A 56,471-nucleotide genomic window follows, 5' to 3' on the forward strand; every position below is an offset into this window, starting at 1 on the left:
GCGAAAAAGCCTGGAAAAAGGATACCTTTGAGATCACGAGCGGCCTTGAGCATTTCATCTGCCTCGCCTTCAACAGGCTCAATGAGCCCAACCTTGCATTCTGCTTCAACGGATCCCCTTCAGGCTCGCCGGAGGCAGGCCTGAGCCCCTATTATGCCTACCTGAGGGACTCCAGGTGGAACACGGCCTTCTCCTTTGACAAGGGAAAGAACTGCTTCATCTCCATGGCTCTCGACAGAAACGATTATCCCCGCATTGCCTATCTGAATACGGAGACCCGCCAGGTCAAGCTTGCAAGCTGGAACGGGAAGGAATGGGTCATCGAGGCCCCTCTCCGCCTGGTGAGGAGACCCCCTGACAAGGGATTCAGGATATCCCTGGCGGTCAGTTCCCAGGGCGTGCCCTCCATCGCTTATTTCGGCCCCCAGTACCATTCAATGAACTACATGGAGAAAAGGGAGGGGAAGTGGATCGTCGAGATAATCGACAGGGGCTCTCCCGGGCGCGAGGTGGGCGAGTTCTGCTCCATGGCCCTGGACAGCCGCGATATCCCCCATATCAGCTATTATGACAAGGGCAGGCAGTGTCTCAGATACGCCGTCAGGAAAAACAGGAAATGGCAGACCGTCACCGCAGATGCCGAACCCGGCGTGGGCCTGTACTCATGCATTGCCATGGGTGCCAATGACAGTCCCATTATTGCTTATTATGACTCCAGGGGAGGGATAATAAGGTGCTGCTCTCTTGAGAGGGGAAAGTGGAAAGTCCAGAAGACGGACTGCCAGGGCTCTCTCTTTTCAATGAAAGTAGGCCCCGGCGGGAAGCCTTTCATAGCCTTCATGGACCAGCAGCGAAAATGCCTGATGATTGGCCATCCCTGAAATCACCGCCCCGGGGATCTCTGCATGCCGCTGGTGCCGTAGCTGCGGCAGCGTGAAGGAACCGCCCTTTCCTTGGAGAGCCTGTACACGGCGAGGCGCTGGAGCTCACTCAGGGAGAGCCCCCTCCTTTTCAGGTAATCATCGGGCTCGGCGAGGAAAAGGAGCCTCTCATCTCCTTTCCTTATCACTGAAAGGGCCTTCTGCACATTCCCGTCATCCAGGAAGTCTTCTCTCCTGTTCCTGTAGACGTTGCCGAAGTGCCTGGCCACGAGGTCTCTCTCCTCATCGGCCGTGGTATTCATGGGAATGGAGTGGGGCTTTGAAGGGTGCCGCGGGGGCTTCCTTTCAAGAAGCCCCAGAAAACAGTGGGGATAGGGCGAAAAGAGATCCTTTGTCATGCCGTAGGCAGTGGTAGGGCACCCGCGGCAGTGCATGTAGAAGGCGCAGGCTCCGCATCCCTTGTAATACTGGGGGCGCCTGAATCTCTTGAGGAGCTCCGACTCAAGAAAGATCTCTGAAAAGGTCTGCTCGGGCATTTTCCCCGCCACGGAGGGAGCCCTCCTGCAGGCCATCACGGTGCCGTCGCTGATGACCGCTATGCTGGTCCACCCGCAGAGGCATCCTGATACGACGGGGAGCTCCTCGGGGGCGAAGGGATAGAAGAGATACTCCTCGTATCGTATCATCCTGAAAAGCGTGGTCTTTTCAAAGATCCGCTTCCTGCACCCGGCCTCCTTGAAGGCTTTTTTCTCTCTCCTGTAAAGGGCCAGGAGCTCTCTGAGCTCATCGCGGCCCAGGCTCTCCTTCAGCGATCCTGCATTTCCGGTGCAGGCGCCTATGTCAAAGTTGAAGACACTCGCGCCGGTCGTGGTCACGACATGCCTGAAGAGGGGGATAAACTGATCCTTGTTATAGGGATAGAGAGTAAACATGATATGGACGGGGATCCCGCAGGCCTTGAGTTTTTCTATTGCCTCGACGGTCCTCCTGAAGCTTCCGGGAGAGCGGACGTGATCGTGGACCTCTTCGAGGCCGTCAAGGCTCATCTGGTAGCCCACCACTTCCATCTTTCTCAGGAACTCAAGGTTCTCATCGGTGAGGTGCTCAGGGTTGCCGAATATGAAGATCCTTTTTCCATGGGCCCTCAGCTCCCTGAAAAAAGCCATCCACTCGGGGTGGAGAAAGGGGTCTCCCCCTGTGATGTACATGGTGGGTATCTGGGCCTTCCAGGTCCGCTCAAAGCTTATTATGCTTTCCAGGCAGCGCAGCAGCTCTGCAAGATCAAGCTCATTCTCAACCTCGGAGGCATAGGTGGCGCCCTCGTGCACGTAGCAGTGCCGGCAGTTATTGCCGCACCGCGGCGTAATATGCCACTGAACAGTAAGCAGGCGAATCCAGTCCATCGGGCAAGCTCCGGGTTTTGTCGCAGCGGATAAGCCTCATGGTTACACATCGGTTCCCATTCTCCTTCCGTCATCAGGAGCTCCTGTTCTGCACCCTGAAGTCCCGGGAAAGCCCGGCGGCTCCAATGGAGATAGGGCCTGCGGGAGGAGGATTTTACCGGCGGTCCATACAATCTATACAACGAGGAGTGCCTTCGGGCGCCGCGAAGTGTTGCCGCATCTTGTCCAGAAAGGGATGACCTGCCATAAGGAAGCCACAGGGTCTTACCATGATAGAGATAGTAATAGCGATATTTGTGGTGTCATTTACCTTGCTTATGGTGCAGAAGATACTCTCCTCGGGCTTTTTTTACCTTGCGAAGACCAGGGATCAGACCAAAATGTTCAGGCTCGTGCAGAAGGCCGTGGAGCAGGAGAGAGCCCAGGTGATCTCTTCTGCGTCAAGCTCTGACTCGGGCTGGAACTTCTTCGACGGTCCTGACACCGATTTCAGGTGGAGGATAGTGAAGAGCCCCGCCACCGAGACCGGCATCTCCACCCTTCTGAAGGAGCACGTCACGGTGGAAGGGCCCTTTTACCCGGGCGGCTCATTGAAGAAGCCGACCTTCAGGGAATACAGCATCATCACTTACATCGCGAGGACGCCCTTCACCTCAAGGAGCCTCAAATTCGAGCCTCTTTACCCCGACAGCAATGACGGCCGGTTCTGGAAGATACTGCATGAGTGACAGCAAGACCTCAAATCATAAAGGAAAAGCAGGGGCCCATGGGATAATCCTCTTCATGGCACTGGTTATCATGGTGATACTTTTCATCCTCTGCGTGTCATTCATCAGCATAGTGAGCAACAATTACTTCACGGGATCCATGGGGATTTCAACGACAGAGGCGTTCTGGCTCGCCGATTCTGGCATAGAGTATGCCCTCGAGGCCCTCAGGACAAACGGCGTGGACTGGGCAGCCGTGCCGCTGGACAGCGGCGGCTGGGGAGCGGAGATATACAGCCCGTCACCTCTTATTGATAAGGGAGCCAACCTTAAAGGTTATTTCTGCCTTGTGCTCAAGCTTCACAGTGAAGACTGGAGGGGAAGGGGAAAAGCCTCTCCCACGGGAAGAAACGCCACCTATCCGGAAGGCGAGGATTATGTCTATCCTCCGCCCTCTCATAAATACAGGCCTTATCTCTTGTGCAAGACTGGAGGGGGAGCCCTCGCCCTCACGGCGCCCTCCATGAAGAACCGCATCATCATAAGGTCAACAGGAATAATAAGAGATGACAGCGCCGGGGCGCCGCCCCTGCCGGCCGCCAGGGTGCTCTCGGCCAGGAGCCTCTATGCCGTTTATTCCATGACCTGTGAGGAACTGGAGCTCTGGTCAGAATGGTACCGTTAGGGAAATGAGGCATCGATGAAGAGATACACCACCGTCACCATGGCAGCCATCTTCCTTCTCATTGCAGGAATCGCTCTTTTCTATATGGTCGGGAGGCACCTCTTCTCGGGGAAGCATATCAGAACGCGGAGCACCATCACGAAGTATCCCGTGGCTACAGTGACGCAAAAGGTAAACAGCAAAGAGGGCGGGCCCGATCTCCCCGCGGGGATGAGGTCTTTTTTCCTTATCAGGCTCCGTTTCGCCATAGAGGGGCTTCCCGCAGCGGTGCGGGAGCAGGGGGCCTCGACCCCTGCGCCGGAGGGTGAAAATCCTTGCAGGATTGAGGATCTGAATGTTGACGCGGCTATCGGAGATGAGAAGATAACGATAAAAGGTGCCGATCTTACCGCATCCATGCAGATTGTCTGCGATATAAGAATCAGCAGGGAGAGCTTTGAAGCCAGTGACTCCATGAACATCACCGTCACTTACCCGGGCTACAGGCCCGTGGTGAAAAATGACGTGCCGCTCAGAGAGATCGCGGAAGAGGTAAAAGAAGCGGTGCTTGAGAAGATAATATTGAAGAGAGAGTGAGCCTCCTGTGAGACAGTCTGTATCCGCCTTTCTCAGAAGAGAGCTGCCATATGCCACGGTGCTTTTCCTGCTGCTCATCGCCGCTTTCTCCCTGAGGCTCATACCCTTTTTCCCCCGGAACATCCTGATTTTTGATGAAGCTTATTATACCCCGGTGAAGGATATCCCAGAGCTTCAGCGCTCTCTTCCCCATCCACCCGTCGCTCTTTACCTGATCAAATGGTGCGGCAAGGTGTGGGGGCCCTATGGATGGAGGGCAGGGGGGGCTCTTACCGGCACTGCGTGCCTCTTTCTTTTCTCGCTCGTCGCGAGGAGATTTCTCCCGCCGGCCTTTTCTCTGCTGGCCACGTGGTTTCTCTGCCTTGACTTTCTGAACTTCACGCTCTGCCGCCTCGGAATGCTGGACATTTACGCTTTTTTTTTGTGCTGCTGGCGCTCGTGCTTTTTTTCCGGGGAGAGGATCATCCAGGGCAGCAGGGGCTTCTGTGGCTTTCCATGGGAATCGCATGGGGTGCTGCCCTGGGGTGCAAATGGAGCAGCCTGCTTCCTCTTCTCGCCTGCCTGTCATTCTGTCTCTGGAGGATGATGAAGAATAATCCCGAGAGGTGCGCCCTCTGCCGTGCTCTTTTCTTCTTCCTTGCCGTGCCTCTCCTTGTCTATTTCCTCTGCCACCTGGAGTATGTTTTCCGCTACGGTACATCAGGCTTTTTTTACCAGCAGGCGGAGAACCTTTTGTATTTAGTCACTCTGGCGGGCCATGACCCGCAGTCTTCTCCGTGGTGGAGCTGGATGCTGCTCATGAAGCCCCAGCTCCTCTATAAGGATACTTTTTGTTCAGGATCAGGGGAACTCTTTTATTCTGCAGTGGTCCTGCTGGGAAACCCCCTCCTCTGGTGGGCCAGTATCCCTGCCGTCATCGGCCTGGCATCAAGGGCTTTCAGGGAGGAACTTCCCCTCTTTGTCTTTTTCTCCCTTGTCTTTGAGGTGTTTCTGTGGGTCCTGTCCCCAAGGAATGGCTATATTTATTATATCCTGAACTTTACTCCTCTGATGATGATAGCGGTGTCATACTATCTTCAACTTCTCTGGGGAAGGGGAAAGTGGGGAAAGGCGATAGTATGGCTCTTTGGAGCTGCATCGATCCTCAGCTTTGTTTACTTCTCACCCCTGCTTTACGGAACGCCTGTCTGTGCCGAAGGATATGGGCAGTTCCGTCTCCTTGGAACCTGGAGCATATGAGAAGGGAGCTATTTTTCATCGGTCACGGAGACTGAATCAGCCTGCTTTACCACCCTTCTTTTGGACTGGGTGGCTGAGCGATAGGTGATGTCCCTGTTCTGCACCTTGTCCCTGGATTTGATTTCGCACTTCAGTGACGAGGTGAATCCCGGTTTTGCCAGGTCCACCACATACCCCAGGTCGAGGCTCTCGATATTGGTGGCTATCACGTCACGGCCGTTTGCCCCGCTGGGATTGTCGGTCCGCCACCATGCTCTTTCAACAGTGTCTTTCACCTGCTCGTATGATATCTTATAGACGTATGCCTGCCCGGAATTCCGGTCTTCAAAGCTCCTGAAAAAAACCACGCGGCTGTTGTTGCAGGAGGCGGTGTCCAGGGCATAGGCGGAGCGGATCTCGGAGGTGAGCTGCTCTATCACGCCATCAGCCTTCTGCTTCACCGACGTCTCGGCTTTCATGTTCCTGTAGGCTTTCAGGCTGTCGGTGAGGATAAAGGCAAAGATCAGGATGCACAGTGCCATGAGCGCAATGGCAATCACTGCCTCCAGGAGGGAAAAAGCCCTGCTTTTCCCTGCGGACTTTCGTGGATGATCTTTATTCATGGCCCTCACAGTAAGAATTTCTGGAGACCTCGATGCTCCTTTCGTGCTTCCCGCACTTTATTTTAATAGAGAAGGGAGCAGGCAGCGAGTTCATTCTGGCAGTGAGGGGAGCCCACTGGCTGTCCGCGCTGTCTCCCACTGAAGCTGCCGGGCTGAAGGAGAGGACGGAGCCGTCAGCCACATCGATAAAGAAAGTGCGGGATGCTGAGTCAGCAAGATTCCTCCTTATCTTTTTTTCAGGCTCGGCCCATAGAAAAGCCTCATCGGCGCTGCATACATATTGATAGGATGATTCCCCCGTAATCTTTATGCCCCACATTTTCTCTTCGTGCTGGGCAAGGGTCCTGCACCTGTTCAGATCGCTCACGATCATATCCTTCCAGAACTCAACGGCGCGCACTTCGCTGTAGTTGCGGTAATAAGGGATAAGGAGGCCGAGAGCTATCCCGAACAGCATCAGGACCACTATCATTTCAACGAGGGTGAAGCCCCCGGTGCTTCTTGTCATTTCAGGCTCCTCGGGGGAGGCCGCCCTTCTCTTCCCCCCCGCATTCTCTCATAATGAAGGACTTCTTCTTTTATATTCTATCAAATTATCCGGTGAATCGCAATAAAGGAAAAGGCCCTTGATGAAAACGAATTTTCTGATTATCGGCCCTGAGCAAAGGCAGTGTCCAGGTGGTGCGAGTGAAGTCATACAAATATGTGGCGATAGACAGCTCCGGTGAGACCCATGGCGGCGAGGTCAGCGCCAGGAATGTTGACACAGTGATCATGATGCTGAGGAGAGATGATCTCACCATCATTGACGTTTATTCACCCTCTGACAGACCTGGCATACTGCAGAGAATTTCCGGGTTTTTGATGACTCTCTTCGGCGTGAAAGAGAGGATCGACGAAAGGACGGTCATATTATTCACGCGCCAGTTCTCGACACTCATCGGTGCGGGGATAAACATCCTGAGAAGCCTCAGAAGCATCCTGATCGTGGAACAGGACAGAAAATTTAAAAAGGTGATCTCAGGGATACTGATGGCCCTGAGGGAGGGCTTCTCGATCTCCGGTGCCCTGGCGAAGTTCCCCTTTGTCTTCTCCGAAGTATATATCGGCATAGTGAAGGTGGGGGAGACCTCCGGAAGGCTCTCCGAAGCCTTCCGGACCATCGCGCAGGATCTCGAGAAATCATACTCTTTCAAGCAGAAAACCGTTGCCATCCTGACCTATCCGGCGGCAGTCCTCATCTTTTCCCTCGTAATAATCCTGCTCATGTTCATCTATTTTGTACCCAGCTTTACCGGGATATACGACAAGGTGAACATGGAGCTGCCCCTCTGCACCCTCATCGTCATCAAGGTGGGAAAGTGCATTCTTGATCCGGTTTTCTGGCTCTATGCCCTCATCATTTCCGCGGTGGCGATCTTCCTGGCTCAGAGCTATATAAGGACGCCCGTGGGCCGTTTCACATATGATTCCATGAAGCTGAGGCTCCCCATCTTCGGGGAGCTTATCACGAAAAGGTATCTCTATCAGGTATTCCTTAACCTGGCCTGCATGCTCGAGTACGGTGTCTATATGAACGAAGCGCTCACAAAGATAAAAGAAATCTCGCAGAATACCATCCTGAAATACCATATGGAAGAGGTTTACCAGAAAGTCAGGCAGGGCGATGATCTCTCGGAAGCCATGAGTGCTATCTGGTTCGTGCCAAGGTTTGCCGTCGATTTCATAATGACGGGAGAAGCTACGGGCACGATGGCGGACATGCTCAGGAAGTCGTCGGAGGTCATAGAGCAGGAGCTTCTCCAGAGAGTGGAGACGCTCCTGGCCATGTTTGAGCCATTGGTCATCTCATTGCTCTCCGTAGTGCTCGGGTTCATCATTATTGCAACTTTTCTTCCCCTCTACAACCTCATAAAGGTTCTCTCATGATTTCTCCTTTTCCTGGGCGCCATGCTTCTTCAGAAGCTCGATTATCTTCACGTTTCCTGTCTTGCGCGCCAGTTCAAGCGGTGTTATGCTGAAATTGTCCACCGCGTTGGCATCGGCGCCCTTCTCTATGAGAAGGAGAGCCAGTTCCTCGTGGCCTTTTGTAAGGGCGATAAGAAGGGGCAGCGGATCTTTTTCGTTCATTGCGTTTACCTTGGCCTTCCTGGAGAGAAGGAGCCCGGCAGTCTCGATGCGCCCCTCCTGCACGGCCTTATGGAGAGGCGTCTCATCGATATTATCCTTGGCATTTACCTCGGCGCCGGTCTCGATAAGCCTTTCCGCCGAGGCTGCATTGCCTTTCATGGCGGCAATGTGGAGGGGGGTGATATTTTCAAAGCTCTGGGAGTTCACATCCAGCCCGCGGGAGAGCAGAAAATCCAGGAGATGGGGAGTATTGCAGAGTGCCGCGAAATGGATCAGCGTTTTGCCGGTATTTTCCTTGAAGGTGATGTCAGATCCCGCCTTGAGGAGATGAAGTCCTGCCTCGCCGTGGCCGTTCTCAAGTGCCACAAGCAGAGCCGTGCGGCCATCCCTGTTCCTGGCGTGCACGAGCCTTTTGTTGGTTTTCAGAAACCCGATGAGCCTGGGGGAGTTGCCCTCTGCAGCATACTGAAAGAGCTCAATGATTTTCTGTTTTTCATTGAGCTTCAATATGACCAGTACCGCTGCTATGCATAGCAGCATGAGCACAATGATAAAGAAGGCCTGCATTTCGTTTCCAAGGCTCCTTGCTGAAGGGTGCGCTGACGGATTTCCCCCCAGGAGAATTATATCAGAAGTCAGTGCAAAAGTAAAAGTAACACACACTTCATGAAATACCGTTACAGGCGCCCCCGGAAGTGCATCAGCTCGGCATGCTGCGTGCCTCGCCGCTCTGAGCCCCGGTAAACTCCACTGTTCTTTTGAGACCTTCATAGAGGCCCACCTCAGGTTTCCATCCCAGCCTCTCGAGGGCCTTCCTGTTGTCAAGGTAAACCCTGAACACCTCGCCGGGGCGGGCTGCCTGGTAGGTGGCCTCGCCGCTTGACCCGAGGACTTTCCTGAGCTCGTTGAAAACAGTATTTACCGATGTCTCCTCGCCTGTACCGATGTTGAAGATATCGCGGCTTCCCTTTTCCAGGGCGATGACATTGGCCTTCACCACGTCGCTTACATAGACAAAATCGCGGGTCTGTTCCCCGTTGCCGAAAATAACGGGGCTTTTTCCCTCAAGCATTTTCCCCGTGAAGATTGCTATTACGCCCGCCTCACCGAGAGGATCCTGGCGGGGGCCGTAGACGTTCGCGTACCGAAGGATTGTGTAATCGATGCCGTAGAGATCAGAGAACAGCTCTATGTAATGCTCCAGGGCGTACTTGCTCACCCCGTAGCCTGCCATGGGCCTTATGGGATGCTTCTCATCGGCGGGCAGATACCGGGGCTCTCCGTAAATGGCGCCGCCTGTCGAGGAGTAGACAATCTTTTTCACTTTGAATTTCTTCGCGGCCCTGAGCAGGTTGATCCCTCCCAGTATGTTGATATCTGCGTCAAAAGAAGGGTCCTCAACGGATTTTCTCACGTCAATCTGGGCAGCGAGGTGGACAATGGCATCTAATCTGTGGCTTTCAAAAACCTTATCTATCTCAGGATTTCTCACATCCATCTCGTGAAATGCCGCTTCTTTGTTAAGGTTGTCCCTTCTCCCTGTCGAGAGATTATCGATGATCACCACGCGGTGCCCCCGGGCGATTAATTCGTCCACAATATTGGAGCCGATGAATCCTGCCCCCCCCGTTACAAGGATGTTCATGTTCATTCTCCTTTCTGTGAGAGACTCTGGCTTCTCGGATACTCTCCGTGACTTTCATGGAATCATTTCGTGAGAATGGGAGAGTATCCCTTTAGAGATGCAAAAGGGTTAATGAGCTCCCTGTTGAATTATGTCTCTCACTCACTAGAAGGAGGGCTTGAAGTGGAGCCTCACATTGCCATACCTTTTGAAAACAATTATCTGATTTTGCTGATACTTCTGTTCTGCATCGGCTGCGTTGCCTTTTTCTCCAGCTCTGAAGCGGCGCTCATCTCGGTGAACAGGATCAGGATTAAAAACCTTGTCGAGAAGGGGAACAAGCAGGCCAAGGCGGTGGAGAGGGTCATCTCCAAGCATGACAAGCTCTTCGCCACGATCCTCACGACGGAGAACATGTTCATAATCCTTGCCTCGTCCCTTGCAGGCGTCCTTGCGGTGAGCCTGCTGGGGAAAAATGGGATTGCCATCTCGACCCTGTTCATGACAATCTTCATCGTGATATTCGGCGAGATCACGCCCAAGACTTTTGCTGCCCAGAATGCCGTGAAGGTCTCGCTGCTGGTGGGGCAGGTGATGGAAAAAATAATTTATGTGCTCTCTCCCGTCATATCACTTTTTGCTTTCATATCCCGCTCAATAATCAAAGCCCTTGGCGTGAATCCTGCTTCCAACCCCTATCTCCTCACCGAGGACGAGATAAAGATGGTCATAAGCGACGGGGCGAAAGAAGGGGTCCTGGCAAAGGCGGAAAAGAAGATGATAGAGGGAATATTCGAGTTCAGCGATACCCTTGCGGGCCAGATCATGGTGCCCCGCGTGGACATGGTGGCCGTATCGGATGAAGAGCCACTGGCGAAAGCCATCGAGTTGATAAACAAAACCGGCCATTCCAGGATACCGGTGAGAGAGGGGACCAACGTAGACCATATTGTCGGCGTGGTCTATGCCAAGGACATCCTGAAGCACATGGAAAGAGATATCGCGGCCATGCCGGTAAAAGAGATCATGCGCTCCCCCCATTTCGCCCCTGAAAGCCAGAACGTCATGGCCCTGCTGTCGGATCTCCGCGAGAAGAAAGCAAGCATCACTTTCATCATCGACGAGTTCGGAGGCACGGCGGGGATGATAACCATCGAGATGCTGCTGGAGGAGATTGTGGGCGACATTGAAGACGAGTTTGACATCAGCCTCCCGAAATATGAAAAAATAAGCGACGACGAGTACATTGTTGATGCCAAGATGACCATCTACGAATTGAAGGAGAAGCTGGACATCGAGCTTCCCGAGGGTGATTATCAGACCGTGGGAGGTTTTGTCATAAATCTTGTGGAAAATATCCCGTCACTTGGCGATACGGTGGAATACGGTGCCTATGAGTTCATCATAGAAAAAACCGAGTCGTACCGCCTCTCGCGGATCCGCGTCAGAAGAAAGAAATCCAGGAAAAAAGCCAACCATGGTTGATGTAGTGATTGCAGGAGCAGGTCCCATGGGGAGCTATGCAGCTGAGAGGCTCTCCTCGAAGGGGTTCCATGTGATGGTCATGGAGGAGCATGAGCAGGTGGGATACCCTGTCCATTGCGCAGGGATAGTAAGCGAGAGATTTCTTGAAAAATTTCACATCCCGGAAGATATTGTGCAGAACAGGCTCACACGGTTCAGGATCTTTGCTCCCCATGGCCGCATCGTAGAATGTCCCCCTGCCATAAGGGCTGCCGTGGTGGACCGCAGAAAGCTCGATGAATACTACGCCGGGCTTGCCCGTCAGGCAGGAGCCCTGTTCTCTCTCTCCTCAAGGGTGATACAGGTTGATCAGGACAGCGACAAGGTCTACGTGAGGGCAAGAGAGGGGGGCGAGGAGAAAACCATCACGGCAAAGCTCTGCATTCTTGCCACGGGATCGATGTCCAACCTTCCCTTCCGCTGCGGAATAGACAGGCCGCACTTCTATTCGAACAGCTTCCAGGTTGAAGCGGTGATAGAGGGGCTCGAGGGAGTGGAGCTTTACCTGGGAAATGACTTTGCCCCGGGCTCCTTTGCCTATGCAGTCTCGGTAAACAGCGCCACCTCAAAGATAGGGATCATGGTGAGAAAGCGCCTGAAACAATGCTTTGACAATCTGGTGGGGAGCCCCTATCTCGAGGGGAGAATTGTCAGGCTTGAGAAAAAAAGGGAGTTCCGCAGGATTCCCCTGGGCTTCCCCGAGAGCTCGCAGAACGGCAGGATATGCGCCCTTGGCGACGCTGCGGGGCAGCTTAAGACCACCACGGGCGGCGGCATATATTACGGCCTCCTGTCTGCGGGAATCCTCGCTGAAACTATTGTGTCGTCAAGGAAATCGGGGGATTTTGACACAAGGGCTCTTGGGAGCTACGACCGTAAATGGAAAAGGGTAATCGGGAAGGAGCTGCGCATGGGCCTTCTCTTCAGGAGGTTCATCGAGTATCTCTCTGATGATGATTTTGATGCCATTTTCTCCATACTGCAGAAGAAGGATCTCCTTGACGTCGTGGAAAGGGAGGGGGACTTTGACTTTCACCAGCATCTTGTGCTTTCCCTCCTGAAGGAGCGGGAGTTTCACAGGGTGGTTTACGGGCTTCTCCACAGGGGAATAAGGCGCCTTTTCCAGCGGAGAAAGAAAAACCTCCATGCCGCGTGAAAATTTTCCTGGAAACAAATCTGCCTGCCGGGAGTCTAACACCGGCAGCAGGGTGTTATGAGGCTCTGCGGAAGTCTTGAGGTCATGAAAGGGGTTGAGACAGGGTGGAAATCGCGAGAAGGGAGTTCCTGAAAAGTACGGCGGCATTTTCCCTTGGATGCATGATGGGCATGACGGCTTTTTCAGGGGAGGCTCTGGCCGCCCCGTCAAAGACCAGGATGCCTCTGCTCCAGAAGGGCGCCCGCGAGGCCATGTTCTATGAATCCCTCGAGGGAGGAATCGCCCACTGTCTTCTCTGCCCCTGCTCGCCCCTGGATGAAAACTGCGGGTTTCTCAAAGAAGGCGAGCTGTGCGTCTGCAACGTGCGGTATTCAAGCGGCGGGAAGCTCTACGTGACCAATTACGGGAAGCTTTCGGCCCTTCACATTGATTCTATAGAGAAGAATCCCATCTATCACATGACACCCGGCAGGAACAACCTTGCCGTGGCCACGGCGGGCTGCAACCTAGACTGCCAGTGCTGCCAGAACTGGGAGATGTCACAGAAGCGCGTTGACCAGGTGAAGTGCTTTTCCATGACGCCCCGTGAGGTGGTGAAAAAGGCGAAAGAAAACAAGTGCCACGGAATATCTTATACCTACACGGAGCCCGTAATATTCTACGAATACATGCTTGACACTGCAAAGCTTGCACAGCAATCAGGCCTCAAAAACTGCATGGTCACCGGGGGATATATCCTTTCAGAGCCGCTGAAGCTGCTCACAAAACACATCGATGGGTTCTCGGTAAGTGTCAAGGGATTTACCGAGGATTTTTACAAGAAATATTGCCGCGGGAGGCTCGGAACAGTCCTCAACGCCCTCAAGATCCTCAAGGAGAAGGGGAGCTGGTGCGAGATTGTGGTGCTTGTCATACCCACCCTGAGCGACAATATGGATCAGATTGACTGGTTCTGCCAGTGGGTGAAGGATAATCTCGGCGTGACGGTGCCCCTTCACTTTTCCCGTTTTTATCCCTCATACCGCATGAGCAGCCTCCCCAAGACGCCCGTGACCACGCTGGAGAAGGCATACAAAATCGCCAGGGGAAAGGGGCTGCAGTACGTGTACCTCGGCAACCTGCCGGGCCATGAGGGCGGCAATACTTTCTGCCACAAGTGCCGGACTCTCCTCATCCAGAGAATTGGAATGAAGCTCATCAAGTCAAATATCCGCGGCGGAAAATGCCCCTCATGCGGGGCAATAATTCCCGGCATATGGTCCTGATTAATCAAAGAACGGCAGGATTTGGAGAGAAATTGTTGAAATTTCAGGGATATGAGCGCCCTTGAGAAAGCGACAAAGACCATCCTGCTCGTCGATGATGAACACATCATCAGAAAGCTTGCCCGCAGCACCATAGAGAGCCAGGGCTACCGGATACTTGAAGCTTCTGACGGCCAGGAGGCTCTGGAGATTGCCAGGGAGGAAAAGCCCAACCTGGTACTGCTCGACATCACCATGCCGAAGATGAGCGGCTTCGAGGTATGCAAGATCCTCAAGGAGGATACCGCCACCAAGGATACGATCATCATAATGGTCACCGGTGATCTCTCCGAGGAGCATAAAATCAAGGGCATAGACTCAGGGGCCGATGATTTTTTTGTCAAGCCTTTCAGCCCCATTGAACTCCTCAACAAGATACGGGAGCGCCTGGAGGACGGCGGAGAGATAGTGCGCCTGGATAAGAGCCCCAGGGCCATGGCAGAGATGAACAGCCTCAAGGCCGACCCGGAGCTGAAGGGAGAACTGATACATCTCGAGAGAGGGCAGCTCCTTCTCTATGCCAACGACCTCGGAAAAATCTACCAGGAAGAGCTGAAAAAGGCCTCAGAGCTCAAGATGGCCTATCAGCGCCTCAAGGACATGGAAAAAATGAAGGATGCCTTCATTTCTCTCGTGTCCCATGAGCTCAGGACTCCCCTCTCCATCATCAAGGGCTATATAGGCCTCATCAACGAGGTCATGAAGAGCCGCCACGTGGGCAGCGATCTCCATGAGTTCATGAAGGCCATCACGCAGGCCTCCGAGAAGCTAGAGAGCCTTATCCAGGAGCTTCTGGACTTTTCCAAGATGAAGTCGGGGCTCATCTTCTTCGAAAAGGAGGAGATTTCACTCCCCGGGATCCTTGAACTCGTCGTCAATGAGCACATGGCCGAGGCAATGCGCAAGAACATAGATCTCACCCTCTCGCTCAAAAGTGACTTCAGGCCCCTCAGGGCAGACAGGGCGCGCCTCAGGGAAGCTTTCGGCCACCTCGTGAAGAATGCTGTTTCCTTCACGCCCTCCTACGGGAAGATTGCCGTCGATGCCGTTGATGAGGGAGTATGGGTGAAAGTGAAGGTCATGGATACAGGGAAAGGGATCCCTGTCGAGGATCTCGATAACATTTTTTCCCCATTTTACCAGAGCATGGAATTCCTGACGCGCGACGTGAGCGGCATCGGTCTGGGGCTCACCATCACCAAGCATATCATAGAGGATCATGGCGGATACATAAAGCTGGAGAGCACCGTGGGCAAGGGGACCGCATTCACCGTGGCCCTTCCCCGCTCATACATGGATGCCAAGGAGATTGTGGCGGAACTCCAATCCAGGTATCCCCAGAAGATTGACAGCCTCTCGAGCGGCATCGAGATAGCGGAGAAGGAGCTCCTCCTCTATGCGCAGGAAATGAGCACCCTTTATAACGCGGAAAAGATCAAGAACGAGCAGCTTGTTGATACCCTCAACGAGCTTGAGGTCACCTATGTCCAGACGATCGCCGCCCTCGCCCAGGCCATCGACGTGAAGGACGCCTACAAGGGGGGCCATACGGGGCGCGTTTCTTTCTATGCGAAGTGCATCGCCACGCAGCACAATCCCGCGATTCTCAAGGAGAAGGAATTTGTCTACAGCCTGCTCCTCCACGATGTGGGAAAGATCGGCGTTGCCGAGGACATCCTCGGCAAGGCGGGGAAGCTCTCCGACGAGGAATGGGAGAAGATCAAGAGCCATCCCGAGATGGGCGCCAGGATCGTGGGCCAGGTGAAATTCCTCTCGCCGGCCATTTCGAGTGTCCGCTCCCATCATGAGCGCTGGGACGGGAAAGGCTACCCTGACGGGCTGAAAAGGGAGGAGATACCTCTCTCAGCAAGGATAATAAGCGTTGCTGACGCCTTTGACGCTATGACAAGCGAAAGGCCTTACAGGAACAGAGTAACCAAGGAAGAGGCCAGGGAGGAGATCATAAAAAACTCCGGTGTCCAGTTTGATCCTGCCGTGGTGGAGTCATTCCTCAACGCATGGCCGGAGATAATCTCCTACAGGGATGACGGGAGCGACAAAGTCCTGGATTAACCGCGGCCCTGTTATCAGCGGCACCTTTTTTCACCAGCCCCGGTCGGAAATAGAGACTCTGGAGACCATGCAGGAAAAAAAAGTAATAGAGATATTTCACAATAAATCCATCCTCTGCGCGCTCTGCCGGAAAAAGGAGCTGGAGCAGCTCTGGTGTATCACCGAGGAAGGGAGAGAGCTGAAAGTAAGCGAAGACAAGGCTCTCTTTACCGATACCATCTCAGGGAAGGACCTCGAGGAGCGCGAAGGCATCATTGCGGCACTCCGCGCCCTTGCCGCAAAAAGGGAGGCTCTCAAGGAGAGTATTGCCCTCAGTGACCTGTGGGAGCTCTGCCTTGAAGAGAGCGAGTCCTATACCCTGGAAGACCTCGCGGCCCTTTATTTCGGCTCTTCCTATTCCTGCGATGAGCGCTCCGCCATGTTCAGGCTCCTTCACCAGGAAAAGCTTTATTTCAGGAGAAAGGATGAGCACTATTATCCTCAGCCGCGGGACCATGTGGAGGGAGTTCTCCTCCAGAGGCAGAGAGAGGATGAGCGCCGCAGAAGGCACGGGATTCTTGCCGAGAATGCCCGGGCCCTCTATGAGGGAAAGGCCGGGGCATTTATCGCCGAAGCCCAGGAATTCATCGCCTCCCTCAAGGATGTTGCCATAAAGAAGAAGGAATCGCCCCGGTTCAAGGAAGTATCCGATGTCCTGGCTCTCGCCGGTATCACCTCTCCCCAGGGGCCCTTTGAGCTTCTGGTGAAGGCCGGGATCTGGAACGATCATGAAAACCTTCTCATCAAGGAGCACGGGGTGCCTCTCTCCTTTCCCCCTGAAGTAGAGCGCTCCTGCGAAGAGCTGGCAGCAGAGCGGGGCACCAGGAGCTTCCAGGGATATCTTGATTACCGCCATGTGCCTGCCGTCACCATCGATGACCTGAAGACCAGGGATTTTGACGATGCGCTCTCTATCGAGGAGGTCCCGGAGGGATACCTGGTGGGCGTTCATATTGCCGATATCACGGGCTTTATCCCCGAAGGCTCTCCCCCTGACCTCGAGGCCCGGGCCAGGGGCACGTCGGTCTATCTTCCGGACCTCAAGATACCTATGCTGCCCGGGGCTTTAAGCGAGGACCTCGCAAGCCTGGTGGAGGGAGGGACAAGGCCTGCCCTATCTTTCTTTGTCACTTTCTCGCCAGGGGGAGACGTCGTGGCCTCGAGAATCGAAAAAACTCTTATTGCCGTCACCAGAAGGCTTACCTATGATATGGTTGATGATACTTACCAGGATGCCCTGGACCTTGCACGGCTCTATGATATTGCAAGGGTGCTGCTCCAGAAGAGGATAGCGCTGGGCGCTCTCTATACTCCCATTCCCCGCGTGAACGTGAGCGTTGATGATCATTACTCTGTTTCGATAAAGTTGGACGATCCCTCAAAGCCCAGCCAGGTTCTTGTTTCGGAGTTGATGATCCTGGCAAACTCAGTGGCAGGGGAGTTCTGCGTCAAGGAGGGCATCCCCGCGATATACAGGGGGCAGCCGGCCCCTGAAGAGAAGATTGCCCTCAGCGAGCCCGTCACTCCTCTCATGTGCTACCAGATGAGACGCGTCCTGAAGAAAGTGACCGTTGACGTGTCGCCCCAGAGGCACTCGGGACTGGGCATTGACAGCTATATCCAGGCGACATCCCCTCTCAGGCGTTACAGCGACCTTGCCATGCACCGTCAGCTGAAATCCGTGCTGGAGGGAGGGCCTCCACGCTATACTTCCGAAGAGCTTGCCGCCCTCATTGCCGAGACAGAGAGAGTGATTGAGATTGCCGAGCTCCTTGAGCGCGAGAGAAAAACCTACTGGATTCTCAGGTACCTTGAAAAGCAGACAGGGAGGGAAAAAAATGCCGTCGTGCTGCGTGTTCATCCTGACAAGCTCCACGTGCAGCTCTCCGAGACTCTCCTGGAGGCTGACTGCCCCAAGCCGAGAAAAATGGAGTTCGCCCCCGGTGAAGCCGTCATCGTGGTGCCTGAGCTGGTGTGGCCCAGGGAAGGGACCCTGAGGCTCTCTTACCAGGGCCGCAAAGAATAAAGACCCATTTTTTTCGAAAATATATTGACAAATATCTAAAAATTTGCTAACATAATATGACGTGTAAAAGCCACTGAAGGAAACGGAGAAAACGTTGGTATAGGACTGTTTCCACGGTCAAAATAAAAGCGAGGTCTGTTGTTATGAGCCTGGCTTTTTTGCATTTTGAGAGGGAGGTTATTCTATGGACATTATGAAAGCCAATCGACATCGAAACCCAGAGAAGGTAAGCTTCCAGAAGATCTTCCAGGCAGTCGAAGTTCCGAACCTGATAGAGCTTCAGAGATCATCATATGAAAAGTTTCTTGATGAAGGCATAAGAGAGGCTTTCCGTGATATCTCCCCTATCGAAGACTTCACCGGCAACCTGATCCTGGAGTTCCTGGACCACTCGCTGGGTGAGCCGACCCACTCCATAGAGGAGTGCCAGGACAAGGACATGACCTATGCAAGGCCCCTCAAGGTGAAAGTAAGGCTCATCACCAAGGAAGAGAATGAGATCAAGGAGGTAAAAGAGCAGGAGATCTTCATGGGCGACTTCCCCAGCATGACCCAGAAAGGCACCTTTATAATCAACGGTGCCGAAAGGGTCATCGTAAGCCAGCTCGTGCGCTCTCCCGGAATTTACTTCCAGACAGTGCCGGATCCTACGGGAAAAACGCTCTACCTGGGAATGGTCATACCCAACAGGGGTGCCTGGCTCGAATTTGAAAGCGATGTATCCGATATCATAGGGGTCCGCATAGACAAGACCAGGAAGATCCATGTCACGGTGCTGATCAGGGCCCTCGGCTATGAGACGGACAAGGATATCCGCGATATCTTCAATAACGATCCCATCATAGAAGAGACTCTCACCAAGGATTCCATAAAGACAAGGGATGATGCCCTCATAGAGATATACCGCAAGCTCAGACCCGGTGATCCTCCCAATGCCGACAGCGCAAAGACGCTCCTGAAGAACCTCTTCTTCGACCCCAAGCGCTACAATCTCGGCAAGGTGGGCAGGTACAAATTCAACAAGAAGCTGGGAATCAAGCTTGTATGCGGCAAGTGCGGAACCCTTTCAAAACCCGGCGCCGTTGAGTGTGCAGAATGCGAAGCCCCCATGAGCTATGGTGAGATTCTCTCGAAAGAGGACATCGTGGCAGCGGTCCGTTACATGGCGGCCCTCCTCAGGGGGGAGAAGGGCCTGAGTGCCCAGGATGATCGCCACCTTGACGTAATCGTGAAGCATGACGACATAGACCACCTTGGGAACAGGAGGGTAAGGGCTGTCGGCGAGCTGCTGCAGAACCAGTTCCGTGTGGGGCTCCTGAGGCTCGAAAGGGTTGTGAGAGAAAGGATGACCGTGCAGGACATCGAGACCGTGACACCGCAGGCCCTTATCAATATAAGGCCCGTCGTGGCCGCCATCAAGGAGTTCTTCGGCTCCAGCCAGCTCTCCCAGTTCATGGACCAGACCAACTCCCTGGCTGAGCTGACTCACAAGAGGAGGCTCTCGGCCCTCGGCCCGGGTGGCTTGAGCAGGGAGCGCGCCGGTTTCGAGGTCCGCGATGTCCATTATTCCCATTACGGAAGGATATGCCCCATCGAGACCCCTGAAGGCCCCAACATCGGCCTCATCGGCTCCCTTGCCTGCTTTGCCAAGGTAAACGACTTTGGCTTCATCATGACGCCTTACCGGAAAGTAGAAAGGGGCACCGTGATGGACCATGCTGATTACCTGAGCGCCGACGAGGAGGATGAGTTTGTTATCGCACAGGCCAACACACCCCTTGATGCCGGCGGAAATATCGTCACCGAGAAGGTAGTGGCCCGGTCAAGGCACGACACCATCCTGGTGAACAAGGATGAGATTGACTATATCGACGTCTCGCCCAAGCAGGTCGTCAGCGTCGCCACGGCGCTCATCCCTTTCCTTGAGCATGATGATGCAAACAGGGCCCTTATGGGAGCCAACATGCAGCGCCAGGGCGTGCCGCTTCTCAAGCCCGAGGCGCCTCTCGTGGGAACGGGCATGGAGTTCCGCGCGGCGAAGGATTCAGGCGCACTGATGAATTCCGAGGAGGACGGCGTGGTGATAGCCGTGAACTCAAACGATATCGTGGTGCAGAATGAAAAAGGCAAGAAGAAGACTTACCGGCTTATGAAATTCAAGCGCTCAAACGCCGGTACCTGCATCAACCAGAGACCCACGGTGAGAAAAGGCCAGAAAATCAAGGCCAACCAGGTGATAGCTGACGGCGCATCCAGCGTGGAAGGCGAGCTTGCCCTGGGAAGAAATGTCCTTGTCTCCTTTATGCCCTGGGAAGGATACAATTACGAGGACGCCATTCTCATCAGCGAGGAGCTCGTGATGGACGACGTCTTCACCTCGATCCATATTGAAGAATACGAGTGCGAGGCCAGGGACACCAAGCTGGGAGCCGAGGAGATCACGAGAGATATCCCCAACGTCGGCGAGGAAGCTCTCAAGGACCTTGACGAGAGAGGCATCGTGCGCATCGGCGCCGATGTGCGCCCCGAAGACATCCTCGTAGGGAAAGTGACACCCAAGGGCGAGACGGAGCTCACCGCCGAGGAGAGGCTGCTTCGGGCGATTTTCGGCGAAAAGGCCAGGGATGTGAGGGACACCTCCATGAAGGTTCCCCACGGTGAAAAGGGGAAGGTCATTGATGTAAAGGTCTTCTCCAGGGAGAGCAGCGATGAGCTTTCGCCGGGCGTGAACCAGCTCGTGAGGGTCTACGTGGCACAGAAGAGAAAGATCCTCCAGGGCGACAAGATGGCAGGCCGCCATGGAAACAAGGGGGTCATCGCGAAAGTGCTCCCCATAGAAGACATGCCTTATATGCCTGACGGCACGCCGCTGCAGATAGTCCTTAACCCTCTCGGCGTGCCTTCCCGTATGAACATCGGGCAGATCCTGGAGACTCACATCGGCGGCGCAAGCCGCGATATAGGCGTCCGTGTTGAATGCCCGGTTTTTGACAGTGCCAGCGAAGGGGAGATCCGCCTCTTCATGAAGCGCGCTCATCTCAAGAAGATCCTGGATGACAGGGGAATCATTCTCACCGACGCCTCAATAAAGTATCTCCTCGAGAGCGATGATCCCGTCGAGCGCCTGGGTATCTACCTCACGGGCAAGATGATCAAGCTGAGCAAGGAAGAGCTTGCCAAGATCGTCGAGAGCCCCAAGGCCAAGGAGAACCTTCTCAAGCAGGCGAAGAAAAAGAAGACCGCCATCAACGAGGAGGAACTGGACCATATCATACAGACCAAGACCGTGAGGGAGAAGGTACGCTCCGTGGTAAAGAAGGAGTATGTCAGCCTTTCTGAAGAGGCCTTCAACAGCCTGGCAGACTATATCGAGGTATTCAACACAGTCCCTGAAGACGGGAAATCGGTCCTTCTGGACGGGAGGTCGGGCGAGCCCTTTGACTGCAGGATCACCGTGGGGCAGATATACATGATGAAGCTTGCCCATCTTGTTGACGACAAGATCCATGCGCGATCAACGGGTCCATACTCCCTCATCACGCAGCAGCCTCTCGGCGGCAAGGCTCAGTTCGGCGGCCAGAGGTTCGGCGAGATGGAGGTCTGGGCCCTTGAGGCTTACGGCGCGGCCTATACGCTCCAGGAGCTTCTCACGGTGAAATCCGATGACGTCGTGGGTCGCGTAAAGACCTACGAGGCCATCGTGAAGGGTGAAAACGTCCTTGAGCCCGGCGTTCCCGAATCCTTCAAGGTGCTCATCAAGGAGCTCCAGAGCCTCTGCCTGGACGTGAGGATCCTCTCGGAGGACGAGCTCGGCCACCTCAAGGAAATCGAGCTGAAAGGCTCTGAGGACCTGGATGTCAAAGCGACTGCGAGGGAGATCGGGCTTGACCTGGAAGATGAGGCCCTCTCGTCAATCTAGCACTATGGTGTCCTCGTGCGGGCGCCTGGTTTGAGATATAATGAAGCCTGAAAGCAGGAAAACGCATCGTTCCTGAGAGATAAGGAGGGACAAAATTGATAGACGTCAACAATTTTGAAGCAATGAAAATAGGCCTCGCCTCGCCTGAGCAGATCAGGGAGTGGTCCTTCGGAGAGGTAAAAAAGCCCGAGACGATAAACTACCGGACCCTCAAGCCGGAGAGAGACGGTCTCTTCTGCGAAAAGATCTTCGGCCCCATCAAGGACTGGGAATGCCATTGCGGGAAATACAAGAGGATCAGGTTCAGGGGCATCATATGCGACAAGTGCGGCGTAGAGGTGACGCGCTCCAAGGTGAGACGCGACCGCATAGGACACATTGAGCTCGCGAGCCCCGTCTCCCACATCTGGTACTTCAAGGGCGTCCCGAGCAGGATAGGCCTTCTCATTGACATGTCGCCGCGTACACTGGAGAAGATAATCTATTTCGCGGCATACGTCGTCATCGATCCAGGCGACACCCCCCTCCACCACAGGCAGCTCCTCACCGAGATGGAATACCGCGAGATGAGGGAAAAATACGGCGATGCCTTCAAAGCGGGAATGGGCGCCGAGGCGATAAAGGAGCTTCTTGCCGCAATTGAGCTCGAAAGCCTTTACACGAAGCTGCGCGATGACGTGAGAACCCTGAGCGGCCAGAAGAGAAGCAAGGCCATCAAGAGGCTTGACGTCGTCGAGGCTTTCAGGAAATCGGGAAACAAGCCCACGTGGATGATCCTGGAAGTGATCCCTGTCATTCCCCCGGAGCTCCGCCCCATGGTGCAGCTTGACGGCGGCCGCTTCGCCACGTCGGACCTTAATGACCTTTATCGCCGCGTGATCAACCGTAACAACAGGCTCAAGAGGCTTCTGGACCTGGGAGCGCCTGATATCATCGTGAAGAACGAGAAAAGGATGCTCCAGGAGGCCGTTGACGCCCTCATAGACAACGGAAGGAGGGGACGGCCCGTCACCGGTCCGAACAACAGGCCCCTCAAGTCCCTCTCGGACATGCTCAAGGGAAAACAAGGCCGTTTCAGGCAGAATCTCCTGGGCAAGCGCGTCGATTACTCAGGGCGCTCAGTCATCGTCGTGGGACCCTACCTGAAGCTTCACCAGTGCGGACTCCCCAAGGAAATGGCCCTCGAGCTTTTCAAGCCTTTTGTGATGAAAAAGCTCGTGGACAGGGGCCTTGTGCACAATATCAAGAGCTCCAAGAAGATGGTGGAGCGTGTGCGCCCCGAGGTATGGGACGTGCTGGAAGAGGTCATCAAGGACCACCCCGTGCTCCTCAACAGGGCCCCGACTCTCCACCGCCTGGGAATCCAGGCTTTTGAGCCCGTGCTTGTCGAGGGGAAGGCAATCCAGATTCACCCCCTTGTCTGCACGCCTTATAACGCCGATTTCGACGGCGATCAGATGGCTGTCCATCTGCCCCTCTCGGCGGGTGCCCAGGCCGAGGCGAGACTCCTCATGCTCTCGTCTAACAACATCCTGCTCCCCGCCTTCGGGGTCCCTGCCTGCACTCCCACGCAGGACATGGTGCTGGGGTGCTATTACCTCACCATAGAAAAGCCCAACTCAAAGGGAGAGGGCCGTTATTTCAGCTCCGAGGACGAGGCCATCATGGCATACCACGAAGGGATAATCGAGCTGCAGGCCCTGGTCAAGGTGATAATCTCCAGCAAGAAGCTCAGAATCGCTGAAAAGGACCTGGGCGAAGGCAGGATAACCGTGGAAGAATTCGAGGCAATAAAGAAAACAGAGCAGAGGCTTGAGGAGACCACCGTGGGGAGGCTTCTTTTCTACCAGGCCATTCCCGATGACCTGGACATCTCCTTCGTCAACGAGGTGGTCCATAAGAAACTCCTCAGGAACCTTGTGCATGACTGCCACCGCGCCCATGGCAACTCCAAGACCGCGAGGCTCCTTGACAATATCAAGCAGCTTGGCTTTGAGTTCGCCACGCGCTCGGGCACGACCATCGGCGTCGATGACATCCAGATCCCCCCCGAAAAGGTGGAGATTCTCCGCAATGCCGACGATCAGGTGAACAAGGCGGAAAACCATTTTGAGATGGGCCTCACTACTGATGAGGAGAAATACAAGAAGATTGTCAGCATCTGGAACAAGGCCACCAATGACGTGGAAAACGCAATGATGCGCCACCTTGACCGCCTGAACCCCATCTTCATGATGGCCACGTCAGGCGCGAGAGGAAACCCGGCCCAGGTGAAGCAGATAGCCGGTATGAGGGGCCTCATGGCAGACCCGTCAGGCCGCATCATCCCCCTTCCCATCAGGTCAAACCTGCGGGAGGGTCTCTCGGTCCTTGAGTACTTCATCTCAACACACGGCGCCCGTAAAGGACTTGCCGACACGGCGCTGCGCACCGCCGACTCCGGTTACCTCACCAGGAGGCTCGTTGACGTGGCGCAGGACATCATCGTGAGGGAAGAGGACTGCGGCACCAAGGATTCCGTGTACGTGACCGACATCAAGGAAGGCAGCGAGAGCACCGTTGAGGTCTGGGAGCGCGTGATAGGCCGTGTTACCGCCGAGGATGTCTTTGATCCCGAAACAGGCGATCTCATTGTCTCAAAGGGCAGCGAAGTAAATGAAGCCGATGCTGCGAAGATACAGAAGGCCGGCCTTGAAAAAGTGAAGGTGCGCTCTGTCCTCACATGCAAGACTCGGCATGGAGTGTGTATCCAGTGCTATGGAAGGAACCTTGCCACGGGCAAGATGGTGGAGATCGGCGAGACCGTGGGCATCATTGCGGCCCAGTCCATCGGGGAGCCGGGCACTCAGCTGACGCTCCGCACCTTCCATCTGGGCGGCGTTGCAACGGAAGACATTATCCAGGGTCTTCCCCGCGTCGAGGAGCTCTTCGAGGCCCGCAAGCCCAAGCACGTCGCCGTGATAGCAGAGGTGGACGGCATTCTCCAGATAACTGACGAGAAGAACATGAGAAAGCTCATCGTGAGAAACCCCAACGGCGAGGAAAGGTCCTATTCCATTCCCTTCAATGCCCGCCTCAAGGACATTAAGGGCAGAAAGCTCATGGACGGCACGGCTATTGAAGCGGGCACTCAGCTCACCGAGGGTCCCAAGAACCCCCACGACGTGCTCAGAATACAGGGTGTCGTGGAAGTACAGCGCTACCTTGTCGATGAGATCCAGATAGTGTACCGCTCACAGGGCGTGGACATCAATGACAAGCACGTGGAAGTCATCGTGCGCCAGATGCTCAGGAAGGTAAAGGTCGAGGATTCAGGCGAGACCGATCTCCTCCCGGGGAGCCTTGCGGACACCTGGGACTTCGAGGAAGCCAACAAGAAGATCATGAAGGAGTACGACGATCCCGAGAAGTTCGCCAAGGCAAGACCTGTCATACTCGGCGTCACCAAGGCATCGCTGGCCACGGACTCATTCCTGTCGGCGGCATCGTTCCAGGAGACCACCAGGGTACTCACCGAGGCCGCCATCAACGGGAAAGTAGATCCCCTCCTTGGCCTCAAGGAGAACGTGATCATCGGCAAGCTGATCCCTGCGGGCACTGGCATGACGCGCTACAGAAGCGTCGAACTGGAGGGAGTCCAGGAGCCTGACAGGTTCGACCAGGCCTTCGCCGAGGCGGCAAGGCATGAGGACTTCGGCAGTGAGGCCGAGGAAGAGGAAATGGAAGAGGAAGAGGAAGAAAGCGTAATGAGCGAGACTTAGCGCGAATTCTTCAGAGGAAAAGCGGCACAGAGGAACTGCCTTGGAATTCAATGGGGCCGGAGGCTTCATGGAGGGGAGGCAGTTTCTTTATAAGGTTTTCTTTTCGACTGAGCAGCAGTGCTGAAGCAGGCTGGCGACAGGTGAGGGAAGTCCATGGTATGGAATGAGCTTGAGTTTCTCAGGAAGCTCCTTGATGGAGTGATAGTGTTTCTGCTTCTCAACTTCATCTATTTTTTCACTTTCAAGATCGTAAAGTGGAAATCCAGGCTGCTCACGACGATTCTCTCCCGTATAAGGCTTATCTCCTATTTCCTCGTGAACGTATCGGTAGTCTGGTGGTTCGCCAATTTCTTCCCCCCCACGGCGGTGACACCTCTCATCCAGAGCATCATTCTCATGCTCTTTGTCATTCTCCTCGGGATGCTTATGATTGAGATGTTCAACGGCGGCTTCTTTGACTATTTCCTCCCCAAGGTGGGGAAAGGGGAGACTCTCCAGGTCTACCGGCAGCTCCTGATTGCCTCCCTCTACCTGGTGCTCCTCTTTATCACTGTCGGAGTGATCCTCAAGGTGAACGTGGCGAGCCTTCTCACCACGTCGGCAATAATTTCGGTGGTCATAGGTCTGGCGCTCCAGGACACCCTGGGGAACCTCTTTGCCGGCCTGGCCCTCAACCTTTCAAGGCCCTATTCTGTCGGCGACTTCGTGAAGCTTGACGGCTACGAGGGGAAAATCGTAAGCATAGACTGGCGCTCAATCTCGCTCCTGACCATCGATGACAATATTGTGACATTTCCCCACAGCATGGTAGCAAAGCTGGAAGTGCTCAATTACTCCCTTCCCGCCCTTTCCCACTGCAGGGCCCTGACGGTGAATGTCCACAGCAGGCACAGTCCCAGGAAGGTCATGAACGCCCTCAAGGAGATCATGACAGCCACTGAAGGGATCCTCTCAGAGCCTGCCCCAAGGATGAGAGTCGTGGAATACGGAGATTATTTCGTGAAATACAAGCTGGTGTACTGGACTGAGGACTTTTTCCAGAACTCTCCCATTGCTTCAGCTGTCATGGAAAAGATATGGTACAAGTTCCAGAGAGAGGACATCGTGTTCCCCGCCCCTTTCCAGAATATCTACCTGAGGGAGTATGTGAAGGGGATATCGATGGAAGACAAGATCGCTCTCCTCAAGAGCATAGATTTTCTGTGCTTCCTGGAGGACAAGAACCTGGAATACCTGGCGGAAAAGCTCAAGATACTGGTCTTCGGCGCCGGCGAGACCATATTCAGCCAGGGAGAGCAGGGTGACACCTTCTATATCGTGAAGAAGGGAAAGGTCCTCGTGAAAGCCGAGAATGACAAGGGCGACGTGTACCTCGAGAAGGAGATGAAGGAGGGGAGCTTTTTCGGCGAGATATCGCTCCTCACCGGTGAGCCAAGGACCGCCACGGTATCAGCCATGGACGACCTTGAGCTTTTCTCGATGGGGAAAGAGGACCTGCGCTATATCCTCAAGCAGAATCCTAAGGTGGAGGAGACACTGAGCGAGGCCCTCGCAAGGAGGCAGCAGCGCTCTATGGTCGAAAGGGAGAGGGCCGAGTCAAGGGAGCAGGAAGGCGTATGCGATCATGCCTCTCAAAGCGAGATCCTCTCCATTGCCGACGATTTCCTTAAGAAGATAAGATTTTTCTTCTCCTACTGACGTTCCCTTATTCAGCACTCATCCTTTTAAGTTGTGGCGCCATTTTAAATGTAGCTGAAGTGCATGCACCTCCTGTTCTAATTATGAAATTCATGGAAAATATTGAAAAAGTCTTGACAGATTGAAGTTTGGGTGCTAAAATGAATAAACGTATCGAAGGAACTCAAGGGGGTATTATTTTCCGGGGTTTCTCGCTGAGAATATAAGGCTCTATCTTGTGTACGTTCCTGCTGTGATACTAGAAAGATAACAAATGCTGTTATCATTGAGATTTTAAGCATACAGGGAGGTATTTTTTTATGCCTACCATCAATCAGCTGGTGAGAAAAGGCAGAAAACAGGCTACAAAGAAGAGCAAGTCCCCAGCCATGAGGGTTTCCTACAATTCCCTGCAGCTTCGGACTTTCAACATCCCCGGTGCACCGCAGAAGAGAGGTGTCTGCACCCAGGTGAAGACCATCACACCCAAGAAGCCCAACTCGGCCCTCAGGAAGGTGGCCAGGGTCCGTCTCTCGAACGGCGTGGAGGTCACTGCCTACATACCGGGCATCGGGCATAATCTTCAGGAGCACTCGGTGGTGCTTATAAGGGGCGGAAGGGTCAAGGATCTTCCCGGCATCCGCTACCATATCATAAGGGGAACCCTTGATACGGCAGGCGTGGCAAACAGGCGCCAGGGAAGGTCGAAATACGGAGCGAAGAGGCCCAAGGAAGCCGCGGCAAAATAGCGTGGGAGGTTGAAGAAGATGCCAAGAAAAGGACCTGTTGAAAAGAGAAAAGTTTTCGTGGACCCTGTATACGGCGATGAGGTCATCGCCAGGTTCATCAATAAGCTCATGCTCAGGGGGAAGAAATGCACCGCCGAGCGGATCTTTTACGGATCAATGGATACGATCTCAAAAAAGACCGGCAAGGACCCTGTAAAGGTCTTCAAGATGGCCATGGAAAACGTATCACCTCAGGTAGAGGTAAGGCCGAGAAGAGTCGGCGGCGCCACCTACCAGGTGCCCATGGAAGTGAGGCCTGAGAGGAAAAGGGCCCTTGCGATGAGGTGGCTCATAGGCTTCACCCGCAAGAGGGGGGGCAAGACCATGCAGGAAAAGCTTGCCAATGAGCTTATGGATGCCTCTCAGGGCGTGGGAGCCGCGGTGAAAAAGCGCGAGGATACCCACAAGATGGCTGAAGCCAACAAGGCTTTCGCCCATTACAGGTGGTAATATAAAAGTTTCTGTTTTTCTCACGGGAATAGGCTTCACCGGGAAGGTGAATGGAGACTTTTCTTCGGAAAAGTTTTTCCGATTTTTTAATGACGCACATTCTGCGCGATTGCAGAATGATGTCGTCAGTAATGCTCCGTGAGTATAACGAGAACGTGGTGAGAAGTTCTTGGGAGTTGTCCGAAATGAAAGCCCAGGTGAATCAAAAACCGGAATATTCGCTGCAATCTACGAGGAACATCGGGATCGCTGCTCATATTGACGCAGGGAAAACGACGACGACCGAGAGGATTCTCTTTTACAGCGGTCGCGTGCACAGGATGGGAGAAGTCGATGACGGTGCGGCGACCATGGACTGGATGGTCCAGGAGAAAGAGCGGGGAATTACCATCACCTCGGCAGTGACGTATTGCCAGTGGCGCGATCACAAGATAAACATCATCGATACCCCGGGCCACGTAGATTTTACCGTCGAAGTTGAGCGCTCAATGCGCGTTCTCGACGGTTTAATTGTTATATTCGACGCGGTGGCGGGTGTGCAGCCCCAGTCAGAGACGGTCTGGCGGCAGGCCGACCGTTACCATGTGCCCAGAATTGCCTACATCAACAAGATGGACCGGACCGGCGCCAATTTCTACAACGTGCTGGACAGGTTCAGGGAAAAGATGAAGGTAAATGCCGTTGCCGTGCAGCTCCCCATAGGGGATGAGAGCCGCTTCGAGGGAGTCATTGATCTCATTTCAATGAAGGCCATCCAATACACCGATGAGCTTGGCACAAATCTCGTCAAGGAAGACATCCCCGAGGACCTGGTCTCGCAGGCCACGCTCTACCGCGAGATACTTCTTGAAGCGGTGGCAGAGCAGGATGAGGAACTCCTGGACAGATACTATGAATCCCACACGCTTACCGCAGAAGAGATAATAAGGGGCCTGAGAAAAGGCACCATCAGCTATTCGATTGTTCCCGTCCTCTGCGGTGCCTCTTTGAAAAACAAGGGTGTCCAGCCGCTCCTTGATGCCGTCGTTGATTATCTCCCCTCCCCGGCCGATGTCCCTGCAGTGATAGGAATCAACCCCGACAAGAGGCTCGAGGTGACGAGGAAGGCCGATTTTGAAGAGCCCTTTTCGGCACTGGCCTTCAAGATCCAGTCAGACTCATATGTGGGAAAGCTCACCTATTTCAGGGTCTATTCCGGCACCCTCAACGTGGGCTCATCGGTCTATAATGCCACCCATAAGAAAAGGGAGAGGGTGAACAGGATCCTGAGGCTCCATGCCGACCGCCGCGAGGACATCTCCTTCATCGGAGCAGGCGACCTGGCGGCGCTGGTGGGGATGAGATTCACGCGGACAGGCGACACCCTCTGCGACGAGAAGCACCCGATCCTTCTCGAGGACATCAAGTTCCCCGAGCCTGTCATATCCGTGGCCATCGAGCCCAGGACCAAGGCGGACCAGGACAAGCTCAGCGACGCCATCAACAGGATACTGGACGAGGATCCCACCATAAAGATGAAAACTGATGACGAGACGGGGCAGATCCTTCTCTCGGGTATGGGCGAGCTCCACCTGGAGATCATCATTGACAGGCTCCTGCGGGAGTTTAACGTGGAAGCCAACGTGGGCAAGCCCCAGGTTGCCTACAAAGAGGCCATAAGGCGCCCGTCGCGGGGTGAAGGCAAGTTTGTCAAGCAGACAGGCGGCCGGGGACTTTACGGCCACGTGGTCATCGAGATAGAGCCTCTTAACAACGGTCAGCGCTTTGTATTCTTGAATGACCTCCCACCGGGAACGATACCCAAGGAGTTCATACCGGCAATAGAGCAGGGCCTGCGCGAGTCCATTGAGACAGGCTACCTGATTGGCTACCCTGTCATAGGGATAACGGCGACCCTTCTCGGGGCATCGTATCATGAAGTGGATTCCACAGAGCTTGCCTTCAAGATAGCGGCCTCCATCGCCCTCAAGAATGCCCTGAGCACCACCGAGTGTTACCTGAAGGAGCCCATTATGAAGGTTGTCGTCGAGACGCCCGAGCAGTATCTCGGCGAGGTAATCGGCGACCTCAATTCAAGAAGGGGCAGGATTGAGCGGATGGAAGCCCTCCCGGGCGGCATACAGGCAATCTATTCCCATGTGCCCCTCGCACAGATGTTCGGCTATGCCACTGACATGCGCTCTCTCAGCCAGGGAAGAGCCATCTTCACCTCGGAGTTCGCCCAGTATTCTGAAGTGCCCAAACCGATACAGGAAGAGATAATGGAGCGCGTTTACGGGAGGAGCTATCAACATTAATAAAATTTAACGAAAAAGTACTTGATTTTTTTCAGGATATTCAATATACTAGTTGAGTTAATATTTTCTCGCGGATTAAAAGGCGGAATGCAATGAAAGCCGGTGGGCCGGCGCTGCGGGAAGCCTGTCGCCTGCGCAGCAAGTACCAGTTACGCGGGATTGACGGGTGGAAAGAAAGGAAGAAAAAAGAATGGCAAAGCAGAAATTTGACAGAACCAAGCCCCATGTCAATATAGGGACCATCGGCCATGTCGATCATGGCAAGACGACCCTTACGGCAGCAATTACCAAGTTCCTCTCCGCAACGGGAACCACCAAGGCTCTCAATGTCGATCAGATTGACAATGCTCCTGAAGAAAAGGAGCGCGGCATCACTATCGCGATATATCACGCCGAGTACGAGACTGCCAAGAGGCATTATGCCCATGTGGACTGCCCTGGTCATGCCGACTATATCAAGAACATGATCACCGGTGCGGCACAGATGGACGGCGCAGTCCTCGTGGTCTCCGCCGCCGACGGCCCCATGCCCCAGACGCGCGAGCACATTCTCCTGGCGCGCCAGGTGAATGTGCCCTATATTGTGGTGTTTCTGAACAAGGTGGACATGGTTGACGACCCGGAGCTCATCGACCTTGTAGAGCTTGAAGTAAGAGAACTCCTCAGTGCGTACAACTTCCCCGGCGATAAGCTGCCTGTCATAAAGGGATCAGCCCTGAAGGCCCTCGAAGGGGGTGAGGAGGATCCCAAGTGGTACAAGGCCATTGAAGATCTCTGCAGCGCCATAGATGAGTATATCCCTCTCCCGGAGCGCCCCATTGACAAGCCTTTCCTGATGCCCGTCGAGGACGTTTTCACCATCACGGGAAGAGGCACGGTGGCCACGGGAAGGGCAGAGCGGGGAATCGTCAAGGTGGGCGACGAGATAGAGATAGTGGGCTTTTCCACAGAGGTGAAGAAGACTGTCTGCACCGGTGTGGAGATGTTCCGCAAGATCCTCGATGAGGGCCGCGCCGGCGACAATATAGGCGTGCTCCTCCGCGGTGTAGACAGGAAAGAAATTGAGAGAGGGCAGGTCCTGGCGAAGCCCGGATCCATCAAGCCCCACACAAAGTTCAAGGCCGAGGTCTACGTGCTCTCCAAGGAAGAAGGCGGTCGCCATACGCCGTTTTTCAACGGGTACCGTCCGCAGTTCTATTTCAGGACCACCGATGTGACGGGGGCCATCAAGCTGCCCGAGGGCATGGAGATGATCATGCCCGGCGACAACGTGACCATAGAAGTGGACCTCATCACGCCAATCGCGATGGATGAGGGCCTCCGCTTCGCAATCCGCGAGGGAGGAAGAACTGTCGGCGCCGGTGTCGTCGTCGGCATCATAGAGTGAGTGCAGTCAAGATTAATACGCGCCGGAATGCCGGGCGCTCGTGAGAAGACAAGGAGGAACGCTTATGGCCAAGCAAAAGATCAGGATACGGCTGAAGGCCTATGAACACAGGATTCTTGACGAATCGGCAGAGAGGATCGTTGAGATAGCCAAGAAATCAGGCGCCAACATCTCGGGGCCCATCCCTCTCCCGACGGAAAAGAATATTTACTGTGTGCTCAGATCGCCTCACGTGGACAAGAAGTCCAGGGAGCATTTTGAGATAAGGACCCATAAGCGTCTCATCGATATCTATTTTGACCCTTCGCAGAAGACCATCGATGCCCTTATGAAGCTCGATCTCCCTGCAGGTGTCGATATCGAGATAAAGGGCTGAGCGCAGGGCCCCCGGGGGGAAGACCATCAATGCATTCCTTGGCATAAGCGCAGGAGGTTAGTGACGTGAAAGGCATAATAGGAAAAAAACTCGGTATGATGCAGATCTTTGATGAGATCGGCAGGGCTGTGCCCGTGACGGTGATAGCGGCGGGACCCTGCGTGGTGACCGATCTCCGCACGGTGGAGAAGGATGGGTATACGGCTGTCCAGATGGCTTTCGGGAGCATCAAGCAGAAAAAGCTCATCAAGCCCGTGGCGGGATACTATAAAAAACGGGACATCAAGCCGCACCGGTACATGAGAGAGTTCGCCATGGAGGCAACTAAGGACTTCAAGGTGGGACAGGAGATAAAAGTGGGTATTTTTGAGAACGGGCAGCTCGTGGACGTCATCGGGACCTCCAAGGGTAAGGGCTACGCGGGAGGCATGAAGCGCCACAATTTCAAGGGCGGCCCCAGAAGCCACGGCTCGATGATTCACAGGCAGCCTGCATCAAGCGGCTCCACCGATGCCGCCAGGACCATCAAGGGAACGAGAAAGCCCGGCCGCATGGGGTGCGACAGGGTGACTGCCCAGGGCCTCAAGATCATACGGGTGGACAACGAGAAGAACCTGCTCCTGGTGAGGGGCGCCGTTCCAGGCCCACCGCAGGGACTTCTTCTCATAAGGGATTCAGTGAAGGCGTAATATCAGCCAAGCAGCGAAAAGGAAGGACATGGGAGGTGCAGATATGCCCCAGGTAACGATATACGATAAGACCGGCAAGAACGTCGGCTCCCTGGACCTCAAGAAAGAGGTCTTCGAGGTGCCGGTGAAGGAGTGCCATCTCCATATGGCGGTGAAAAGGCAGCTCAACAACAAGAGAGCCGGCACGGCGCACACCAAAACCCGCGGAGAGGTCTCCGGCGGTGGTAAAAAGCCATGGAGGCAGAAGGGGACGGGAAGAGCACGCCATGGGAGCATTCGTTCGCCTATCTGGAAAGGCGGCGGGACAACCTTCGGCCCCAGAATGAGGGACTATGCTACGGCCATGCCAAGGAAGATGCGGCGGCTCGCCCTCAGGGAAGCCCTTTCCGCCAAGGTGAAGGCGGGGCAGCTCCTGGTCCTGGAAAAGATAGCCATGGATGCCATCAGCACCCGTACTTTTGCGGCAATGATGAAGGATCTCAAGCTCGAGGGGAAGACCCTCTTCATCGTCAAGGAAATTGACGAGATAGTTGAGAAATCAGGGAGAAACATCCCCGGGGTAAGGATCGTAAAGCCCGAGGGCATCAATGTTTATGACACTCTTTACTTTGATAACCTTGTCTTTGAGAAGGAAGCACTGAAGCATGTAGAGGAGGTGCTGTCATGAAGACGGTGAGAGACATCATCAAGAAGCCCATCATCACGGAGAAAAGCATGGAAGGGGCAGCCATCAACAAGTACACCTTCAAGGTGGAAAAAACGGCCAACAAGGTGGAGATCAGGAAAGCCATCGAAAAGATTTTCAACGTGAAGGTCATCAGTGTGAACACCCTCAACGTGACAGGCAAAGTGCGCCGGAGGGGCAAATACGAGGGGAGGACCTCGGACTGGAAGAAGGCCATAGTGACTTTGAAGGAAGGCGACAAGATAGAAATAGGAGGCGTTGACTACTTCGAACAGTAATCGAGCGCCTGGGTAAAGAATAGAATCGAAATAACAGGAAAGGAGGAGGACAGATGCCAGTAAAGACTTTCAAACCCACCTCGGCGGGAAGAAGATTCATGACGGTATCTGATTTCTCCGATATCACCAGGTCTGAATCGGAAAAGAGCCTCATGAGGCCTCTGAAAAAGACCGGTGGCCGGAACAATCTGGGCCGCGTCACCTCGAGATCGCGGGGCGGCGGAACAAAGAGACTCTACCGCGTGATAGACTGGAAGAGGGACAAGGATCATATCCCGGCAAAAGTGGCTTCAGTAGAATATGACCCCAACAGGTCAGCCCGCATTGCTCTTCTTCACTATGCCGACGGCGAAAAACGCTATATCGTGTGCCCTCTCGGCCTCAAAGTGAATGATGTGGTAATGTCAGGTGAGAAGATAGATATCAAGCCGGGGAATGCAATACCCATCTCTGATATCCCCGTGGGCACGCTGGTACACAACCTGGAGGTTTTCCCGGGCAAGGGAGCTCAGCTCGTGCGTTCCGCCGGCGCTGCCGCGCAGGTCCTGGCAAAGGAGGGAAGATATGCCCATATTAGGCTCCCTTCGAGCGAGGTGAGGCTCCTCTCCGTAAACTGCAGGGCCACCATCGGGCAGGTAGGCAACGTGGAGCACGAGAACGAGAGCATCGGAAAGGCAGGCCGCACCAGATGGCTCGGTAAGAGAGGCAAGGTGAGAGGTATTGCCAAGAACCCCTGTGATCATCCGCACGGCGGCGGTGAAGCCCGCTCCACACCTGGCAGGCCAAGCTGCACCCCCTGGGGGAAGCCGGCTTACGGCCACAAAACCAGGAAGAAGAAGAAGGCCGACTGGATGATCATAAGAAGAAGAAATGAAAAGGGAGGGTAAGCATAGTGTCCCGGTCAGTCAAAAAAGGTCCCTATGTGGACAAGAACCTAATAAAAAAAGTAGATATGCTCAATGCGCGGAACGAGAAAAAGGTCATCAAGACCTGGGCGAGAGCATGCACCGTCGTGCCGCAGATGATCGGCCACACCCTGGCCGTCCATGACGGAAGGAAGCATATCCCTATTTACATCACCGAGCAGATGGTGGGCCACAAACTTGGCGAGTTTGCCATCACCAGGCATTTCAGGGGCCATGGCTCCCACACGGAAAGATCCTCGGCGCTGAAATAAGAGGAGCATCGAAGCTCTGCAACACCTGAAAGGGATGAGTGGTATGGAAAAAAAGAAGCTGAAAAAAACAAAGCAAGCGGCAGATCCCGAGGTCACGGAAAACCGGGAAGCAAGGGCTGTTGCCCGCTACGTGAGAACGGCACCCAGAAAATTGAGGCTTGTGGTTGATGCCATAAGAGGCCGGCAGGTCGAGGAGGCGCTCAAGATCCTGAGGTTCACTCCCAAGCGAGCGGCAAAGGTCCTTGAGAAGGTCCTGAAGTCAGCCGTCGCCAATGCGGAGAACAACCTGAGGCTCTCTGCCGACAACCTTTATGTCCACAAGGCATTCATAGACGGGGGCCCAGTCATCAAGCGCTGGATCCCACGCGCGATGGGAAGGGCGAGCAAGGTGCACAAGCGCACGAGTCACATCACGTTCATAGTAAGAGAAGGAGAGGCGGTGAAGTAGTGGGCCAGAAAATACATCCCATAGGATTGAGGCTGAAAATCACCAGGGGCTGGGACAGCCGATGGTTTCAGGACAAGAAATACACGGAATGGCTTCACGAAGACATCAAGATAAGGAAGTTCGTACGTGACAGGCTGAAGAACGCAGGCGTATCCCATGTGGAGATAGAGCGTGCAGATCGCGTTGATGTGATTATCAACACGGCCAAGCCGGGACTTGTCATAGGCAAGAAAGGCGCAGGCATAGAGGATCTGCGCAAGAACCTCAATGCCCTTATCAACAAGCCGGTAAAAGTCACCGTGCAGGAGATCAAGACTCCGGAGCTCGATGCCTCCCTTGTTGCTGAGAACATTGTGGAGCAGCTTGAGAAGCGCGTTGCTTTCAGGAGAGCCATGAAGCAGGCGATGTCAAGGAGCATGAAGGCAGGCGCGAAAGGCATCAAGGTAGAGTGCAGCGGAAGGCTGGCAGGCGCTGAAATAGCAAGGTCAGAGAGAGTGTTTGAAGGGAAAGTGCCTCTTCACACTCTGAGAGCCGATATTGATTATGCCATCAGGGAGGCCTTCACCACGTACGGCCAGATCGGCGTGAAGGTATGGATATACCGCGGTGACATTCTTCCCGTGGTCAGAACTAAGAAGAGGGAAGAGGATGACAAGACTCTTTCCGGGATCGGCAGGGAGGGATAGACAATGATAATGCTTTTGATGCCCAAAAGAGTAAAATTCCGCAAGCTTCAGCGCGGAAGAATGAAGGGGAAGGCCCAGCGCGGCAATGCCCTGGTCCATGGCGAGTTCGCCCTTCAGACCACCGAGTGCTGCTGGGTGACGGACCGGCAGATAGAGGCAGCCCGTATCGCTATCACCCGCCATGTGAAAAGGGGAGGAAAGCTCTGGATCAGGATCTTCCCCGACAAGTCGGTCACGAAGAAGCCTGCAGAGACCCGTATGGGAAGCGGCAAGGGCTCGCCCGAATACTGGGTGGCAGTGGTAAAACCTGGAAGGATCCTCTTTGAGCTTGCCGGCGTCGCAAAGGACACCGCAATAGAGGCCCTTATGCTTGCATCCCACAAGCTGCCGATGAAGACCAAAATACTCGAAAGAGAAGAAGTGGGTGGTGAAAAGCATGAAGCGTAGAGACGTGAAAAAGAAGCTCCGTGAGATGACTCCCCTGGAGCTGGAGGACAAGCTTAAGGACGCCACCGAGGAACTTTTCAACGTCAGGTTCCAGCTGGCAACAAACCATCAGGGCGACTTCACGAAGATAAGACAGAACCGGCGCCAGATTGCACGCATAAGGACTGTCATGCGTGAACGGCAGCTTGCCCAGTGAAGTACTGGAGATAGAGAGGGATTACTATGGAAGAGACAAAAGCGCGAGGCAGGAGAAAGATAAGGATCGGCAAGGTAGTGAGCAACAAGATGGACAAGACTGTCGTGGTGCTCTGTGAACGGCAGTTCGCCCACCCGATGTACAAAAAAATCATCAAGAGAAACTCCAAGTTCAAGGCTCATGATGAGAAAAATGAGTGCAACGAGGGCGATCGCGTGAAGATCATGGAAACAAGGCCTCTCAGCAAGGAAAAGTGCTGGAGAGTGGTGGAGATACTTGAGAGGCAGAAATAGCCCTTCAAAGGAAAGCTGAAAGCATATGAGCTCCAGGACATGAGCACATGGAGGAATGAGAGATGATACAGCAGCAAACTCGTTTAAGGGTAGCGGACAATTCTGGTGCCAGGGAAATAATGTGCATCAGGGTCAAGAAGGGATTTCACCACAAGTATGCCAAGGTGGGCGACATCATCACCGCATCGGTCAAGGAGGCGACTCCAGGCGCACCGGTAAAAAAAGGTGACGTGGTAAAGGCCGTTGTGGTGAGGACGAAAAACAGGATCAGGAGAGCTGACGGCTCCTTCATCAAATTTGATGAGAACGCGGCAGTGCTTATCAATGAGCAGCTCAATCCCAGGGGCACGAGAATCTTCGGGCCCGTGGCGAGAGAATTAAGGGACAAGGAGTTTATGAAGATATGCTCCCTTGCGCCCGAAGTGCTCTAAGTCATAGAGGTGAGAAAAATGAAAAAGAATGAAAGTGCTCCAAGAAAGATACATGTGAGAAGAGATGACACCGTCATGGTGGTCTCGGGAAAGGACAAGGGCAAAAAGGGGAAGGTCATGAAAGTCTTCCCCAAGGAAGGCAGGGTGCTGGTTGACGGCATAAACATCGCGAAGAAGCACACCAAGCCGCGGCCCCCCAAGGTGCCCCAGGGAGGCATTCTTGAAAAGGCGCAGCCTGTCGATTCAAGCAAGGTCATGCTCATGTGCACAAAGTGCAACCTGCCCATGAGGGTGAAAAAGCGTGATACGCCCGAGGGTAAAAGAGAACGTATCTGCAGAAAATGCGGCGAGCATATATAAGCCTGAAAAAATACCTAACCACAAGAAGGTGAGAATATGATGAGGCTCAAGGAGAAATATCAGCAGGAAGTCATCCCGCGGATGCGGGAGAAGTTCAATTACGACAACGTCCAGATGGTGCCGCGGTTAGAGAAGGTCGTGATCAGCATGGGACTCGGAGAGGCCATCACGAATCCCAAGGTGCTGGACAATGCCGCTGAGGACCTCAGGCAGATAGTTGGCCAGGCGCCCGTTATCACCAAGGCCAAGAAATCTGTGGCGGCCTTCAAGCTGAGGGCAGGCACGAAGATAGGCTGCAAGGTCACGCTGAGAGGCCCGAAGATGTATATTTTCCTGGACAAGCTCTTTAACGTGACGCTGCCGCGGATCAGGGACTTCAGGGGGCTCTCGGGGAAATCCTTTGACGGGAGGGGCAATTACGCCTTCGGGCTCAAGGAGCAGATCATATTCCCCGAGATTGAATATGACAAGGTGGACAAGGTCAGGGGCATGGACATCAATATTGTCACGACGGCCAGGACCGATGAGGAGGCCCGTTACTTCCTCAAGCTGCTTGGGTGCCCTCTGAAGGAGAACTGACCCGTGGGATTTCATATTTCTGGCAATGGGCCGGGAGGATTGATATGGCAAGATTAGCGATGATAGTAAAGGCGAACAGGAAGCCGAAATTCGGGGTAAGGCATAGGAACCGCTGCATGGTGTGCGGCAGGCCCCGCGCATATCTTCGGAAATTCGGCATGTGCAGGATTTGCTTCAGATCGATAGCCCATAAAGGCGAGATACCGGGTGTGTCCAAGTCCAGCTGGTAGCAAGCCGCGGGCGTGCATAACTCACTAAATATGGAGGCGAAACCATGGCGATGACTGACCCTATCGCGGATATGTTCACCAGGATAAGGAATGCCAACACGGCCTTCCACGAACAGGTAGACATACCTGCGTCAAAAATGAAGGAGCGTTTGGCGAAAATCTTCAAGGAAGAAGGCTTCATAAATGATTTCCAGGTGATTAACACGGGAAATTCACAGGGCATAATCAGGATCAAGATGAAATACGGCCCGAACCGCCAGAAGATCATATCGGGCATAAGGAGAATAAGCAAGCCGGGGCTGAGGGTTTATGTCGGTAAATCACAGGTTCCCAGGATATTCGGCGGGCTTGGAGTGGTGATCCTCTCCACGCCGGGCGGCCTTATGACGGGAAAGCAGGCCCAGCATAAGGGCGTGGGCGGCGAAGTTCTGGGATACGTCTGGTAGAAGGAGGAGTAGCAATGTCAAGAATAGGAAAAGCTCCCATCAAGCTTCCGCCTCAGGTAACGGTGACCATCAAGGAGAACGAAGTGAAGGTCAAAGGCGCCAAGGGAGAGCTCAGCAGGAAGGTCCACCAGGACATGAAGATAAAGGTGGCCGATGGTGCGGTAATCGTCGAAAGGCCGACGGACAGCAAGGAGCACCGGTCGCTCCACGGTCTTACAAGGACCCTGATCAACAACATGGTGGTCGGTGTGACGACGGGCTTTGAAAAGGAGCTCCACCTTATCGGCGTAGGGTACAAGGTCCTGAAACAGGGCAACGGCATACAGATACTGTGCGGCTATTCCCACCCTGTGGACATAGCGCCCATCAAGGGCATTGACTTCGATGTGGAAGTCGAAAAAGGCGTCAACAAGATCAAAGTAAAGGGAATCGACAAGGAACTCGTGGGGCAGGTGGCGGCCAATATAAGGTTTGTGAAGCCCCCTGAGCCATACAAGGGAAAAGGCATCAAGTATGCCAAGGAAGTAATTATCAGAAAACTCGGTAAAGCCGGCAAGACCGGTAAGTAACCATAGTGAGGGATGTTCCATGATAGATAAAATTTCTCGTAACACAAACAGATTAAAGCGGCATGCCCGGATCCGGAAGAGCCTCAGAGGCACCAAGGATCGCCCCAGGCTCTCGGTGTTCAGGAGCCTCAAGCACATTTATGCCCAGCTCATCGATGATGAAGAGGGCAAGACCCTTGTTTCAGCAAGCTCTATTGAGAAGGCAGTCAAGGAGGGCCGCGAAGGCTCTCTCAAGGTAGTGGCAAAAAAGGTCGGCTCCCTTCTGGCTGAAAGAATCAAGGAGAAAGGCATTGAAGGCATCGTGTTTGATCGTGGCGGCTACAAGTACCACGGGAAAATCGCAGCGCTTGCCGAGGGCCTGAGAGAAGGCGGCATTCAATTCTAGCAGGGAGGACCATTATGGCCAGGTATGACAGGTATGATCAGGTTGACAAAGAATTCAGCGAAACTGTGGTAAAGGTGAACAGGGTTGCCAAGGTGGTGAAGGGAGGCAAGAGGTTTTCCTTCAGCGCCCTCGTGGTAGTGGGGAACGGCCAGGGCACCGTGGGCGCCGGCCTCGGCAAGGCCGGTGAGGTCCCTGAAGCCATAAGAAAGGGAGCCGAGGAGGCAAAGAAAAACCTCATCAGCGTCCCAATTGTGGGCACGACGATTCCTCACGAGCTCACGGTGAAGTTCGGCGCAGCAAAAGTGATGCTGAAGCCTGCCTGCCCGGGCACAGGCGTAATAGCCGGTGGAGCCGTCCGCGCTGTGGTGACGCAGGCAGGAATAAAGGATATTCTTACGAAATCTTTAGGTTCTGATAATGCTATCAATATAGTGTACTGCACGTTAAAGGCGCTCAAAGGGCTTAAAAAGGCTGAAGATGTGGCGAAACTCCGCGGCAAGCAGCTTTCAGAGATCCTGCAGTAGCCAGGTGCACCAGCCATAATGAAAGGGGAATGACTCTTATGCAGCTCTCAGATTTACGACCTGCAAAGAATTCAACGAAACGGGTAAAACGCGTGGGCAGGGGCCATGGCTGCCATGTGAAGACAGCGGGGAAAGGCTCGAAAGGCCAGAACAGCCGCTCGGGCGGAGGGAAAACACCGGGCTTCGAGGGCGGGCAGACCCCATGGTACAGGAGGCTTCCCAAGTTCAAGGGCTTCAGGAATCCCTTCAAGACTGTCTATACGGTCGTGGGGCTCAGTGCCCTTGAAGAATGCGCCGAACACAAGGAGATTACTCCCGATGTGCTCCTGAAAGAGGGATTTGTCAGGAACCTGAACAACCCGATCAAGGTGCTTGCCAATGGCACAATAGAAAAAGCAGTCACCGTGAAGCTTCACAAGTTCAGCAAGACTGCACAGGAGGCCATTGAAAAGGCTGGCGGGAAAATTGAGGTGATCTAATGATCGGAACATTTTTTAGCTCCTTCAGAGTAAAAGAGTTAAGGGACAGAATCCTTTATGTTGCCTTTGGATTCGCGGTCTTCGTCCTTATGGTGCACATCTCGGTGCCCGGTGTGGATCTGAAAACCTGGGATCAGCTCCTCACCCAGGGAGCCCTTTTTTCATTCCTGGGGATGTTCACCGGCGGCGCTCTTAACCGCTTCTCAATAGGGGCGATGGGCATAACGCCTTATATCAACGCATCTATTATCATGCAGCTTCTCACCGTCGTCATCCCCAAGCTCCATGAGCTCCAGAAGGAAGGGGGAGAGATGGGGCGCCGCAAGATCGGCCAGTATGTCCGTACCCTTACCATGGCGCTTGCCCTTCTCCAGGCCACGGTGATGACCTTGAGCCTTTCCAAATGGAAGGGCGAGAATGGGGAGCACATTTTCCTCATGACAGGTCCCATGTATTACCTGATGGTGATACTGTCGCTCACGGCAGGCACGGCATTCCTGATGTGGCTCGGTGAGCGGATGACTGACAAGGGCATCGGAAATGGAGTCTCGATGATCATATTCGGCGGCATCGTGCTGAGATACCCCGTATATATCGGGCAGACATTCTTTTACGCCAGGGTGTCCAACGATCCCAATTTCTATGTAAGGCTGTTCCTTTTCGCGATTGTGGCAGTGCTGCTTATCATGGCTATCATCATGCTCACCCAGGGAATGAGAAAAGTCCCGGTGCAGTATGCAAAGCGCGTCGTGGGAAGGCGTGTCTTCGGGGGGCAGAGCACCTATATCCCCATAAAGGTGAACAACTCGGGCGTCATCTCCATCATCTTTGCCATATCCATCCTGTATCTCCCTACGACCTTCACGTCGTTCCTGAAACAGGATACCGCCACATGGTATACTCCCATTGTGAATCTCGTTGAACAGCTCTTCAGTCCCCGGCATTTCTTCTATAACCTGTGCTATGCCTTGCTGGTTATTTTCTTCACCTATTTTTACTCGGCCATCACCTTCAACATTGGCGATGTGGCAGACAACATGAAAAAGTACGGAGGCTTCATTCCGGGCATAAGGCCGGGGCGCCCCACCGTGGAATACCTTGAGAAGATCATGAACCGCATCACCCTGGTATCGGCGGTATCACTGGCCTTTATAGCCGTTGCTCCCACCTATGTCATGCAGCTCACGGGAGTGACGAGCTTTTACCTGGGGAGCACCTCCATGCTTATCATCGTAGGCGTGGCACTGGACACGATGCAGCAGATAGAAGCACGCCTGGTGATGCGCAATTACCAGGGCTTTATGAAGTAACCAGAGGGAAGAGTCTATGAATCTCATTTTGCTTGGAATGCCGGGAGCGGGGAAGGGGACTCAGGGGCACCTTATCAAGGAGGCCTTCGGGATTGCCCATATCTCCACCGGCGACATGTTCAGGGAGGCTATCAAGAACAGCACGCCTGTAGGCATGAGGGCAAAGCGCTTCATGGACAGGGGCGAGCTTGTGCCTGACGAGGTTGTTCTTGACATGGTGAAAGAGCGCCTGGAAAAGGATGACTGCAGGAAGGGGTTCATACTGGACGGCTTCCCCCGCACCGTCAAGCAGGCCGAGGCCCTTGATGGAATGCTCTCCCTGAAAGGTGTGAAAATTGAGGCAGTAATTGATTTCAGCATCCCGAAGGAGGAAGCTGTCAGGCGCCTCTCTTCAAGGAGGAGCTGCAGGAGCTGCCAGGAAATCTACAACCTCCTCGGGAGGCCGCCTATAAAGCAGGACATCTGTGATGAATGCGGAGGCGAGCTCTACCAGAGGGATGATGACAAGGAAGAGGTGATTCTGAACAGGCTGGATGTCTATGAGCAGCAAACGGCGCCTTTACTGAAGTATTATGATGCGAAGGGGAACCTTCATGCACTCAATGCCGGCGCCCCTGTCGAGGTGATAATGGAACAGGTAAGGGAGCTCCTTAAAGAACACGCTGTCTCATGATTATTCTTAAGTCTGACGATGAGATAGCCCTGATGCGCGAGTCGGGACACATAACGGCAACAGTCCTTGAGGAGCTGAGGAATGCTTCCGGGGTGGGCGTCACCACCAGGGAGCTTGACAGGATAGCCGACAGTCTCATCGTGAAAATGGGAGCCCGGCCGGCCTTCAAGGGCTACAAGGGCTACCCGAGTGCGACGACGATATCGCTCAATGATGAGGTGGTGCACAGCATCCCCAACAAGAGGAAGCTCAAGAGCGGTGACGTGGTGAGCATCGATATGGGGGTCTTTTACAGGGATTATTGCTCTGACGCGGCAATAACCGTCGCCATAGGCGACGTGGAGCCTGAAAAGCTCAGGCTCATGCAGGTGACGAGGGAATCGCTCTACAAGGGCATAAGGAAGGCTGTGATTGGAAACAGGCTGGGAGACGTGTCCAGCGGTATCCAGGAGCACGTGGAATCAAACGGCTTTTCCGTGGTGAGGGACCTTGTGGGCCACGGAATCGGCCGGGCAATGCATGAGGAGCCCCAGGTCCCAAATTACGGGACGCCTGGAATAGGGCCTCTGCTCAGGAAGGGAATGGTCCTGGCCCTGGAGCCGATGGTGAATCTGGGGACTTACAAGGTGGCAGTAAAACGGGATAACTGGACGGTAGTGACGGAAGACGGGAAATGCTCGGCCCATTTTGAGCACACCGTTGCAGTGACTGAGAAGGGGCCGAGGATACTGACCCTGCCGCACGGGGCGGCGAAGAACGAGGAATACCCGTTCTCCTGACAGGGGAGGATTTGATGGTGCCGAGGCGCCAAAGGGGGTGACTGGTGAATTGAAGGAAGAATCGATTGAAGTAGAGGGAACAGTAATGGAGGCCCTGCCTAACGCCATGTTTCGCGTGGAGCTCCCCAATGGCCACAAGGTACTGGCCCATGTGTCGGGGAAGATCAGGATGAATTTCATCAGGATTCTGCCCGGAGACAAGGTGACCGTCGAGCTGTCTCCCTATGATCTCACAAGGGGAAGGATAGTATACCGGTTCAAATAGGCCGAGGGATCGGCACGATAAGGAGTGAGGTACAATGAAAGTGCGTCCTTCAGTAAAAGCAAGGTGCGAAAAATGCAAGATCATACTGCGCAAGGGAAGAATACGCGTACTGTGCAAAAATCCCAAGCATAAACAGGTGCAGGGGTAAGGAGGTGAACAATTGGCACGTATAGCAGGTGTTGATTTACCAAGAGACAAGCGTGTAGAGGTTGCGCTTACCTATATTTTCGGGATAGGCCGCAGCACAAGCGCGAAGATCCTCTCAATAACCAAGGTCAACAAGGATACCCGGGTGAAGAACCTCACCGAGGAGGAGCTTGTAAAGCTGAGAGAGGAGATTGAGAAGCATCACAAGGTGGAAGGTGACCTGCGCCGCGAGGTTGCAGCGAACATAAGGCGCCTTATAGAGATTAACTCTTACAGGGGCATACGCCACCGCAGGGGGCTCCCTGTAAGGGGGCAGCGCACGAAGACGAACGCCCGTACAAGGAAAGGCCCTCGCAGGACCGTGGGCGTCAAGAGGAAGAAGTAGGCAAGGAGGATCGCAATGGCTAAAAGAGGAGCAGGGCGAGGGAGAAAGAAGGAGCATAAAAACATCCCCAGGGGTGTGGCTCACATTCAATCTACCTTCAACAATACGATCATCACCATATCTGATCCCAACGGAAACGCCGTTGCATGGGCCAGTGCCGGTGGCCTGGGCTTCAAAGGCTCAAGGAAGAGCACTCCCTTCGCCGCCCAGATAGCAGCGGAGGCAGTGGCAAAAAAGGCAATGGAAAATGGCATGCGCTCCGTGGAAGTATATGTGAAAGGCCCCGGTTCAGGCAGGGAAGCGGCAATACGCTCACTGCAGGCCACGGGGCTTGAGATAAGCCTTATCAAGGATGTGACTCCCATCCCTCATAACGGGTGCAGGCCGCCCAAGAGGAGAAGGGTGTAGGCATCAGATTCTAACTAACCGACAGCGGTCAGGAACAGGAGGGAAAACGTGGCTCGTTACGTTGGACCTGTATGCAGATTATGCAGGCGTGAAGGAACAAAACTCTATCTCAAGGGCGATCGTTGCTACAACGATTCCAAATGCGCGGTGATAAAGCGTGCTGTCCCGCCGGGGCAGCACGGACAGATGCGCCGCAAACTCTCGAACTATGGCATTCAGCTTCGCGAGAAGCAGAAGCTCCGCAGGATTTACGGCCTCAACGAGCGCCAGTTCAAGAATTACTTCACCAGGGCCGAGAGGCAGAAGGGAGTCTCCGGCGAGAACTTCCTGAGGATCCTGGAAAGACGGCTTGACAACGTGATTTTCAGGCTTGGCCTCTCAGACTCCCGCAGCGAGGCACGCCAGTTTGTCAGGCATGGCCACGTGGACATCAATGGACACAAGGTGAATATTCCCTCCTACCAGGTCAAGATAGGAGAGATAGTGGCGGTGAGGGAGAAGTCCCGGAGCAAGCCTTTCGTCCAGGAGTCCATAGAGCAGTCCAAGTCCAAGAAAGTGCCTGTGTGGCTTGAGCTGAATTACGAGAAGGCCGAGGGAAGAATCATTTCGCTGCCCACGAGGCAAGAGATTGATACGCAGATCAACGAACAGCTCATCGTGGAGTTTTACTCCAAGTAGTCTCGGTGGGGGTCTGCCGATGATCTGAAAGAGGGCCCTTGAGCTTTTCTTTCGATAAAATCAGTACGTGAGGAGAGATACACTGATGCTGGATGTCATAGAAAAACCGAAGATAAAGAGTGACAGTGAGGAAAATTACGGAAAGTTCGTCATAGAGCCGCTCGAGAGGGGGTTCGGCATCACGCTGGGCAACAGCCTCAGGAGAATTCTGCTCTCGTCGATCACCGGCGCCGCCGTGACGCATATCCGCATAGAGGGAATTCTCCATGAGTTCTCCACCATCCCGGGCGTTATCGAGGATGTCACCGAGATAGTCCTGAACGTGAAGAAGCTCAACTTCAAGCTTCTTACCGAAAAGCCCAAAACGGTGAAGATCGAGGTGAAGGGGGAAGGAAGGGTCACGGCATCCGATATACAGCCCGATCCCGAGGTGGAGGTCCTGAACCCGGACTGCCATGTCGCAACGCTTACCGAGAAAAATGCCCGCCTGTCGATGGAGATGAGGGTGGGCAAGGGCAAGGGATATGTTGCCGCCGAGAAACAGAAGGCTCCCGAGCAGATCCTGGGCCTTATCCCCGTCGATTCAATATTCAGCCCCATCAGGAAGGTGAAATATACGGTAGAGGATACGCGCGTCGGGCAGGTCACCAATTATGACAGGCTCATCCTTGAGGTCTGGACTGATGGAAGCGTTCAGCCCCATGACGCGGTGAGCAGCGCAGCGGAGCTTCTCCAGCGCTATCTCAGCTTCTTCACCAACCTGAAGCCGCCTTCAGCAGTGCCCGTTGCCTCAGGAAGTGTTGACCAGGCTCAGATACTTGACATGCCTATTGAAGAGCTGGGGCTGTCGGTCCGTTCCCTCAACTGTCTCAAGCGTGCGGCCGTCAGAAAAGTAGGGGATCTCGTGGCACTCTCCGAGGACGATGTCATGAAGCTCAAAAACTTCGGCCAGAAATCGCTTGTCGAGATCAAAGAGAAGCTGACACAGTATGAGCTCTCTCTTGCCCCGCCCTCACGGGAGGAAGTATAGGTCATGAGTGAGGGGTTTTATCCTTCCAAGGAGGAGAATCGGTCATGAAACACAGGAAATATACAAGGACCCTGGGGCGCAAGACAGCTCACAGGATAAGCATGCTCAGGAATCTCGCCCTGTCGCTCTTTCTGCACAGGAAGATTGAGACGACGCACATAAGGGCACTGGAGCTTTCAAAATACGCGGAAAAACTTGTAACCCTCGCCAAGAAAGGCGACCTGGAGTCAAAGAGAAGGGTTTTCGCCCAGCTCAGGAACAAGGAGATTGCCCGCCAGCTCTTTGATCTCGCCAAAGCCCAATACAGCACCAGGAACGGCGGTTACACGCGCATCGTGAAACTCGGATTCAGAAAGGGAGACGCGGCACCCATTGTTCTGCTGGAGCTTGTATAGCCCAGCCTTTCCCGCGATTTCTCCCGGGTTTTCATTCACATGGAGGACGTCTGCCTCCATGAGCCCCGCCTCTTCACGATGATACATGTAGAGGGAGTCACCCATCATTATCATGCCGGCATGCCTGACGAGATCTGCGCCCTGCGGGATGTGACGCTTCAGATCTGCCAGGGAGAGTTTGTCACGCTCCTCGGCCATAACGGGAGCGGAAAATCCACCCTGGCAAAGCTCTTTAACGCCCTGATTGTCCCGGGGACCGGAAAGGTCACCGTTGATGGCATTGATACAGGCAATGAGCAGGAGCTCTGGAGCATCAGGAGCAGGGTGGGCATGGTCTTTCAAAACCCTGATAACCAGCTTGTTGCCCCCACCATTGAAGAAGAGCTTGCCTTTGGCCCCGAGAACCTTGGCGTGCCCCGCGAGGAGATCATAAGGCGTATCGACAGTGCACTCAAGTCCGTCGATCTCGAGAAATACCGCTCATCGGCGCCCCATCTCCTCTCGGGAGGCCAGAAACAGAGGGTGGCCATCGCCTCTGTGCTCACCATGATGCCCAAGTACCTCGTCCTCGATGAGCCGACGGCCATGCTCGACCCCCGCGGACAGCGGGAGATAATGCATACCCTCAGGGAGCTTAATGAAGAGCAGGGGATTACCATAGTCCTTGTGACCCAGAACATGGGTGAGGCTCACTATTCGAAAAGATCGATAGTGATGAGCCGCGGTGAGATAGTGATGGACGATGAGCCCAGGAAAGTGTTCAAGGATATGGGCCGCATACAGGCGCTCCGCCTCGATGTTCCTCCCATCAGTCTCCTGGCCCACCGCCTCAGTGCTGCAGGCTATGGGGTCTCTGATGAGCTGGTCACCGTCGAGGAGATGGCTCGGGCGCTTGCCTGCCTGTCGGGGCGCCGTGGAGAGGGTAACCATGAGCATCATTGAAATCAGGGATCTCACCCATATCTACATGCGCGACACTCCCTTCGAGACGGAAGCCATTCACAAGGTCTCCACAAGCATTGAGGCCGGGAGCATCACGGCCATAGTGGGGCCTACAGGATGCGGCAAATCGACACTCATCCAGCATTTCAACGGAATCCTCCGCCCCTCGGAGGGCAGGGTGACAGTTGATGGCACCGAGGTGGGAGCCCCCCATATCGATCTCAGGAAGATAAGGCAGAAAGTGGGTCTCGTCTTCCAGTACCCCGAGCACCAGATCTTTGAGGAGACGGTCTTTCTGGATGTCGCATTCGGCCCGGTGAGGATGGGCTTCCCGCCCGATGAGGTGGCCGATTGTGTGCGCATGGCAATGGAGTTCATGGACCTGCCCTTTGAGACCCTCAGAAACAGGTCTCCCTTCTCCCTGAGCGGCGGCGAGATGCGCCGCGTGGCACTCGCAGGCGTCATCGCCATGAAGCCAATGGTGCTTGTCCTTGACGAACCCACGGCAGGGCTTGATCCTCTCGGGAAAAAGAGCCTGCTTGGCAGGCTTGCCGAGCTCAGGGACCTTCAGAAGACCACCGTGGTCATTGTCTCCCACGCGATGGAGGAGATAGTCGAGATAGCGGACAAAATAATCGTGATGAAGAATGGGGCTGTGGCATGCGAGGGGACACCCCGCGAGGTTTTCTCGAAGAGAGGGGAAATCCAGGAGGCACACCTGCTTCTTCCCGAATATACGAGGCTCATGGTAAGGCTCAATGAGATGGGCTTACCTGTGAGAGACGACATATTCACCCTCGATGACTCTTTATACGAGATCGCAAAACTTCTGGAGCGGTAAGCCATGGAATTGATGAGGAATGTGACCATAGGTCAGTATGTGCCTGGCAGCTCGGCCCTTCACCGCCTCGATCCCCGCGTGAAGATACTGCTCCTCATGCTGATGGTCCTGCAGATTTTCCTTATCTCGCAATGGTGGCTCATTTTCTTACCTTTCTTGTTTTTCCTTGCCGTGACGGCAGTGTCGGGGCTCACTTTCAGATACGTGCTCCGCGGTCTCAGGGCCGTCGTAATGCTTGTCCTGATTACTTTTCTTTTCAACGTTTTCCTCACGCCGGGCCATCCCCTCTGGACATTCTGGTGCTTTACGGTGACATACGAGGGCTTCACCTTCGGCCTTCTCATGGCAATGCGCCTTATTCTCATAGTGCTTGCCACCTCGCTTCTCACACTGACCACTTCGCCTATTCAGATCACCGATGCCCTTGAGGATCTCATGAAGTGGGGGAAGCCCCTCAGGATCCCTGTCCACGAAGTGGCCATGATGATGAGTATTGCCCTGCGGTTTATCCCCACCCTCATGGAGCAGCTGGAGAAGATAATCAAGGCGCAGATGGCCCGGGGCGCCGATTTTGAGAGAGGCTCACTCATTGAGAGAGTGAAGAGCTTCATCCCTATCCTGGTGCCCCTCTTCGTGCAGGCCTTCAGGCATGCCGATGAGCTGGCCGTCGCGATGGAGGCGAGGTGTTACAGGGGAGGGGAGGGGCGCACAAGGCTGAGGATACTGAAGATGGGACTCAACGATTTCACCGCGGTAGCGCTCACAGGAGCCTTCTGCATTTTGCTCTGCTTCGTTGACGGCATGAAAATCCGGGGACTTTGAACGGAGTGACGATGCGCAACCTAAGGCTCATAATTGAATATGACGGCACCTATTTCAACGGCTTCCAGAAGCAGACCCTTCCCGGCATGGTGACAGTGCAGAACCGCCTTGAGGAAGCCCTGGCAAAAATCCTCAATGAGCCCGTGAAAACCGTCGTGGCAGGGAGGACCGATACCGGTGTTCACGCCGTGGCTCAGGTGGTGAGCTTCAGGACCTCCTCCCCAAGACCTGCAGGCGAGATCAAGCATGCCCTCAACGCGCTGCTTCACGGCGCCATGGCCATTCACTCCGTCGATGAGATGCCCCTGAGGTTTCATGCCCGTTTTTCCGCCAGGAGCCGCCTCTATCACTACTATATTCTGAACAGGGAAGAGCCTCCGTCCCTGGGGCGATCCTACCTTCACCATGTGAGGCATCCGCTGGATATTGAAAAGATGAGGGAGGCATCCAGGTTTCTGGAGGGTGAGCATGATTTTACCGCCTTTTCCACCTCCATAAAGGAAGTAAAGACTGCCATACGCAAGATTGAGCACATCAATATCCTGCAGGGCACTCACTGCGCGGAGAAGGGGAAGATCCTCTATGTCCCTTTCGAGGCCCTTTACAGGGAGGGCATCATACTTGTGGAGCTCAAGGCCAACAGCTTTCTCCGGTCGATGGTGAGGATGATAGTGGCCGTGCTGGTAAGGGCAGGCCTCGGGAAGATGGAGCCCCGCGAGGTCTCCCGTATCCTCGCCGAGAAGAATCCGGGTCTCATCCATACGCCGGCGCCGCCTGAGGGCCTATTTCTTGTGAAAGTGGACTATCAAGAAGGTGATTCAGGGTCTCTTCGAGAAAATAATGTCCCATAAAGGCAGTCACGGGAATCTCAAGAGTAAGACGGGAGGATATTGACACATGGCAAACACGGAAACCTTTGAAAAACAGCTCGAGGAAGCGGGCGAGAAGATGGGCCGCCTCATGCAGAAGGCCTCGGATCAGGAAAAGGAGCGCCTCAGGGCGATGAAGAAGGAGATTGAGAACTTTGCGATCGATGAGGAAAAGAAGGGGAAATTCTACGACCGTTCAGCCCTCTTTGCCGCCGGCATCATCGCCAATCCCGACATCACCGATGAGGCGATGAAAGAAGCCGCCAAGGAGTATATCGAGAAGGACTATCTTTTCATCAAAAGCCTCAAGGAAGAGGAAGAAAAGCACTAGGCTTCAGGGAGGGAGCGTGGAGAGCCGCATGGTGAACTTCTCCTTCACGGCGGGCCCTGAGCCGGTGAAGGGCTTTTGAAGCCTGTCATGATGTCTTTGAAAGATCAACGCCTCAGAGCTGTTCTGACCATAGCAGCCGGGGTGTTTCTTTTTTTCCTCGCCATGGGTTCGCAGCAAGGGGTAAAGGACCTCATGGAAAAGTCCGAGGATCTTTACTTCTTCGCCGAGGACTCCCGCAGCTCGGCGGCGATCATTGTCGTGAACATGGGCGAAGAGAGGCCTGTCAACAGGGAAAACCTTGCAAAGGCCATCTCATGGCTCAGCGATAAGGAAACAGCCGTTCTGGGCATTGATGTGCTCCTCTTTAAAGAGCCTGATGCCGATAAGGAAGTGGCCGCAGCCCTGAAAAGCATGAAGCACGTGGTGATACCGGACGGGGCCGCCTTCAAAAATAAATGGCCTTCCCTTGAGGGAGTCACCGAGGCCTCGGCGCTCTTCCCGCCTGAAGGTGATTTCCCTGCCGGCACCATTATAAGGAAAGACTACCTCGTGAGGAAGGAGGAGGGAGGAAGGAGCTGTTCTTTTGCCCTCGCTCTTGCCCTGCAGGCAAAAGGGATCGCCCTGGATCAGGTCAGGCTCCGCACGGACAATCTTCAGGCAGGCAGCGGCATTTCCATACCCATAGAGTGGAACCGCCAGGAAGAGGCTCCCCTCATGAGGATAAACTATTACCGGCATGGGTTTCCAGAGATAGCCTGGCAGGAGCTTCCCGGCAAGCCCCGGGAGCTTTTCAGGGGGGCCGTGGTCCTCATAGGGAGCCACCAGCCCCAGGACCTCTTCGCCACTCCCCTGGGCCCCCGCACCCCCGGTGTTCATATCCATGCCCATGCCGTCAATACCATCCTTACAGGCCGCTTCGTGAGGCGCCTGCACTGGGCGGGGGACCTTCTCATCATGGCAGTGTTCTGCCTTGTTCCCGCCTTGATTGCCGTCTTTACCAGGAAGCCCATGGTCATGGTTCTCAGCTTTCTGCTCCTTCCTGTCCTCTATACCCTTGCTGCCCTTGAGCTTTTCACCAGGACAGGAATCCAGCTCAGGCTTTTTGACCCTTTTGCTCCCTCGGGTCTTTCCTTCATTCTGGCAATAGCTTACAGGACATTCTCCCGTGAGTCGGAGAAAGATGCAGGCCCTGCGGCTCGATCTGCAGCAGGGGCCCAGGCCGGCCCCTCTGAGGACCTTATCATCACCGTGTCAAGAGAAATTGAAAGTGTCCCGCTGGCAGCCGGCGAAACAAGGCGCATGCCAAAGGATGAGAGTGCCCCGGTACAGCAGGGATATGTTCTCGTCCCCGACTTCAAGAAAGACGCTGTCATAGGGAAATACAGGGTCCTGGAGTGCCTTGGCACCGGAGGCATGGGGCAGGTCTTCCTGGTTGATCACCTGGGGCTCAATGTGAAGAGGGTAATCAAGGTGATAAGGCCTGATCTTCTCGCCAATCCTTCCGTAAGGGAGCGTTTCCATCAGGAGGCAGAGGCAGCGGCACGGTTGAGCCATCCCTCCATCATCATCATCCACGATTTCGGCGAGATAAGCGGGGTGCCGTACATCGAGATGGAGTATTTTGAGAGCCACAGCCTCCGCTATGAGCTGAAGAGCCATACTCCCTTTCCCCCTGAGCGCCTTGTCAATCTGCTGGATCAGATTGCCGGGGGCCTCACCTGCGCCCATAACGCCGAGCCGCGCCCCATGATACACAGGGATCTCAAGCCTGAGAACATCCTGCTGTCGGAGAAGGAGCATGACAAGCTGAAGATCATAGATTTCGGCCTTGTCAAGGTGCTCCAGGAGGGTGTGGACAAGTCGGCCTCGTCGTCGTCACCCATCGGGACGCCCTATTATATGGCGCCCGAGCAGATCAAGATGGAGCATGTGGGACCCGGCACCGACATTTACTCCCTGGGCATCATGCTTTTCGAGATGGCGACGGGGAAGAGACCCTTTGACGCGGGGAGCTGCCTCGAGGTCCTCAGCGAGCAGCTCACCAAGGCCATTCCGTCTGTCCATGCCCTCAATCCCTCCTACCCCCCGGAGTTTGACGATGTGCTGGAGAAGGCTGCGGAAAAGGACATCTCGAGGCGCTTTGCAAGTGTCAGGGAATTCCTGGACGAGGTGAAAAAGGCCCTCTCCCATTACTAGAGCCCCTGGCATCTGAAGGCTCGACACTGCCGGCTCCCCGCCGGGGTGCATAAAATTGTTACAAAAATGAAATATATTGTTAAAAAACTGTTTACATTTGTTACTGTTTATTTATGGTAAAATGGGGAGCCATGAGGTATACTATAGGTAGGAGGAATTTACCCGATGGGACCTGTATACAGCTACCCCACTTCAGCAGCGATGCTCTACTCCCAGGGCGTTTACGGCCAGGTGCGCAGTGAGGAGCCCCTCACGGCCGACCAGGTTTTCGACATGATGCTCAGAAAGGAGACCGACAAGTCAGCCCAGATGCGTGACGGAGTAAAGCACGTGAAGGCCGAGTTCAACCAGTATAATTACTCCCGCGCCATGTCCTCGCTGGCCCTGATGAACCAGATGTCCGCCCAGATGAATCCGCCGCCTGCTGCGGAGACCGAGAATCCCGGGCAGGCCCCTGAGGGTGCCGACCCCGGTAATGCTGCTCCCGAAGGCACCGCTTCCGAAGGTGCCGCTCCTCAGGCTGCCGGTTCCCAGGCCGCCGCTCCCCAGGCCGCAGGTGCTGTCCGGCCTGTCGCCGCCTCATAGGCCGAGCTCGCCGCTTATCTCCTTCATCGACTCTACGCCCATCTCAATGAATTCCGGGAGAGGAATACCGATTTTTTCACATTCTCTGATGGCCTCCCTCGACACGTTCCTCGCGAAGCCCTTCTCTTTCATCCTCTTGATGATGGAGCTCGCCTTCACGCTCGAGAGCTTCTTGTCGGGGATGATGAGGGCCATTGCCGTCACGAGGCCCGTGAGCGATTCGCTCGCCGTGAGGGCGAAGTCGATGGTGCCCTCCCGCACTGAGCCGTTCTGCTCGTTGTGCCTTTTTATGGCATTCCTGACCTCGGCGGGAAGAGAGTCGGGCAGCAGGTCCATCGCAATAAGGGCGTGCTTCTCGGGCATGTTCTCCGTGAGCTCGACATCGATGTCATGGAGGAGGCCTGCAAGGGCGTACCGATCCTCGTCGCCTCCCAGCTTCCTGGCCACTCTCTTCATGACGGCCTCGGAAGCAATGCTGTGCTTGATGAGGTTATCAGCTTTCATGTGCTGCTTTAACAAGGCAAGGGCTTTTTCCCGTTCCATGGTTCCTCCTGAAATCCTGAAGTGACGGCCAGTGGTTATTTCTGGTTTAAAAAAGGTGAATCCTTCATATCGTGAAGTTACGGGGACTCAGAGGGAAGCCCCTGTGATGCCGCACTATGTGCGAAGCGAGGGGTGAGGGCGGCCTCGGAACACTGCGAAATAAAGCGCCAGAAACGCCAGGAAAGCACCGATGCCCGTTACCGCCATCATGGGAGTGTTCACCGCTATGGTGATGCCTATGAAGAGATACGCAGCAATGAAGATCAATGGCATGAGGGGGTAAAGCCTCATGATGAAGATTCCCGACGAGTCCTGGCCCCTGGCGCGCCTGCGCAGGATGAATATGGTGGCTGCAGAGGTGGCCATGCCGATTGAGTCTAGAAACACCGTGAAACCGAGGATTTTCTCGAAGGTATTGGCGAAGAAGAGCACCATTATGGTGGCAGCGGTAAATGCCGTGAGGCTCACGGTGATGACGCCCCTCTCCCTGCTCGTGCGGCTGAAGGCAGCGGGGAGTATGCCGTCCCTGCTCATTGCAAACATAACCCGCGGGTTCGAGAGGAGCTGCACGTTCACATAGGCCAGCACCGCCAGGAACAGCAGCAGGGAGAAAATGAACCTTCCGGTCTCGCCGTAAGCCTTCTCAGCAACGATGGCCGCGATGCCTTTTGCCGTCTTCAGCTCCTCAAAGCCTATCACTGTCACATAGGATACCTGTGCCAGAAGATAAAGGATTATCACGGCGACGATTCCTATGCAGATCCCCCTGGGAATGTTCCTCCTTGGCTCGGCCACGTCCCCGCCGAAGTTGATGCTGTGCTGGTAGCCCCCGTAAGTGAAGGAGACCGCCGCGAGGGCCATGCCGAAAGACCTCAGATAATCGAGGAAAGAATATGAGGTATTGACAGAAGATGCGGCATGCGGCACACCTGTGCCCTTGAAGACTGCGAGAATAAGAGCCAGGAGCATGGCGAGCTTGATGAGCATCAGCACGTTCTGCGTTCCTGCGCTCATCCTGAGGCCTGCCAGGTTGACAAAATAGAAGGCCCCGATGGCTGCCATGGCGATGAGAGCCTTGACAAAATCAGGTGGCGGCAAGGGAAAAAGTATCTGGGAGAGATATTCGCTCCCGATGAGTGCAATGGCTGCCAGGCTGGAGGCATTCGAGATGAGGATGATGCAGTTTATAGCGAAGGCAACCGAGGGGTGGTAGCATTCGGCAAAGACCTTGTAATAACAGCCCGTCACGGGGAGGCGCGATCCAATCTCAGCATAGGTGATGGCGCCGCAGAGAGCAATAATTCCGCCGGCGACCCACGCGCCATAATAAAGCGCCGGGCTAATGGCTGCCTCGGCAGAGTCGGTGGCGGTGCGGAATATGCCCATGCCTATGATGAGGCCGATGACAATCATCGTGAGGTCAAAGAGGCGGAGAAGGTTTCGTGACTCCATGGAAAACTGGCTCCAGGTTCTTTATCCTCAATACTTCTCTACATTCATGGTATTCCTGCCGGGGGGGATCATTTCGGCGGGCCGGCGGGAAATACGGGCATTCCCCGCTGTCGGGAGGTAAGATGCTCTTGAAGAAAGAAGTAGAAATGAGCAGTATTTCCAGGAGGGGTGGCCCTATGAAACCTATCGCTTATATCTGCCTCGTACTGATTGCGCTTGGAGTGAGGGCGGCGGAGCCGGTCTTTTCCGAAGGTGACGGGGCGGCGGCCTGGGTGTTGGAGATCAGTGGGAGCG

General features: G+C 54.5%; 64 protein-coding genes (2 of these 64 cut by a window edge). 57 read left to right on the plus strand and 7 right to left on the minus strand.

Going from position 1 to position 56,471, the window contains the following annotated elements; translation table 11 throughout:
- On the plus strand, positions 1-881 hold the 3' end of the coding sequence (locus RDV48_10210; GenBank protein ID MDQ7823155.1) for a hypothetical protein. 889 nt of this gene lie to the left of the window's left edge; only the last 881 of its 1,770 coding nucleotides appear in the window; its start codon lies off the left edge, out of view; it ends in the stop codon at positions 879-881.
- Positions 882-883: 2 nt separating this feature from the next.
- Here RDV48_10210 and RDV48_10215 read toward each other — a convergent pair whose 3' ends face one another.
- Positions 884-2,284, minus strand: coding sequence for a radical SAM protein (locus RDV48_10215; protein MDQ7823156.1), 1,401 nt, complete (start codon positions 2,282-2,284; stop codon positions 884-886).
- 269 nt (positions 2,285-2,553) lie between these two features.
- Here RDV48_10215 and RDV48_10220 point away from each other — a divergent pair, with 269 nt between their 5' ends.
- From RDV48_10220 to RDV48_10240, 5 genes are read left to right on the plus strand one after another with little or no spacing between them, the layout of a single operon-like run.
- Positions 2,554-3,012, plus strand: coding sequence for a hypothetical protein (locus RDV48_10220; protein MDQ7823157.1), 459 nt, complete (start codon positions 2,554-2,556; stop codon positions 3,010-3,012).
- On the plus strand, positions 3,005-3,676 hold the full coding sequence (locus RDV48_10225; protein ID MDQ7823158.1) for a hypothetical protein: 672 nt from the start codon (positions 3,005-3,007) through the stop codon (positions 3,674-3,676). Before RDV48_10220 ends, RDV48_10225 begins: the two co-directional genes overlap by 8 nt.
- A gap of 15 nt (positions 3,677-3,691) precedes the next feature.
- Entirely contained in the window at positions 3,692-4,252 is a 561-nt protein-coding gene (locus tag RDV48_10230) for a hypothetical protein (GenBank protein MDQ7823159.1), read from the plus strand.
- A gap of 7 nt (positions 4,253-4,259) precedes the next feature.
- Positions 4,260-4,838, plus strand: a complete 579-nt coding sequence (locus RDV48_10235) for a hypothetical protein (GenBank protein MDQ7823160.1) — start codon at positions 4,260-4,262, stop codon at positions 4,836-4,838.
- Entirely contained in the window at positions 4,835-5,491 is a 657-nt protein-coding gene (locus tag RDV48_10240; GenBank protein MDQ7823161.1) for a hypothetical protein, read from the plus strand. The genes RDV48_10235 and RDV48_10240 overlap by 4 nt, the downstream gene beginning before the upstream one ends.
- 8 nt (positions 5,492-5,499) lie before the next feature.
- Here the strand turns inward: RDV48_10240 and RDV48_10245 are convergent, their stop codons facing one another.
- Both RDV48_10245 and RDV48_10250 read right to left on the minus strand, forming a co-directional pair.
- Positions 5,500-6,093 (minus strand): type II secretion system protein, encoded by a 594-nt coding sequence (locus RDV48_10245; protein MDQ7823162.1) that lies wholly within the window; start codon positions 6,091-6,093, stop codon positions 5,500-5,502.
- The gene (locus RDV48_10250) at positions 6,086-6,601 is read right to left on the minus strand and encodes a type II secretion system protein (protein MDQ7823163.1); all 516 of its coding nucleotides are present in this window, start codon (positions 6,599-6,601) and stop codon (positions 6,086-6,088) included. Before RDV48_10250 ends, RDV48_10245 begins: the two co-directional genes overlap by 8 nt.
- 179 nt (positions 6,602-6,780) lie before the next feature.
- Between RDV48_10250 and RDV48_10255 the strand changes: the two genes are divergently transcribed.
- Positions 6,781-8,022, plus strand: coding sequence for a type II secretion system F family protein (locus RDV48_10255; protein MDQ7823164.1), 1,242 nt, complete (start codon positions 6,781-6,783; stop codon positions 8,020-8,022).
- On the opposite strand, the gene RDV48_10260 is transcribed toward RDV48_10255, so the two are convergent.
- Positions 8,017-8,790, minus strand: coding sequence for an ankyrin repeat domain-containing protein (locus tag RDV48_10260; protein MDQ7823165.1), 774 nt, complete (start codon positions 8,788-8,790; stop codon positions 8,017-8,019). The genes RDV48_10255 and RDV48_10260 overlap by 6 nt on opposite strands.
- 133 nt (positions 8,791-8,923) lie before the next feature.
- Positions 8,924-9,868 carry an SDR family oxidoreductase gene (locus RDV48_10265; protein MDQ7823166.1) on the minus strand — a complete coding sequence of 315 codons (945 nt, stop codon included), beginning with the start codon at positions 9,866-9,868 and terminating at the stop codon, positions 8,924-8,926.
- 162 nt (positions 9,869-10,030) lie between these two features.
- Here RDV48_10265 and RDV48_10270 point away from each other — a divergent pair, with 162 nt between their 5' ends.
- From RDV48_10270 to RDV48_10510, 49 genes are all read left to right on the plus strand, one after another.
- A complete protein-coding gene (locus RDV48_10270) occupies positions 10,031-11,332 on the plus strand; it encodes a hemolysin family protein (GenBank protein MDQ7823167.1) in 1,302 nt (433 codons plus the stop codon).
- Positions 11,325-12,527, plus strand: coding sequence for an NAD(P)/FAD-dependent oxidoreductase (locus RDV48_10275; GenBank protein ID MDQ7823168.1), 1,203 nt, complete (start codon positions 11,325-11,327; stop codon positions 12,525-12,527). The genes RDV48_10270 and RDV48_10275 overlap by 8 nt, the downstream gene beginning before the upstream one ends.
- A gap of 104 nt (positions 12,528-12,631) precedes the next feature.
- Positions 12,632-13,792, plus strand: a complete 1,161-nt coding sequence (gene amrS / locus RDV48_10280; GenBank protein MDQ7823169.1) for an AmmeMemoRadiSam system radical SAM enzyme — start codon at positions 12,632-12,634, stop codon at positions 13,790-13,792.
- Positions 13,793-13,843: 51 nt separating this feature from the next.
- The gene (locus tag RDV48_10285) at positions 13,844-15,904 is read left to right on the plus strand and encodes a response regulator (protein MDQ7823170.1); all 2,061 of its coding nucleotides are present in this window, start codon (positions 13,844-13,846) and stop codon (positions 15,902-15,904) included.
- Complete coding sequence (locus tag RDV48_10290; protein MDQ7823171.1) at positions 15,876-17,969, plus strand: ribonuclease R; 2,094 nt, start codon at positions 15,876-15,878, stop codon at positions 17,967-17,969. The genes RDV48_10285 and RDV48_10290 overlap by 29 nt, the downstream gene beginning before the upstream one ends.
- Before the next feature lie 193 nt (positions 17,970-18,162).
- Positions 18,163-21,888 carry a DNA-directed RNA polymerase subunit beta gene (gene rpoB / locus RDV48_10295; GenBank protein MDQ7823172.1) on the plus strand — a complete coding sequence of 1,242 codons (3,726 nt, stop codon included), beginning with the start codon at positions 18,163-18,165 and terminating at the stop codon, positions 21,886-21,888.
- Positions 21,889-21,983: 95 nt separating this feature from the next.
- Positions 21,984-25,649 (plus strand): DNA-directed RNA polymerase subunit beta', encoded by a 3,666-nt coding sequence (rpoC, locus tag RDV48_10300; GenBank protein MDQ7823173.1) that lies wholly within the window; start codon positions 21,984-21,986, stop codon positions 25,647-25,649.
- Positions 25,650-25,802: 153 nt separating this feature from the next.
- A complete protein-coding gene (locus RDV48_10305) occupies positions 25,803-27,347 on the plus strand; it encodes a mechanosensitive ion channel family protein (protein MDQ7823174.1) in 1,545 nt (514 codons plus the stop codon).
- A gap of 299 nt (positions 27,348-27,646) precedes the next feature.
- A complete protein-coding gene (gene rpsL, locus RDV48_10310) occupies positions 27,647-28,075 on the plus strand; it encodes a 30S ribosomal protein S12 (GenBank protein ID MDQ7823175.1) in 429 nt (142 codons plus the stop codon).
- Positions 28,076-28,093: 18 nt separating this feature from the next.
- Complete coding sequence (gene rpsG, locus RDV48_10315) at positions 28,094-28,564, plus strand: 30S ribosomal protein S7 (protein ID MDQ7823176.1); 471 nt, start codon at positions 28,094-28,096, stop codon at positions 28,562-28,564.
- A 185-nt stretch (positions 28,565-28,749) separates the two neighbouring features.
- Positions 28,750-30,861 carry an elongation factor G gene (gene fusA / locus RDV48_10320; protein ID MDQ7823177.1) on the plus strand — a complete coding sequence of 704 codons (2,112 nt, stop codon included), beginning with the start codon at positions 28,750-28,752 and terminating at the stop codon, positions 30,859-30,861.
- 190 nt (positions 30,862-31,051) lie between these two features.
- Positions 31,052-32,248: an elongation factor Tu gene (gene tuf / locus RDV48_10325; GenBank protein MDQ7823178.1), complete on the plus strand. Its 1,197-nt coding sequence runs from the start codon at positions 31,052-31,054 to the stop codon at positions 32,246-32,248.
- Between the two features lie 64 nt (positions 32,249-32,312).
- A complete protein-coding gene (gene rpsJ / locus RDV48_10330) occupies positions 32,313-32,624 on the plus strand; it encodes a 30S ribosomal protein S10 (GenBank protein MDQ7823179.1) in 312 nt (103 codons plus the stop codon).
- A 65-nt stretch (positions 32,625-32,689) separates the two neighbouring features.
- Entirely contained in the window at positions 32,690-33,313 is a 624-nt protein-coding gene (gene rplC, locus RDV48_10335) for a 50S ribosomal protein L3 (GenBank protein ID MDQ7823180.1), read from the plus strand.
- A gap of 43 nt (positions 33,314-33,356) precedes the next feature.
- The gene (gene rplD, locus RDV48_10340; GenBank protein MDQ7823181.1) at positions 33,357-33,980 is read left to right on the plus strand and encodes a 50S ribosomal protein L4; all 624 of its coding nucleotides are present in this window, start codon (positions 33,357-33,359) and stop codon (positions 33,978-33,980) included.
- Complete coding sequence (gene rplW, locus RDV48_10345) at positions 33,977-34,276, plus strand: 50S ribosomal protein L23 (protein MDQ7823182.1); 300 nt, start codon at positions 33,977-33,979, stop codon at positions 34,274-34,276. The genes rplD and rplW overlap by 4 nt, the downstream gene beginning before the upstream one ends.
- 53 nt (positions 34,277-34,329) lie before the next feature.
- Positions 34,330-35,163, plus strand: coding sequence for a 50S ribosomal protein L2 (rplB, locus tag RDV48_10350; GenBank protein ID MDQ7823183.1), 834 nt, complete (start codon positions 34,330-34,332; stop codon positions 35,161-35,163).
- Positions 35,164-35,168: 5 nt separating this feature from the next.
- Positions 35,169-35,453 carry a 30S ribosomal protein S19 gene (gene rpsS / locus RDV48_10355; GenBank protein MDQ7823184.1) on the plus strand — a complete coding sequence of 95 codons (285 nt, stop codon included), beginning with the start codon at positions 35,169-35,171 and terminating at the stop codon, positions 35,451-35,453.
- Positions 35,454-35,496: 43 nt separating this feature from the next.
- Positions 35,497-35,901, plus strand: coding sequence for a 50S ribosomal protein L22 (gene rplV / locus RDV48_10360; protein MDQ7823185.1), 405 nt, complete (start codon positions 35,497-35,499; stop codon positions 35,899-35,901).
- The gene (rpsC, locus tag RDV48_10365) at positions 35,901-36,587 is read left to right on the plus strand and encodes a 30S ribosomal protein S3 (protein MDQ7823186.1); all 687 of its coding nucleotides are present in this window, start codon (positions 35,901-35,903) and stop codon (positions 36,585-36,587) included. The genes rplV and rpsC overlap by 1 nt, the downstream gene beginning before the upstream one ends.
- Positions 36,588-36,596: 9 nt before the next feature.
- Positions 36,597-37,034 carry a 50S ribosomal protein L16 gene (rplP, locus tag RDV48_10370; GenBank protein MDQ7823187.1) on the plus strand — a complete coding sequence of 146 codons (438 nt, stop codon included), beginning with the start codon at positions 36,597-36,599 and terminating at the stop codon, positions 37,032-37,034.
- Entirely contained in the window at positions 37,024-37,230 is a 207-nt protein-coding gene (gene rpmC, locus RDV48_10375; protein ID MDQ7823188.1) for a 50S ribosomal protein L29, read from the plus strand. Before rplP ends, rpmC begins: the two co-directional genes overlap by 11 nt.
- 26 nt (positions 37,231-37,256) lie before the next feature.
- Positions 37,257-37,523: a 30S ribosomal protein S17 gene (rpsQ, locus tag RDV48_10380; protein ID MDQ7823189.1), complete on the plus strand. Its 267-nt coding sequence runs from the start codon at positions 37,257-37,259 to the stop codon at positions 37,521-37,523.
- A 62-nt stretch (positions 37,524-37,585) separates the two neighbouring features.
- On the plus strand, positions 37,586-37,954 hold the full coding sequence (rplN, locus tag RDV48_10385; GenBank protein MDQ7823190.1) for a 50S ribosomal protein L14: 369 nt from the start codon (positions 37,586-37,588) through the stop codon (positions 37,952-37,954).
- An 18-nt stretch (positions 37,955-37,972) separates the two neighbouring features.
- Positions 37,973-38,314 carry a 50S ribosomal protein L24 gene (gene rplX / locus RDV48_10390; GenBank protein MDQ7823191.1) on the plus strand — a complete coding sequence of 114 codons (342 nt, stop codon included), beginning with the start codon at positions 37,973-37,975 and terminating at the stop codon, positions 38,312-38,314.
- Between the two features lie 36 nt (positions 38,315-38,350).
- Positions 38,351-38,893 (plus strand): 50S ribosomal protein L5, encoded by a 543-nt coding sequence (gene rplE / locus RDV48_10395; GenBank protein ID MDQ7823192.1) that lies wholly within the window; start codon positions 38,351-38,353, stop codon positions 38,891-38,893.
- Positions 38,894-38,937: 44 nt separating this feature from the next.
- Complete coding sequence (locus RDV48_10400; protein MDQ7823193.1) at positions 38,938-39,123, plus strand: type Z 30S ribosomal protein S14; 186 nt, start codon at positions 38,938-38,940, stop codon at positions 39,121-39,123.
- A gap of 44 nt (positions 39,124-39,167) precedes the next feature.
- Positions 39,168-39,569 (plus strand): 30S ribosomal protein S8, encoded by a 402-nt coding sequence (rpsH, locus tag RDV48_10405; protein MDQ7823194.1) that lies wholly within the window; start codon positions 39,168-39,170, stop codon positions 39,567-39,569.
- Between the two features lie 14 nt (positions 39,570-39,583).
- Entirely contained in the window at positions 39,584-40,138 is a 555-nt protein-coding gene (gene rplF, locus RDV48_10410) for a 50S ribosomal protein L6 (GenBank protein MDQ7823195.1), read from the plus strand.
- A gap of 19 nt (positions 40,139-40,157) precedes the next feature.
- Positions 40,158-40,523: a 50S ribosomal protein L18 gene (rplR, locus tag RDV48_10415; protein ID MDQ7823196.1), complete on the plus strand. Its 366-nt coding sequence runs from the start codon at positions 40,158-40,160 to the stop codon at positions 40,521-40,523.
- 14 nt (positions 40,524-40,537) lie between these two features.
- Positions 40,538-41,047, plus strand: coding sequence for a 30S ribosomal protein S5 (gene rpsE, locus RDV48_10420; GenBank protein ID MDQ7823197.1), 510 nt, complete (start codon positions 40,538-40,540; stop codon positions 41,045-41,047).
- A gap of 38 nt (positions 41,048-41,085) precedes the next feature.
- Positions 41,086-41,526 (plus strand): 50S ribosomal protein L15, encoded by a 441-nt coding sequence (gene rplO / locus RDV48_10425; protein MDQ7823198.1) that lies wholly within the window; start codon positions 41,086-41,088, stop codon positions 41,524-41,526.
- A complete protein-coding gene (gene secY / locus RDV48_10430) occupies positions 41,526-42,836 on the plus strand; it encodes a preprotein translocase subunit SecY (protein MDQ7823199.1) in 1,311 nt (436 codons plus the stop codon). The genes rplO and secY overlap by 1 nt, the downstream gene beginning before the upstream one ends.
- 16 nt (positions 42,837-42,852) lie before the next feature.
- Complete coding sequence (locus RDV48_10435; GenBank protein MDQ7823200.1) at positions 42,853-43,509, plus strand: adenylate kinase; 657 nt, start codon at positions 42,853-42,855, stop codon at positions 43,507-43,509.
- The gene (gene map / locus RDV48_10440) at positions 43,506-44,288 is read left to right on the plus strand and encodes a type I methionyl aminopeptidase (GenBank protein ID MDQ7823201.1); all 783 of its coding nucleotides are present in this window, start codon (positions 43,506-43,508) and stop codon (positions 44,286-44,288) included. The genes RDV48_10435 and map overlap by 4 nt, the downstream gene beginning before the upstream one ends.
- A 49-nt stretch (positions 44,289-44,337) precedes the next feature.
- Positions 44,338-44,553: a translation initiation factor IF-1 gene (infA, locus tag RDV48_10445; protein ID MDQ7823202.1), complete on the plus strand. Its 216-nt coding sequence runs from the start codon at positions 44,338-44,340 to the stop codon at positions 44,551-44,553.
- Positions 44,554-44,587: 34 nt separating this feature from the next.
- Positions 44,588-44,701: a 50S ribosomal protein L36 gene (gene rpmJ / locus RDV48_10450; protein ID MDQ7823203.1), complete on the plus strand. Its 114-nt coding sequence runs from the start codon at positions 44,588-44,590 to the stop codon at positions 44,699-44,701.
- Positions 44,702-44,713: 12 nt separating this feature from the next.
- A complete protein-coding gene (rpsM, locus tag RDV48_10455; GenBank protein ID MDQ7823204.1) occupies positions 44,714-45,085 on the plus strand; it encodes a 30S ribosomal protein S13 in 372 nt (123 codons plus the stop codon).
- Positions 45,086-45,100: 15 nt separating this feature from the next.
- Positions 45,101-45,493, plus strand: a complete 393-nt coding sequence (rpsK, locus tag RDV48_10460; protein MDQ7823205.1) for a 30S ribosomal protein S11 — start codon at positions 45,101-45,103, stop codon at positions 45,491-45,493.
- A 48-nt stretch (positions 45,494-45,541) separates the two neighbouring features.
- Positions 45,542-46,171, plus strand: coding sequence for a 30S ribosomal protein S4 (gene rpsD, locus RDV48_10465; protein MDQ7823206.1), 630 nt, complete (start codon positions 45,542-45,544; stop codon positions 46,169-46,171).
- Positions 46,172-46,256: 85 nt separating this feature from the next.
- Positions 46,257-47,201, plus strand: coding sequence for a DNA-directed RNA polymerase subunit alpha (locus tag RDV48_10470; GenBank protein MDQ7823207.1), 945 nt, complete (start codon positions 46,257-46,259; stop codon positions 47,199-47,201).
- A 44-nt stretch (positions 47,202-47,245) separates the two neighbouring features.
- The gene (gene rplQ / locus RDV48_10475) at positions 47,246-47,596 is read left to right on the plus strand and encodes a 50S ribosomal protein L17 (protein ID MDQ7823208.1); all 351 of its coding nucleotides are present in this window, start codon (positions 47,246-47,248) and stop codon (positions 47,594-47,596) included.
- 39 nt (positions 47,597-47,635) lie between these two features.
- Positions 47,636-48,538 carry an energy-coupling factor transporter ATPase gene (locus RDV48_10480; protein ID MDQ7823209.1) on the plus strand — a complete coding sequence of 301 codons (903 nt, stop codon included), beginning with the start codon at positions 47,636-47,638 and terminating at the stop codon, positions 48,536-48,538.
- Positions 48,525-49,379 (plus strand): energy-coupling factor transporter ATPase, encoded by an 855-nt coding sequence (locus RDV48_10485; protein MDQ7823210.1) that lies wholly within the window; start codon positions 48,525-48,527, stop codon positions 49,377-49,379. The genes RDV48_10480 and RDV48_10485 overlap by 14 nt, the downstream gene beginning before the upstream one ends.
- 3 nt (positions 49,380-49,382) lie before the next feature.
- Positions 49,383-50,201, plus strand: coding sequence for an energy-coupling factor transporter transmembrane protein EcfT (locus RDV48_10490; protein ID MDQ7823211.1), 819 nt, complete (start codon positions 49,383-49,385; stop codon positions 50,199-50,201).
- A gap of 11 nt (positions 50,202-50,212) precedes the next feature.
- Complete coding sequence (gene truA / locus RDV48_10495) at positions 50,213-51,052, plus strand: tRNA pseudouridine(38-40) synthase TruA (protein MDQ7823212.1); 840 nt, start codon at positions 50,213-50,215, stop codon at positions 51,050-51,052.
- 46 nt (positions 51,053-51,098) lie between these two features.
- Positions 51,099-51,401 (plus strand): hypothetical protein, encoded by a 303-nt coding sequence (locus tag RDV48_10500; protein ID MDQ7823213.1) that lies wholly within the window; start codon positions 51,099-51,101, stop codon positions 51,399-51,401.
- A gap of 162 nt (positions 51,402-51,563) precedes the next feature.
- Entirely contained in the window at positions 51,564-53,597 is a 2,034-nt protein-coding gene (locus tag RDV48_10505; GenBank protein MDQ7823214.1) for a serine/threonine-protein kinase, read from the plus strand.
- A 165-nt stretch (positions 53,598-53,762) separates the two neighbouring features.
- Positions 53,763-54,182, plus strand: a complete 420-nt coding sequence (locus RDV48_10510) for a hypothetical protein (protein MDQ7823215.1) — start codon at positions 53,763-53,765, stop codon at positions 54,180-54,182.
- Here the strand turns inward: RDV48_10510 and RDV48_10515 are convergent.
- Positions 54,177-54,725, minus strand: coding sequence for an HDIG domain-containing protein (locus tag RDV48_10515; GenBank protein ID MDQ7823216.1), 549 nt, complete (start codon positions 54,723-54,725; stop codon positions 54,177-54,179). The two genes, RDV48_10510 and RDV48_10515, sit on opposite strands and share 6 nt — an antisense overlap.
- Before the next feature lie 114 nt (positions 54,726-54,839).
- Positions 54,840-56,177 (minus strand): amino acid permease, encoded by a 1,338-nt coding sequence (locus tag RDV48_10520; protein ID MDQ7823217.1) that lies wholly within the window; start codon positions 56,175-56,177, stop codon positions 54,840-54,842.
- A gap of 176 nt (positions 56,178-56,353) precedes the next feature.
- Here RDV48_10520 and RDV48_10525 point away from each other — a divergent pair, with 176 nt between their 5' ends.
- On the plus strand, positions 56,354-56,471 hold the 5' portion of the coding sequence (locus RDV48_10525) for a hypothetical protein (GenBank protein ID MDQ7823218.1). Its footprint extends 866 nt past the window's final position; the window shows 118 of its 984 coding nt (coding positions 1-118); the start codon lies at positions 56,354-56,356; its stop codon lies off the right edge, out of view.

Source organism: Candidatus Eremiobacterota bacterium, assembly GCA_031082125.1.
In the GTDB taxonomy this organism is placed as follows: domain Bacteria; phylum Vulcanimicrobiota; class CADAWZ01; order CADAWZ01; family Ess09-12; genus Ess09-12.

Coding starts and splice junctions, on each gene's coding strand:
- RDV48_10520 (MDQ7823217.1), bottom strand. CDS start 56,177: ATGGAGTCACGAAACCTTCTCCGCCTCTTTGACCTCACGATGATTGTC.
- RDV48_10400 (MDQ7823193.1), top strand. CDS start 38,938: ATGGCAAGATTAGCGATGATAGTAAAGGCGAACAGGAAGCCGAAATTC.
- RDV48_10305 (MDQ7823174.1), top strand. CDS start 25,803: ATGGTATGGAATGAGCTTGAGTTTCTCAGGAAGCTCCTTGATGGAGTG.
- rplE (MDQ7823192.1), top strand. CDS start 38,351: ATGATGAGGCTCAAGGAGAAATATCAGCAGGAAGTCATCCCGCGGATG.
- rpsH (MDQ7823194.1), top strand. CDS start 39,168: ATGGCGATGACTGACCCTATCGCGGATATGTTCACCAGGATAAGGAAT.
- rpsL (MDQ7823175.1), top strand. CDS start 27,647: ATGCCTACCATCAATCAGCTGGTGAGAAAAGGCAGAAAACAGGCTACA.
- RDV48_10265 (MDQ7823166.1), bottom strand. CDS start 9,868: ATGAACATCCTTGTAACGGGGGGGGCAGGATTCATCGGCTCCAATATT.
- RDV48_10275 (MDQ7823168.1), top strand. CDS start 11,325: ATGGTTGATGTAGTGATTGCAGGAGCAGGTCCCATGGGGAGCTATGCA.
- rplV (MDQ7823185.1), top strand. CDS start 35,497: ATGGAAAAAAAGAAGCTGAAAAAAACAAAGCAAGCGGCAGATCCCGAG.
- rplP (MDQ7823187.1), top strand. CDS start 36,597: ATGCTTTTGATGCCCAAAAGAGTAAAATTCCGCAAGCTTCAGCGCGGA.
- tuf (MDQ7823178.1), top strand. CDS start 31,052: ATGGCAAAGCAGAAATTTGACAGAACCAAGCCCCATGTCAATATAGGG.
- RDV48_10215 (MDQ7823156.1), bottom strand. CDS start 2,284: ATGGACTGGATTCGCCTGCTTACTGTTCAGTGGCATATTACGCCGCGG.
- rplF (MDQ7823195.1), top strand. CDS start 39,584: ATGTCAAGAATAGGAAAAGCTCCCATCAAGCTTCCGCCTCAGGTAACG.
- secY (MDQ7823199.1), top strand. CDS start 41,526: ATGATCGGAACATTTTTTAGCTCCTTCAGAGTAAAAGAGTTAAGGGAC.
- RDV48_10225 (MDQ7823158.1), top strand. CDS start 3,005: ATGAGTGACAGCAAGACCTCAAATCATAAAGGAAAAGCAGGGGCCCAT.
- rplW (MDQ7823182.1), top strand. CDS start 33,977: ATGAAGACGGTGAGAGACATCATCAAGAAGCCCATCATCACGGAGAAA.
- rplX (MDQ7823191.1), top strand. CDS start 37,973: ATGAAAAAGAATGAAAGTGCTCCAAGAAAGATACATGTGAGAAGAGAT.
- RDV48_10220 (MDQ7823157.1), top strand. CDS start 2,554: ATGATAGAGATAGTAATAGCGATATTTGTGGTGTCATTTACCTTGCTT.
- fusA (MDQ7823177.1), top strand. CDS start 28,750: ATGAAAGCCCAGGTGAATCAAAAACCGGAATATTCGCTGCAATCTACG.
- rpsG (MDQ7823176.1), top strand. CDS start 28,094: ATGCCAAGAAAAGGACCTGTTGAAAAGAGAAAAGTTTTCGTGGACCCT.
- RDV48_10250 (MDQ7823163.1), bottom strand. CDS start 6,601: ATGACAAGAAGCACCGGGGGCTTCACCCTCGTTGAAATGATAGTGGTC.
- rpoB (MDQ7823172.1), top strand. CDS start 18,163: ATGAAAGCCAATCGACATCGAAACCCAGAGAAGGTAAGCTTCCAGAAG.
- rpsK (MDQ7823205.1), top strand. CDS start 45,101: ATGGCTAAAAGAGGAGCAGGGCGAGGGAGAAAGAAGGAGCATAAAAAC.
- RDV48_10505 (MDQ7823214.1), top strand. CDS start 51,564: ATGGGTTCGCAGCAAGGGGTAAAGGACCTCATGGAAAAGTCCGAGGAT.
- rplD (MDQ7823181.1), top strand. CDS start 33,357: ATGCCCCAGGTAACGATATACGATAAGACCGGCAAGAACGTCGGCTCC.
- RDV48_10290 (MDQ7823171.1), top strand. CDS start 15,876: ATGACGGGAGCGACAAAGTCCTGGATTAACCGCGGCCCTGTTATCAGC.
- RDV48_10260 (MDQ7823165.1), bottom strand. CDS start 8,790: ATGCAGGCCTTCTTTATCATTGTGCTCATGCTGCTATGCATAGCAGCG.
- map (MDQ7823201.1), top strand. CDS start 43,506: ATGATTATTCTTAAGTCTGACGATGAGATAGCCCTGATGCGCGAGTCG.
- RDV48_10510 (MDQ7823215.1), top strand. CDS start 53,763: ATGGGACCTGTATACAGCTACCCCACTTCAGCAGCGATGCTCTACTCC.
- RDV48_10240 (MDQ7823161.1), top strand. CDS start 4,835: ATGATGAAGAATAATCCCGAGAGGTGCGCCCTCTGCCGTGCTCTTTTC.
- rpmC (MDQ7823188.1), top strand. CDS start 37,024: ATGAAGCGTAGAGACGTGAAAAAGAAGCTCCGTGAGATGACTCCCCTG.
- rpsQ (MDQ7823189.1), top strand. CDS start 37,257: ATGGAAGAGACAAAAGCGCGAGGCAGGAGAAAGATAAGGATCGGCAAG.
- RDV48_10285 (MDQ7823170.1), top strand. CDS start 13,844: ATGAGCGCCCTTGAGAAAGCGACAAAGACCATCCTGCTCGTCGATGAT.
- RDV48_10515 (MDQ7823216.1), bottom strand. CDS start 54,725: ATGGAACGGGAAAAAGCCCTTGCCTTGTTAAAGCAGCACATGAAAGCT.
- RDV48_10435 (MDQ7823200.1), top strand. CDS start 42,853: ATGAATCTCATTTTGCTTGGAATGCCGGGAGCGGGGAAGGGGACTCAG.
- rpsE (MDQ7823197.1), top strand. CDS start 40,538: ATGGCCAGGTATGACAGGTATGATCAGGTTGACAAAGAATTCAGCGAA.
- rplB (MDQ7823183.1), top strand. CDS start 34,330: ATGCCAGTAAAGACTTTCAAACCCACCTCGGCGGGAAGAAGATTCATG.
- RDV48_10480 (MDQ7823209.1), top strand. CDS start 47,636: ATGGAGGACGTCTGCCTCCATGAGCCCCGCCTCTTCACGATGATACAT.
- RDV48_10490 (MDQ7823211.1), top strand. CDS start 49,383: ATGGAATTGATGAGGAATGTGACCATAGGTCAGTATGTGCCTGGCAGC.
- rplR (MDQ7823196.1), top strand. CDS start 40,158: ATGATAGATAAAATTTCTCGTAACACAAACAGATTAAAGCGGCATGCC.
- RDV48_10230 (MDQ7823159.1), top strand. CDS start 3,692: ATGAAGAGATACACCACCGTCACCATGGCAGCCATCTTCCTTCTCATT.
- RDV48_10485 (MDQ7823210.1), top strand. CDS start 48,525: ATGAGCATCATTGAAATCAGGGATCTCACCCATATCTACATGCGCGAC.
- rplQ (MDQ7823208.1), top strand. CDS start 47,246: ATGAAACACAGGAAATATACAAGGACCCTGGGGCGCAAGACAGCTCAC.
- RDV48_10470 (MDQ7823207.1), top strand. CDS start 46,257: ATGCTGGATGTCATAGAAAAACCGAAGATAAAGAGTGACAGTGAGGAA.
- truA (MDQ7823212.1), top strand. CDS start 50,213: ATGCGCAACCTAAGGCTCATAATTGAATATGACGGCACCTATTTCAAC.
- RDV48_10500 (MDQ7823213.1), top strand. CDS start 51,099: ATGGCAAACACGGAAACCTTTGAAAAACAGCTCGAGGAAGCGGGCGAG.
- rpmJ (MDQ7823203.1), top strand. CDS start 44,588: ATGAAAGTGCGTCCTTCAGTAAAAGCAAGGTGCGAAAAATGCAAGATC.
- RDV48_10245 (MDQ7823162.1), bottom strand. CDS start 6,093: ATGAATAAAGATCATCCACGAAAGTCCGCAGGGAAAAGCAGGGCTTTT.
- rplN (MDQ7823190.1), top strand. CDS start 37,586: ATGATACAGCAGCAAACTCGTTTAAGGGTAGCGGACAATTCTGGTGCC.
- rpsJ (MDQ7823179.1), top strand. CDS start 32,313: ATGGCCAAGCAAAAGATCAGGATACGGCTGAAGGCCTATGAACACAGG.
- rplO (MDQ7823198.1), top strand. CDS start 41,086: ATGCAGCTCTCAGATTTACGACCTGCAAAGAATTCAACGAAACGGGTA.